Genomic DNA, 57,671 nt, shown 5'->3' on the forward strand with positions numbered 1-57,671 from the left:
CAGGCTCATGTATCCGTGCTCGTCGGGCAGCGATACCTGGACCAGCGCCACGTCCACCGGTATCATCTTCCGGTTGAGGAGGCCCGGAATCTCGGAGAGGAAAATGGGTGTGTAGTCGGCCATGCCCTGGTTGACGGCGTCTCTGGTGTTGTTGCCGATGAAAAAGGAGTTGTGCCGGAAATTGTAGCGGAACTTTTCGTTTGCATAGGGGGCCACCCCCAGGGTCCAGACGTGGAAAACCTCGGCGTCGAACACCGCCTTGGGGTGCTTCTCCACATATGAAATCAGGGCCCGGACCAGGTACTGAGGCTCGCCGCAGCCGGTGCTGATGAAAATCCGGTCCCCACGGTGGACGTGTCCGAATATCTCCTCCTCGGAGGCGAACTTCTCCGGATACTGTTCCTTCAAACGGTCTATGGCGGTATGGTTGTTTTTCATCAAGGCTCCTGAGTCAAGGGAGAAAAAGACACCATTCAAAAAAATATCCGGCGTTCCCGGCAATGGGTGCAGGCGTCAAATCTTCTCAGTATAAAATTTTATCGTGAAATATGGTTCGAGTCAATGAAATGCGAATGTGCCGCAACTGTTTTTTCAGAAGACGGCAGGCGGCAGTATCCCCTTCGGAAGAAAAAACTCCCGAAAAACGGGAGTTCTTTGGTATTGTCGTTTATTTTCTACCTGTCAAGCCGGACAGTACGACGCGACGATCTCCGTCAGCTCGGCGGGCGAGGGGACGGAGCCGGGGGGATTGCCGAAGAAATCGACGGTTGCGTCTCCCAGGACCGAAAGCTTCACATCCTCCACCATCTGGCCGGTGTTCAGCTCCACCACCAGAAAGTTCTTGACCCCGGCCGACAGCTCTTCAAGCTCTTTTCCCGGAAAGGGGAAGAGGGTGATGGGGCGAAAGAGACCCACCCTTTTACCTTTTTCCCGCAGGCGGTCGATGGCGGTTCGGACAATGCGGGAGACAGATCCGAAGGCGCATACCACCAAATCCGCGTCGTCGGTGTGGTAGGACTCCCACATGACATCCTCTTTCATCCGCTCGTATTTTTCCTTGAGTCTCCAGTTATGCTTGGTCAGCTCGCCCTCGGCCAGGTAGAGAGACTTCAGAAGTCGTTTTTCCCGACCGTCGGCGCCGGTCAGCGCCCAAGACTTCTCGTCGGGCTCCTGGAATATCTTATGACGTATCATCGGCTCCTTGATCTGGCCCAGGATCGAATCGCCCAGGATCATTGCCGGATTTCGATACTTATCCGAAAGGTCGAAGGCGTGTATCGTCAAGTCATACATCTCCTGAACCGAGTTCGGTGCGAGAACCAGCACCCGGTAGTCGCCATGGCCGCCTCCCCTGGTGGCCTGAAAGTAGTCCCCCTGGGAGGGGGATATGCCGCCCAGGCCGGGGCCGCTTCTGGAGATGTTGACGATCACTCCCGGTATCTCACTGCCGGCCATGTAGGAGATGCCCTCCTGCTTGAGCGATATCCCGGGGCTGGAAGACGACGTCATGGCCCGGGCCCCGGTGGCGGCGGCCCCCAGCACCATGTTTATCGAGGCGATCTCGCTTTCCGCCTGAATGAACGCCCCTCCCATTTTCGGCAGATGTGCCGAGAGGTACTCCGGTATATCGTTCTGGGGCGTGATGGGGTAGCCGAAATAGAACTTGACTCCGGCGTCCAGCGCGCCCATGGCGATGGCCTCGTTTCCCTTGATGAGGTCTTTTTCCATATTCGTTGCCGGTTGTTGAGCCGTTACTGTCACTTGAACACCTCAATAGCGATATCGGGACACATCTGTGCGCACAGGGCGCAGCCGGTACATTCGGACGAATTGTCGATATACTGGGCGGTAAAGTATCCCTGACTGTTGGTTTTCTTGCCGATAGCGATGAGCGATCGCGGGCACGCGTCGGTGCACAGGCCGCATCCCTTGCATAACTCAGCGTCGATGATGACTTTGGGCATTGTCAGAGTTTTCCGTTAAATAAATGGTGGTGTTACGGGTATCCGGTGCCGATTTCCGGTGTGAAGTCGGAGAATTCATCTCTGGATACAATGTCTTCTATGGCCTCCTCGGCCTCCTCTTGAGTATCGAACCATTTGATGCGGATGCTGATGGCGTCGTCCTCCACCTTTTTGGTGTATGCGCCGTATCCCAGGGCCTTGAGGGATTTTTCCAGATCCTGGGCCTTGACCGGATCGGTGGTTGCGAAGACACGGATGTAGTATTTCAGATCCGGATCATCGCCCGCGCCGCCTGTGGGGAGCGATGCGATGTCCTCAAGCCCCCCGGTTTCCGGACTGCCTGATTCGTCGCCGGGACCCACGCCGCCGGTCAGCTCCTCCTCCACCATCCCATCGTCGGGATCACCCCCCAGGGTGTCGTAGAATGTCATCTCCGGCTCGTCCCCTTCCGGGTGTATCTCATCTTCGGTGAGGGGCGTAATGGGAATGATGTCACCCTCGCCGGTATCATCCGTCAGGGCGACCCCCCCCCTCAGGGCGGTGGATCGACCGGTGATGTATCCCAGGGAGAACAGCAGCACGGAGATAACAATGCACACCACAACCAAAAGCGCCACATGCCTGGGCTCCATGGAAAAATCATAGGTGTCCCTTACCCTGCGGTAATCTCTCATTCCCTTGGTGTCTTCCTCTTCGTCGGGAAAGTATCGCATATAATACCCCCTGTCACAGTACGTCGATATACATTGTGTTGTGTATGATCGGCATCCTCACATTTTTTCCGGGGCGGATATCCCCAAAAGTCCCAGCCCCCGGGCCACAACGGTCTTGATCATCCCGCCCAGGGCCAGGCGCCCCCGGGTGAGGGGGAGGTTCTCGGTGATGACCCGGTGGTGGTTGTAGTAGCTGTGAAAGAGCGAGGCCAAGTCGAAGAGGAAAAATGTGATCTTGTGAGGGGCCAGATCACGGGCCGCCTCCTCCACCAGGTCGGGAAAATAGAGAATTTTCTTGATAAGGGCGATTTCCTCCGGCAGCACAAGCCGGGCCAAGTCGTCATCCGAACATTCGTCCGTGGAGATATCCTGCTCGTTTGCCTGACGAAGTATGGAACAGATACGGGCATGGGAGTACTGGACGTAGAAAACAGGATTTTCCTGAGACCTGGTGGTGGCCAGGTCCAGGTCGAAATCGAAGTGGGCGTCGTAGCTGCGCATGAGCATGAAATATCGCACGGCGTCCGATCCCACTTCGTCGAGAAGCTGCCTGAGGGTGACGAATTGCCCCGCCCTGGTGGACATGGAGATCGGTTTTCCCCCACGGACCAGGCTGACCAGCTGCACGAGGATCATTACCAGATCCCCTTCGTTTCGCCCCAGGGCCCGTATCGCCGCCTGCATCCTGACGACGTATCCGTGGTGATCCGCCCCCCAGATATTGATCACGCGGTCAAAGCCCCGATCGTATTTGTTTTGATGATAGGCGATATCCGAAGCGAGATAGGTCTTTTCGCCGTCGCTTTTGATGACCACCCGATCCTTGTCGTCCCCGTAGTCGATGGTGTTAAACCAGAGGGCTCCCTCTTTCTCGAACACGAGCCCCCGGCGGGTAAACTCCTCAATATACGCATCCACCTGGCTTGTGCCGTCCGCCTCGCATTCATAGAGGCTCTTTTCCGAAAACCAGACGTCGTACTCGATGCCGAAGTCCGAGAGGTCCTGTTTTATACCGGAAAGGATATTCTGAGAGGCGAAGTTGGTGAAAAAGGGTATCGCTTCTTCCTCCGGCATCTGAAGAAAACGCTCCCCCTGTTCCGATGCGATTTTTTGGGCGATCTCCCCGATGTATTCCCCCTGATAATAGGTATCGAGATAGACAAAATCTTTGCCGAAATGTTCCCGGTACCGGGCGTAGACGCTTTTCCCCAGGGTTTCCATCTGGACGCCGGCGTCGTTGATATAGTATTCCCGTTGGACGTCGAAGCCTGCGGCTTCCAGGACGGCGGCCAGGGAGTCTCCCACCGCCGCTCCCCTGGCATGGCCCACATGCAGGGGTCCTGTGGGATTGGCGCTGACGAATTCCACCTGCACACGCACGCCGCGGCCCATATCCGAGTCGCCGAAGGTTTCCCCCTCGGCGATGGCGTTGGCGAGGCGTCGGTGCCAGAAGGAATCTTTCAGGGAAAAGTTGATAAACCCGGGGCCCGCCACCTCCATTTTTTCGATGAAGTCTGCGGCCTCATTGACGCTCGCGACGATTCGCTCGGCCACCTGCCGGGGATTCTTCTTCTCCGCCGATGCCAATACCAGGGCGATGTTCGAGGCGAAATCGCCGTGAGTCGAGTCCTTTGGGACCTCGATTTGAGGTTCGATGGTGGAATCGGAGTACGTATATGTGGGAAGGAAACCCTCGTCCGCCAACGCGGACAAGGATTTCCGTAAAATGTCCGTCAGTTGTTCTTTAACCAAGATGTGAGCACCCCTTCGTGAGCCTGCTACCACTTCCAGTATTTGTCCTTCTTCTTTTCCTGAAGATCTTCCGCGATCACGCTCTCGACCTCTTCGATCGGCTCATCTTTAATGGAGAGGTCTTTGGTGAAATCTGTGCAGTACAGCACACCGGTTCCGCTGGAGGAACTGGAGAACTTTTTCTTGCAGTTTCTTCTCCAGGCACACACCGCGCAGAGCTTTTTTTCTAACGTCATAGGACATCACCCGTATCTAGTAATGGAATGAAAAAATAGATTCCATCCCTTCACGACCCCGGAGGATTGGAATCAGGAATCACGGACACAACAGTTATGTAGTGGTAATAATGTATAATGCCTTTTTTATGAATCACATTCCGAGTAGACGTCGGGGCGTCGGTCATTGAAATACGGCCACATGGCCCGTGTCTTGTGTACGTCCTCCAGGTCAATGTCAAACAGTGATACCGAGTCGTTCATGCCCGCCGGCTCGCTGAGGAGCTCTCCACTGGGATTGACACAGAAGGTCTCTCCGTAAAAATCCTGCACCTTTTCGCTGCCGGTCCTGTTGATCCGCAGGGCGAAGAGACCATTCACAATGGCGTTTGCGCTGATGGCCGTCTGCCACCGCTCGTGGGTCCTCATCGCCGCCGCCGTGGGGCAGACGATCAACTCGGCCCCCTTCAATCCCAGGATCCTGCTCCCCTCGGGGAAGTAGTTATCCCAGCATATCTGCACACCCAGGGTTAGATAGTGCGTGGTAAAGACAGGAAATCCCCTGTCTCCCGGAGTAAAGTAGTCCTTTTCGTACCAAAGCGGGAGTCGGGGCAGGTGTACCTTCCGGTAGGTTCCCAAGAGGGAGCCGTCGGCGTCGATGACCGCCGCGGAGTTGTAAACCCGGTCATCCTCAAGCTCCGCGATGGGGAGCACCATCACCACTCCCTTCTTTTTCGCCAGGGCGCTGAATTCCTCGGTGGTGGGACCGGGTATCGGCTCGGCAAAGGGAACGGCTCGGGACGGATCGACGTTTTCCTCGTGGGCAAACCAGTGTGTGGTAAAAAGCTCGGCGAATGATATCAGCTTCGCGCCGCTTTCAACGGCCACATCGGCAAATTTCATCGCCTTCTTAACGTTTTTTTCTTTGTCCTCAACGGCGGCGAACTGGATGCCGGCGATTTTCAGAATCGTACTGCCTCCCACGCATTTCTCCGAACGTGCTGTCTGTCGAAATATCGACATATTTAATCCTATGATATAACCTTTTGGGGATTCGAGTCAAGTTTTTTGGTTTGACTCCGGGGAAAAAATCCCATACCCTGAGAGTGGTTTTCCTCCAAAACACCGGGCAGGACAAAAAGGCCGGACAGGGCAATGAATCGAAATTTCCCCACAGTCGCCGTTATTGTAAACCGTAACGCCCGGTGGGCGAACGACCGCCTGCTCAAAAAGCTATCGCGCATTCTCCCCGATGATGCAATCTATCCCACCGAAACCGTCACAGACGCGGAATATGCGATGGAGGATATCCTCGCCGGGGGATACGACATCGTCTTTTCCGGCGGCGGGGACGGCACGATCGTTTCCATCCTGTCGATCATGCGAAGGAAGGTGGAGGAGAAAAGAAGCCGGGGGAAGAGCGTCCTTCGGCCGCCGGTGGGGATTCTGAAGCTTGGCACCGGAAACGCCTGGGCCTGGGCGGTGGGGGTGAAGGACGGATTGGATCAGCTTGAGCACGTGGTTAACGGTGGATATTTTTCCATCTATCGTTATTCGTTGGTGGAGGTGAACGGACTGTTGTGTCCCTTTGCCGGGGTGGGGTGGGACGCCCGGATACTCAACGACTACTACGAGGTGAATCGAAAGCTCTCCGACACCCCCCTCAGGCGGTTCGTGGGGAGCCTCTATGGTTATTTTTTCGCGGTGTTTTCCCGGACGATTCCGCATATCATGAAGGAGAAAAGCCTTCCGAAGGTCACCGTTCGATTCACCGGCGAAAAGCTCCTGAAGCCCACCCGGGAGGGGGAGTATCTCTCCATCACCGACATGGGGAGCGACGTCATCTACCAGGGGCCGGCATCCATCGCCGCCGCGGGCACGATCCCCTATTTCGGGTATGCGTTTCGGATGTTTCCTCACGCCGACCGGGTCCGGGGCACCATGCACCTGCGCATCGCCGATCTTGAGGTTTTCGAATCCTTGGTGAACATCTTGAAGCTGTGGAACGGGACCTACCGGAGCCCCAGGGTGATCGACTTCGTCACCGATCGGGTGGAGATGACCTTCGATCGCAAGCTTCCCCTGCAGGTGGGCGGCGATCCGATGGGATACACCGACCGGGTGGAGTTTTCCGTCCCCGATTTTACCGCGAAGGTCATCGCATTCTGGGGGATGTGAGGTGAGGGGCGGGGTCGGCGGGGTTGTAGGAGTTTGGGGAAATCCGGGGCGGCCGTTTTTTACACATCGCTGGGATACACGGCGTGATATTTGAATTGCCGGAGAATCGGGGGCATGCTAAAGTTGCGATGTTTAATGAACATGTATCGTGGAGCGTGTTGACATCATGGATATCTCGTCTTTCGTGTGCAAGCGCTGCGGCGCAGACGTCGAAATCGGCGCCGATGGAAAAATAGCGACCTGTAAATATTGCGGCGGCAAGTATAATATCGATTTCAGTGACGGTTCTCTTTCGGCTCGGCCCATAGATAAAGATATCGATTCTCGGGTAAAAGGGCTCATACATGAAAAGAAGGAGTTGGAGGAGCGATTAGAAAAAATCGAAGAGGGTGAAAAGAAGTGGAAGCTGTTTCTGTCTTCCTTTTATGCAGGGAAGGGGAAAAATATTCCCGAGATGAAAGAGATCCATGAGGAGGCAAAATCCGACTTTATAATGGGATACGGCATAGAGAACAGGAAGCTGGTTTCAGATTACTGCAATATCACATATCTCGATGCCGCCGATAGCGCCGCGTCTCCTCTTTCATGTGATGTGATTTTAATCGGGACAATCATAGTTGTCTGTATCTTGGGCGCAATATTTATGAGAAATGATGTTACCCGGTTGGGTATCATTCTCCTTTCGTCCGGAGGTGTCCTGTTCGTATTCCTGCTTTTTGGACTGCTCGGCGAAAGGGGAGGAAAAAAGGAAGATAGAGATAGAAAAGAGGCGAAGAAAGGGCTTAAGGAAATAGAGAAAGCGATGAGAAAGCGTCTCGACAGCTTTTAGATGTGAAAGGTGTTCTTCTGGAGGATATGACTACATAGTATCTGAGACGAAAGGCGAGGGAATATTATGAAGAATGGAAAAAGACCCTTTTACATTTCTGGTGTCACGGCTGTGTATTGTAATCCCTCATGATCCCAGTTATGAAGTTTAAAGCTGTTTAGCTTTGGGATAGTATTTTCAATGTAACTCTTTCACTTCACGATGAATACAGAAAGAGAAAACCAGAGAAATTTTATATCAATTCTGTCAAGTGAATGATCCCCGCAGTCACCTACGAAAGCGAGAAAACGCGATTTTCCTTACAAATCCTCCAGGGGATTTAACACCTAATTTTTCCCCTTTAGCCCCCTACTTATTAAAATCATTCTCATCGATGAGAATGATATCCTCCACGAAGTCGTCGATTGTGATCAGGTGGTCGCAGCTCTTGCGGAGTTCGGTGCTCAGCGAATTCTTGAACGACGCCACCTCCACCCGGATGCCGAGGCCCTTCACCTCCTCGATGGCGGAGACGTAGTCCTCGTCGCCGCTGACGATGATTCCGATATTGAACGCCCCCTTCAGGCCCAGGGAGAGAAATTTGATGGCCAGGGCCACGTCAACGCCCTTTTCTTTGCCGTATTTCGGGGTTTTTATCTCCACATCGATGCTGTCCACGGAAAACTGGAGCATATCGAAAAACGAGCTCTGGGACGAGTGGTGCTGGGTGCCGAAATAATAGGTGCGCACGAGATACCGGTCACCCTGTAATATCTGAATAAATTTGTTAAAATCAATACGGCATCCCTGTCGGTAGTCGTTCATGGAGTGATAGAGATTGGAACCGTCGATGAAGATCATTACCTTTTCGCGTATCATGGACTTGCCTTTTCATAGTACGGTTGAAAAACGACAACATGCAATCGCATGCATATATGAGTTATGAATAATACCTCATTCGCCGTCGATATGACGGTATATGCGTTCGATCCGGAAACGCGAGCGGTCAGGACCAGTCGTTCGAGTCGGCGCTTGAGCGGGGAATGATACCTGACATCTTTTCCGCAGCACTCTTGGAGATTTCCTCGGAGATGCAGATTATCTCTCTCAGTTTTTCCAGGATCTCTTCGGAAATACCCGCCTTGTTACCCGACTCGGCCAAATTCGCAGCGGTCTTTTTGATGTGACAGATATCCTCGAAAAACATGCAGACAAATCGCTGTCTGTCCGTGAGAAGCGTTTTGTCGTCCTCCAGGTGTGCTTTTTTAAATGAAATCACCATGTTTTGTGATCTTTCATATATCCGATAATTTCAGTTATTTTACATATAGGTACTAACACTTTGAGTAGCCGCAGGCCTGGCAGCTGATACAGCCGCTCTCGTGAAACAGGGTCGCGCCGCAATCGGGGCATGTGCTGACTCTCACCTCGGGCGCCTCATCCGACGGCCCCTCGACCATCTCCGGGTGGCGATTGTCTTCGATATAGAGCTTGAGCGCCGCTGCGATGGCGTCGGTACAGGAGAGTATCTGCGACCCGTTCTGCCAGATCGGGTTGGGGCAGCGGATGCCCGAGAGCTGTTTGATGACGGTCTCCACGGGAATGCCCGACCTGAGCGCCAGGGAGATCAAGCGCCCGGTGGTCTCGTTCTGGGACGATGAGCACCCCCCGGCCTTGCCCATTTGGGCGAAGACCTCGAACAGACCGTGCTCATCGGCGTTTATGGTCACGTAGAGTTCGCCGCAGCCGGTTTTCATCTTCCGGGTGGTCCCCCAGGTGACGTCCGCCCGGGGGCGGGGGATGGGCGTGGAGACGGCATTGACCGGGATCTCTTCTTCCGCGACGGCGGCGTCCGGAGCATCTGTCCGGTTCACCGTGCCGATGTTGAGGACCTGGGCGTCCCTGCTCTGATCCCGATAGACCGTCACCCCCTTGCATCCCAGATCGAAGGCCAGGCGATAGACCTCCGCGATGTCCTGAGGGGTTGCGTCCTTGGGGAAATTCACGGTTTTTGACACCGCGTTGTCGGTATGTTTCTGGAAGGCGGCCTGCATCTTGATGTGCCATTCGGGGGAGATGTCGTGGGCGGTGACGAAGACCTCCTTCACCCTATCGGGCACATGCTCCAGGTCTTTTATATCTCCCTGCCGGGCGATGGCCGACATCAGCTCATCGGAAAAGAAACCGTCCTCTTTCGCCCGCTCGCAGAAGAGGTGATTGACCTCCACCAGCTCGTCGTCGTCCATGACGTTTTTGATAAAGGAGAGGGCGAACAGCGGCTCGATCCCAGAGCTGGTGCCCGTGATCATGCTGATGGTCCCGGTGGGGGCGATGGTCGTTGTGGTGGCGTTTCGCATCATCGGATAGCCGTCCCGCTCCCAGGTGCTTCCGTAGAAGTTCGGAAACGATCCGCGCTCCATGGCAAGCTTCATGGAGGCCTCTTTGGACCGCTGCTGGATGAATGACATCACGTCCTCGGCGGTCTCCAGGGCGAGGTTCGAGTTGTAGGGAATGTCCATCTTGATGAGCATCTCGGCGAATCCCATCACGCCGAGGCCGATTTTCCGATTGGCCCGCGTCATCTCCTCGATCTGGAGAAGCGGGTAGCTGTTGGCGTCGATAACGTTGTCGAGAAAATGGACCGCGCTGTCCACCGTGGCCCCCAGCCGCTCAAAGTCTATCGAGCCTGTATCCGTCACCATCCGGGCCAGGTTGATCGATCCGAGATTGCACGATTCATACGGCAGGAGCGGCTGCTCGCCGCAGGGATTGGTCGATTCGATATCCCCCACGTGGGACGTCGGATTGTCCCGGTTGATGCGATCCAGGAACACAATGCCCGGCTCACCGTTTTGCCAGGCCCTCTCGACGATTCTGTCGAAAATATCCCGGGCGGAAAGCTCATCGACCGTCTCATTGGAGCGGGGGGAGACGAGAGGGTAGGTGTGATCGTTTTTGACCGCATCCATGAAGTCCTCGGTGACGGCCACGGAGATGTTGAAATTGTTGAGCTTGGTGGTGTCTTCCTTGCAGTCGATGAAATCCGTAATATCCGGGTGATCCACCTTGAGGATGCCCATGTTCGCGCCCCGGCGGGTACCCCCCTGCTTGATGGTCTCGGTGGCGGCGTCGAACACGGTCATAAACGAGATCGGCCCGCTCGAGACGCCCTTGGTGCTTTTGACGCGGTCGTTCTTCGGTCGGAGGCGGGAAAAAGAAAAGCCGGTGCCGCCGCCGCTTTTGTGGATAAGGGCGGTGTGCTTGACCGCCTCGAAGATGCTGTTCATGGAGTCCTCCACCGGCAGCACGAAACAGGCGGAGAGCTGCTGGAGCTCCCGCCCGGCGTTCATCAGGGTGGGGGAGTTGGGGAGAAAATCCCGCTGGGCCATGAGCAGGTAAAATTGCCGGGTCACATCGTCAATGTCGATATCCGGTGTGTAGGAGCGGTCCACCCCTGCGATGTTGCGGGCGACCCGGAAGAACATCTCTTTCGGCGTCTCGACGGCGTTACCGTCGTCGTCCTTTTTCAGGTATCGGCGCTCAAGCACCGTCATGGCGTTGTCTTCCAGGACCGGTTCGGGGAGGGACTCAAAAAGCTCCGCCGTGTCCTCTTCGTCTGGTGCCTCGTTTTCCGCCGGGGCCTCATCGTTTCCCGCGTGCGGATGCTTTTCATATGAGATATCGATGATATCGTGGGATAGATTCATCGACACCACGGCGTCGTGCAGGTCGCTGGATTCAAAGAAAGAGTCTTCGAAGAAGGCGTCTTCATCCGGGACGTCACCCGTGGGCGGGTCCGCCCTCCACCCCTCTGCATGGAGCAGGTTCACGTGCATCTGCTCGATGTTCCGATATTCCCGTTGTTCTTCTTTTTCAATCAGGGCGAGGATTTCCTCCTCGGTTTCTTTCAAGGGCTCTGCGGCCGTCTCACAAACCTCGTCCTCGGAGATCTCAATGGTGTCGGGTTCATCTGCGGTGTTCGATGCGGTTTCGACCTTGTCTCCGGCTTCGGCATCCGTCTCCCGTTCGACATCGGGTGCGGCGGAAGGGTCCTCATGTTCTGTAGGAGGAGAGGAGTCGGAATGCTGCAGGGGGATATTCAGGTCGGGAAAGAGTGTCTGTGTGCGGGGTTGGTTGATGGATGCGTCGGATTTTGTCGATAAATCCTTTGCGATGCTCATAATACCTCCCTGTGAGCTCTTTACACGAATGAAAAAGCCGAAAACGATTGATAGATTATGTATGGTGGATATGATACCGTTATTTTGTACCGTATGAATGATATAGTACTATATGTTGTGTGTCAAGAGAAAATTAGAAATATTTATTTATATACAAAGCAAATGAGGGAAAAAGAGGGGGAATTTCTATAAAATTGAAGGGGATGGACTAACGTTGAGTAAAAAACTCAACAAATAATGAGTAAAAATAGGATATAAAGATTTATTACTATTTATAGTAAAAGAAACAACCGTTTCATTTTTTACTTGACAATCTGACGACCTCTGTAATACGGTGTAAGATATCAGGGCGTTCGTTTCATCGTTGTTTTTCGGAGGTTATGCATGCTTCGCAGGATATCGGTACCGCTTGTGGTTTGCGCGCTCCTGTTATGTACCTGTTTTTTATTCGGGTGCGCCAGCAATTACAAGTGCTATCCGTCCGGCTATAAGTGTTATCGCACTTATCGAATACATCCGGACGGCACAACCTATTCCACCGGATATCAGTGCTACCCCAGCAAGATGAAATGCTACCGGGTTGGTCGATAGCGGTATGACGGAAAGGCTCGTATCCCGATAATCGACGCCTTTTTGCATGGTGCGGCGATGTACACTGCCGGATACCGCTCCGTACGGCAGGTATTGTGCGATTTCTGTCTCTTTTCGTGAGTCGAATACGGAGGGAATATGAAGAAACGTTCATTGGTCATCGTATTGGCGCTGACCTGCGGCATACTCGCGGGATGGGCGCTGTCCGCACCGGGGGCGGATTACTATATCACGCCCGGATGCCCCCCTCCGGGGTACACGTCCGCATACCCGTGTCCGGACTGCGACGATGATCTGGTCTATGACCGCTATGACGACACCGAATACGTTCCCTATTACGAGTGTTATCCCACCTACCGGCGGGTGTACCACAGCTATGAATGCTATCCGCCCGTGTACGAGGACTATCCGCCCTACGAGTGTTATCCCAAGGGATATATCCTCAAAACCAAATGATCAGAACGCCGGCGATTGGGGGAGGGAGAGAGGGGGAGATGGGTGATGGAGTGATGAGACCATCGGAGGGATAAGCGTCCTGTGAATACGGGGCGTGGGGGATGTTCCGGGAAATGTGTTGACGGCGTCCACAGCCGAAGGGAGGTCGTCGCGGGACGAATCGATCGGCGCCTTCACATATAACGAGCGGCGATATTCGTGGTATCCCGAACGGGTTTTTTGGGGGGGGCGAAAAAAAAGGGCCGTCGGGATGCTGTCTGAAGATGGCGCCGCGACGTGCGAGATTAAAAAAGGCCTTCGGCCTTTTTCGGTATATATGAATAATAACTATGTAAAAGCAACCACCACCGGGAGCACAGGGTACCATGGGAGATACAAAGACTAAAGTGGGATTGATCGGATTCACGGAACGTCTGCTTGAGAAATTTTTATGGAATTTTCGCGTCATCATACTGCTGGGCGTACTGGGGCTTCTCATCGGATCCCTGGTGATTTTCATCATGGGCATCATCGAGACGTACCATCTCACCAATATGTTCATAACGCATATCATACACCACGGCACCCATATCGACGAAAACCTGTATAACACCATCATCATCCAGATCATTACCACCGTGGACGACTTTCTCCTCGGGATCGTGCTCTTGATCTTCGGGCTGGGCACCTATGATCTCTTTATCTCCCGGATCAATCCCGCGGAAGTACAGGACGATATTCGGCCCAACTGGCTCGTATTCGAATCCCTCGACGAATTGAAGAGCGTCCTGGGGAAGGTGGTGCTGATGATTTTGATCATCAATTTCCTGAAAATTGTGGTGAACACGAGTTTTGAGGAGCCGATTCACCTGTTGTATCTCGGCGGCGGCATCGCCCTGGCGGCGGTGGCCCTCAAGTGGTCCCATACCGAGAAGGACATCGACCGCACCACCATGCAGGAGCGCCTCAAGCGGCTCATGGAGTCCGGATCGGAGTAGCGATACACACATTGATGAATCTATACAGCGGCGGGGGACACCGATACGTTTCCCGCCGTTTTCGTGCCACATGCCGCGATGTTGCTGTGTGTCCATGTGTGCTTTCCGTCTCGGCACGGTCTTTCTGGAACATTTCCCACAAAATGGAGACTAATAAATACGGGCGGGGACGATATACACGCGAAAAATGAAGAATCCATGAAACATGGAGAGAAAAGCGTCACATGTTTCATAATCTTGTTGACACTGAAAACATAAATAGTATAAAATAGCGCATAAATTAACTTAATTTATATGTAAAAATAAAACATTGACATTTTTCGACAGCATCCGGGACGTTTTTTTGAGCGGCCCTGTGGAATTAAGCGCCCTCGAGACCATCTCCCAGGCCGGACCGGTGGTAAAGGGGGTACTGTTTATTCTCCTTGTCTTTTCGGTGGTGTCCTGGGGTATAATGTTTAATAAGTTCGCGGTCATACGGGCCGCCCGGGCGCAGTCAAAAAAGTTTTTGAGTATTTTCTGGACGAATCCTCGGTTGTCCCTCCTCTATGAGGAGGCGCGAAAGCTCCCCAAAAGCCCCCTGGCCCAGGTCTTTCGCGGCGGATATCAGGAGTTCAACCGAATGATCTCCACGGCCCGATCGGTCCGCGGCATCTCCCGGATGGCGGGGGTGTCCGATGAAGGGGACGCCGGGAGTCTGGGAACGGAGCTGTTCGGCGTTGAGAGCATCGAGCGGGTGCTGCGCCGCAACATCATGGAAGAGGTGACCAGGCTGGAGAGCAATCTGACGTTTCTGGCCACTACCGGCAGCACCTGTCCCTTTATCGGGCTGTTTGGCACCGTCTGGGGGATCATGAACGCCTTCAAGGGCATCGGGGTGAAGAGCTCCGCCAGCATCGCCGTCGTGTCGGCGGGCATCTCGGAAGCCCTCATCGCCACGGCGGTGGGGCTGTTCGCGGCGATCCCGGCGGTCGTGGCGTATAACTATTTCATCAGCAAAATCAAGGTGCTGACCACCGAGATGGATAATTTCTCCTTTGAATATCTCAACATCGTGGAGCGGCACCTCAAGCGAATGCGATAGATGCAGACCCCACAGAGAGACTACCGGACTCTTTCAGAGATAAACGTCACGCCCCTGGTGGATGTGATGCTGGTGCTGTTGATCATCTTCATGGTGACCGCGCCCATGCTCCACGAGGGCCTGGATGTGAACCTCCCCCAGGTACAGGGGGAGACCGTCTCGGGAGAGACCTCCACCATCACCGTTACCATCAACAGCGAAGGATATATTTATATCGACGGCGAGATCGTTGCGCTTGAGGACCTCAAGGGAGAGATTGAGAGGATGGTCATCATGTGGCCGGATAAAAAGGTGCTGCTCAAGGCCGATCGGAATATCTCCTACGGATATGTAATGAAGGTGATGTCGGCCCTGCGGAAGGCCGGCATTGTCGATGTGGGGATGGTGACGGAGCCTCCCCCGGAGGAGGAGTAATGCGCAACCGGCGGATTATATCCTCACTGGATCGCCCCCGTCGGGGCGTGTATGTGACGATCTGTATCTCGGCCCTGATCCATGTGGCCCTGTTTGTGCTGTTGGGGATTTACATGACCAGGGACAATGACGTGTCGCTCTACGGCGCCCCCTATACCGTGAGCCTTGTCCCCGATGATGTGGCGGGCGAGGGGGGCGAGGACGGGGTACCGGATGTGGAAGAGGTCATCGATAAGACCGTGGATCCGGCCGTCGGCGGCCCGGAGGAGGCGTCCGCACCCTCGAAAGACGAGGGGCTGGTCATGAAGGAGAAAGAGAAGGAGTCCCCTCCCGCCGAAAAAAAGGAAGAGACGCCGAAAGAGAAGGAGGAGGTAAAAGAGACGGTCGCGAAACCGCCGGAGCCGAAGGAAGAGCCCCCGTCCTACGAGGCTGAGGAGAAGGAATCCACGGCGGACCTGGACTCCGCCATTGAGAGCATCAGAAAGAATGTGGAACTGAAGGAAGAGGAGAAGCGACGGGAGGTCGAGGAGAAAGAAAGGGAACGCCTGGCGAAGGAGGAGGCGGAGCGGGCGACCCGGGAGGCCGAGGATAAAACGACGCCCGCATCTCCCGCGGGCGGTGGGGTCGGCCCCGGGGGTGGGACGCCGGCGGGTGAGAGAACTCCAGCGCCGGGAACCCCCGGCGGCGGCAGCCCCTTCGGCAGCGACAACATCTATGCCAGCGGCCCCACCGGCGGCGTGCCGGACATGGAATTTTCCGCCTACTATAATGATATCTGGAAGCGCATTCGATCCATGTGGTCGGTGCCCGAGGATCTCCTCGACCAGGAACTTGAGACGGTCCTGGGCATCCGCATCGCCCGGGACGGAACGATCGTAGATGTCTGGATGGAGGAGAGCTCGGGAAACAGTTATTACGATGATACCGCCCTCAGGGCGATCAGGAAGGCGAATCCCCTGGCGCCGCTGCCGGAAAAATACACCGGCGCCAGCATGGATGTCGGCATCAGGTTCAACGCGAATTAAGTAGAGGATATATGAAACAGGCGAGATCTCTCTTGATACTGCTGATGGCGATCGGATTTTTTGTATTTCCGACGGCGAAGAGCTCTGTGGGAAAGGTATATATCGATATCGACGCCCCCGGTTTTACGCAGTTTCCCATTGCGGTGCCGGAATTTGTCAACATGGCCCGCCGTGGAGACGACACGACCCTGGCCAAGGAAAGCCGGGAAGTGCTTCTCGACGACCTTTTCATGGCGGGCATCTTCGATGTGGTCGATCCGTCGCTCTATACCCCGAACCCGGACAAGAATGATCGGGTGGATAAAATCGACAGCAGGGTCTGGATGTCCCTGGGGGCCGAGGCGGTCATAAAAGGCGGGTATGAGAAGGTCGGCGATACGTTGGTGGTCGAGCTTCGGCTCTTCGACGTGGTCAATGACACGTTCATCTTCGGCCGGCGATACCGGGGGGGCGAGGAAGATTTCTCCCGCATGATCCACAAGTTCGCCGATGAGCTGATGCTGGAATACACCGGCGAGCCGGGCATCTTTCAGTCGATGATCTCGTTTACCACCGACCAGCACGGTGAGAAGGAAATCTACATCATGGACATCGACGGCCGGAACAAGATCCGCTGCACCAACAACGACGCCATCGATCTCTCCCCCGACTGGTCCCCGGACGGCACGAAGCTGGTGTACTGTTCCTTCAAGCAGCGCTATCCCCGCATCTTCACCGTGGATATCACCTCGTTTGTCGATACCCTCATCGCCTCGTACGACGGGATCAATATCTCGCCGTCCTACTCCCCGTCCGGTAGCATGATCGCCTTCACCTCCACCATGGAATACGACGCGAATATCTACGTGATGTCGGCAAGCGGGGGCGGCGTGAAGAAGGTCACCAGCGGCGACATCGATGTCTCACCCGCCTGGTCTCCCGACGGCTCCATGATCGCCTTCACATCGAACCGGGGAGGGGGACCGCAGATATACATCATGAATGTTTCCACCGGAAACGTTCGGCGCCTCACCTACTCCGGCGGGTATAATACTTCTCCGGCCTGGTCGCCGAAGGGAGACACCATCGCATATGTGGGTATCTCCGGGGGGCTGTTTCAGGTATATGTCATCAATACCGACGGCAGCGGCGCCATGCGCCTGACAAACAAGGGGGACAATGAAGATCCGACCTGGTCGCCGGATGGAAACCTCATCGCCTTTTCCTCGACCCGGGGCGGTGTGAGCAGGATATACTGGATGCGGGCCGACGGCTCGGACCAGACGATGATACCGGGAACCGGGGGGAATGATACCGCACCGGCCTGGTCCCCCCGGGTGGAGTTCAAGTAACCGAATGATAAAAGTGTTTGATACTCGATGTTTTTCGTGTATAGTAGAAAATGGTATTATAGGTTAAAGACACCGCATACCGTCGATATACATATTTCAAAGGAGGAATCCCGATGACCCGATATATACGTGTGGGCACGATGGTTTTTATTGCCGTTATTCTCATGGTGGGCCTGGGTTGCAGCAGGACCGTTAAGGAGATCGGCATGGGTACGGAAGATGTCGGTCCCACCGGTGTGATAGAGGGTGAGGACATCTCGGGAGGCAAATACCTGGACGGCACGCTGTACGGCCTTCAGGACATATATTTTGAATTCGATAAGTCCTCACTGACCATGGAGGCCCAGACAATCCTGCGGGAGAACGCCCAGTGGTTGACCGAAAACCCCACGGTAAACGTGGAGATAGAGGGTCACTGCGATGAGCGCGGCACGATAGAATACAACCTGGCCCTGGGCGATCGGCGGGCCAAGAGCGCCCGGGATTTTCTGATCAATCTCGGCATCAGCGCCACCCGCCTGAGCACCATCAGCTACGGGGAGGAAATGCCCCTGGATCCGGGACACAACGAGACCGCATGGGCGAAAAACCGCAGGGCCCATTTTACGATTATCGCCAAATAAATCGGCATAGAGATGAGCACCTCGGTCCCATCGTCGGGCCCGGAAAACCGCGGAACGAAGACCGCGCGTGATGATCGATACATCGTACCGATGACGAAACGGAAAGACCCCATGCGCATGCGTGTGGGGTCTTGTTGATTTATTTCAGGAGATGAAAACGGAAATGACACCGGCCGGTGAACAGGCAATCAGGTGGGATGGAATCGAGGGACAGGATCGCCCTACCGGGATTCTCTCCGGACTCTTCTTTTCCGATCGCATTCCCCACGCCCTGATTTTTTCCGGTCCCCCGGGAGTGGGAAAGCGGACCGCGGCAAAGCGGTTCGCCCAGGCCTTGGTGTGTCGGGGCATGGGTGCCCGCCCCTGTTTCGAGTGCGAACCGTGCCGCCGGGTCGCCAGGGATATGTTCCCGGACGTCATCAGCATCGAGATCCCCGAGGAGAAAAAAAACATCCCCATCGACATGATACGGGAGGTGGAGGAGATCATCGCTTTTCGTCCTTTTTCTGGGAATGTGCGGGTGATCATCATCGATCCGGCGGACATGATGTCCACATCAAGCCGGGCGGCCATTCTCAAGACCCTGGAGGAGCCGCCCTCGGGCACCCATTTCATTCTGATAACGAGCCGATTTTTCGCTTTACCCGCCACCATTGCGTCGCGATGTCAGCGGGTGCGCTTCAATCCGCTGCCCGTGGATATCGTCGCCGGGATCGTGGGTGAGTCGCCCGAATCGCCGGTGGTGGCGCTTTCCCGAGGGAGCGTCTCCCGGGCACAGTCGCTCAAGCAGGGTGGGTTGATCGCCGTCAGGGGTGAGCTGATCGAGGGGCTTGCCCGAATGGAGCACGACGATCCCGGGGAGATCGATCTTTTAGTGGAAAAACTCTCCAACTTTAAAGTTGAATTTTTTGATATTCTCGATATACTGCTAAACTGGTATCGCGATCTGATTGTCTACCACGAAACCGAAGCTGTGGGCGAGTTGACCGACAGCGGCCTCTGGCATGAACATAAAGGAGCATGGAGCGAAACGACGACGGCATCCCTGATGCAGTGCATCGATGAAATACGGGAAGCACAGCGCGCACGGCTGGTCAATAATGCAGATGTGCGCATCACCCTGTCGTTTTTGCTGATGACTCTGACGGAACTGAAATACAACAGATGAAACGTATTGTAGGCGTGCGCTTTCGCGAACGCGGCAAGATATATCAATTCGACGCGCTGGATTTCGAACTCGACACCTCTCAAAAGGTCGTACTGGAGACCGAGCGGGGTCTCTCTATCGGGACGGTGGCGACCCTTCCCCGGGAGACCGAGTACGGAGATTCAGAGCGTCCTCTCAAACCGGTGATTCGGCCCGCGAGTGAACAGGATCTGGCCACAGAATCCGAGAACAGTAGCCGGGAGATCGAGGCCAGGGAATACTGCAACGAGTGCATCGACAAGCACACCCTTGACATGCACCTGGTCGATGTGGAGCACCTCTTTGACGGCAGCAAGATCATCTTCTATTTCACCGCCGATCAGCGGGTGGATTTTCGCGCGCTGGTGAGGGATTTGGCCTCCCGGTTCCGCACACGCATCGAGATGCGGCAGATCGGCGTGAGAAACAAGGCGAAGTTGGTGGGCGGCGTCGGCTCCTGCGGACGGGTTCTGTGCTGCAATACGATTCTGAACACCTTCGAACCGGTCTCGGTGAAGATGGCGAAGGATCAGAATATCTCGCTCAATCCCTCGAAGATATCGGGCGTGTGCGGACGCCTCATGTGCTGCCTCAAGTATGAGTACGAGACGTATCTCGAAATGAAGAGGGAGATCCCGAAGTTGGGAAAACGGATCATGACCGAGCACGGCAAGGCCAAGGTCATCCGACAGAACGTCCTGGAGCGCCGGGTGACCGTTCTTCTGGAGGACGGCACCGAGATGGATCTGTGCGGTGAGACCCTCAAAAAGTGCGACACCGAGGCGAAAAACAGGCAGATAGAGAATGATCCAGAAGTATAACAGAACCCCCACCACCCAAGGGAGCACCCAGTGACTGCAGAGCATACAAACAAATTTTATATAACAACACCGATCTACTACGTGAATGCGTCGCCCCATATCGGGCATGCGTATACGACCATTATCGCAGACGTTCTGGCGAGATATCATCGCCTGGGCGGTTACGACTCTTTTTTCCTGACCGGCACCGACGAGCACGGCGACAAGGTGATGCGGGCGGCCCAGGACCGCGGTGTGTCTCCCAAGGAATACGCGGATGAAATCAGCGGGCAGTTTCGGGCGCTGTGGCCCGAGATCGCCATCACAAACGACCGTTTCATTAGGACCACAGACAAAGACCACGTGAAGGTCGTCCAGGGGATTTTGCAGAAGGTCTACGACAAGGGGGATATCTACTTCTCCTCCTACGGCGGACTCTACTGCACCGGCTGCGAGCGGTTCTACACCGAGCGGGAGCTGGTCGACGGGAAGTGTCCCGATCATCAGGTGGAGCCGGAATTCATCGAGGAGGAGAACTATTTCTTCAAGATGGGCTCGTACCAGGACTGGCTCATCGATCACATCAAAAAACATCCGGACTTCATCCGCCCCGAGCGCTACCGGAACGAGGCGCTTTCGTTTCTCTCAGAACCCTTGGAGGACCTCTGCATCTCCCGACCCAAGAGTCGTCTCGATTGGGGGATCGAGCTTCCCTTCGACACAAACTTCGTCTGCTATGTCTGGTTCGATGCTTTGATAAACTATCTCACCGGCGTCGGCTATCCGGACGGCGACGGATTCAAGACATACTGGCCGGCCTGCCAGCACCTGATCGCGAAGGATATCCTCAAACCCCACGGCATCTACTGGCCGACGATGCTCAAGGCGGCGGACATCGAGCCGTATCAGCATCTCAACGTCCACGGATACTGGAACGTGGAAGAATCGAAGATGAGCAAGTCCCTGGGCAACATCGTCCGCCCCCTCTCCCTCAAGGACAAGTACGGCCTCGACGCCTTTCGATACTACCTGACCCGGGATATGGTATTCGGCCTGGACGCCTCGTTTTCCGAGGAGGCGATGGTCGCCCGCATCAACGCGGATTTGGCAAACGACCTGGGCAACCTCATCAGCCGTAGCCTCACCATGGCCGTCAATTACTACCTCGGTCAGGTTCCAAATCCCGGGGGGCCGATAGGAGAGGCCGATGATGATCTCATCTCCACCGCCATGCGGGTCTTGAGTGAATACAAGAAGGGGATGGAGTCTCTGGCGTTTCACAAGGCGCTGATAGCGATCTGGGAGCTCATCGGCGCCGCCAACCGTTACATCGTGGAAAACCAGCCCTGGGAGCTGAAGAAGGATCCGTCGCAGGAGAGTCGGCTGTCCCGTGTCATATATAACATCCTGGAGACGCTCCGGTTCGTGGGGACGCTTCTCATCCCCTTCATGCCCAATGCCGCCGAGGATATCCTCGATCGTATCGGGGTGCGGGCGGATTTTTCGAAAAAACGCCTGGACGAGCTGGACAGTTGGGGCGGCCTCCCTCCGGGCGCCCAGGTCGTGGTGGGAGAGTCGCTCTTTCCCAGAATAGACGTGAAAAAGGTCTTGTCTGCGGATTCGGAAAAGCCGAAACAGAAACAAAAAAAGAAACAGAAGAAGGACGCGGCCGTGGAAGTGCTGGAATTCGACGACTTCAAGAAGGTTGAGCTGGCGGTGGGACTGGTGAAGGACGCCGTCCCAATCGAGAAATCGAAAAAGCTCCTGAAGCTGACGGTGGATCTGGGTGAAGACGCCCCCCGGACCGTTGTGGCGGGGATTGCGGAGTTTTACTCCCCCGATGAAATCGTGGGCAAACGCATCATCGTGGTGGCCAATCTCAAGCCCGCGACCCTCATGGGGGTGACGTCCCAGGGGATGTTGCTCGCGGTCCAGGATGACGATGTCGGCATGTCGCTTGTGACCGTGGATAAGGACACGGCCCCCGGCGGGAGGCTCTCCTGATATGCTCATCGACTCCCACGCCCATCTGGACATGTACGCGGCCGGGAGCGAGCGGGACGGGGTGATCGAACGGGCCCGGAACGCGGGGCTTTCGGCCATCGTCACCGTCGGCATCGATCCTGACTCCTCCACGGAATCGGTGCGCATTGCGGAAGCCAACGATGACATCTTCACCATCATCGGGGTCCATCCCCACGATGCGAAGAAGGTGGATGATCACGTCCTTGACGGCATACGAAAGCTCGCACAGAATAAGAAGGTGGTGGGCATCGGCGAGACCGGGCTTGATTTTTTCCGGAACCTGTCGCCCCAGGCCGTGCAGATGAAGATATTTTCCGATTTTCTTCACCTCTCCGGCGAGCTGAACCTACCGGTGATCATCCACGACCGGGACGCCCACGAGGCGGTGCTGGACTATCTCACCGCGTACAAAAATTCATACGTGCCGGGGATCATTCACTGTTTTTCCGGGGACTGGAAATACGCGAAGATCTGCATGGACCTCGGGTTTTACATCTCGATCGCCGGCCCGGTGACGTTTCCCAAGGCGAAGACGCTGCATGGGGTGGTCAAGAAGCTCCCCGCCGACCGCATCCTCCTGGAGACCGACAGCCCCTTTCTGACCCCGGCGCCCCACCGGGGCAAGCAGAACGAGCCGGCGTATGTCGTCCACACCGCGAAGGCCGTGGCGGAGCTCCGGGGGGAGGACGTCGAGAAGGTATATGCAGAGACGACCCGAAACGTCCGGGACGTCCTCGGTCTCGATACTCTCACGAAGGACGACGCCGAAACCGCTCAGTAAGTGTATCCTCCTTTTTTCCTCCCATGAAGTATCTTTTTTGACCGTCGATGCAATCGTCGATGATGTCACCGTTCGGGCATGGTTGTGGTGTCATGTCTCGGTCCAGGGGACGGTCAGAGCGTCGATGATCATCTGTCTGCGAAAACAGCTTGTCAGGTGATCGTTGACGAATCCCATCGACTGGAGGTGGGCGTAGACGGTGGTGGGGCCGACGAAGGAAAAGCCCTCCTTCTTGAGGATTTTCGCAAGCCGCGTGGATTTTTCAGTGTGGGGGGGAATCTCCGAGTCCTTCGTGAAGCGGTTGACCACGACCTTCCCCCCGAATGCCTCGAAAAGGAAGCCGCCGAAGGAGCCCTCCCGCTCTTGAATCTCAAGCACTCTCCGGGCGTTGTTCAGCACGGAGTTGACCTTCCGTCGGTTTCGAATGCCGCCGGGATCCTGGAGAATCTTCTCAACACTATTTTCGTCGAATTCCGCCACGGCCGCCGGGTCGAAGTCGGCGAAGATTCTATTGAGATGACCCCGCTTTTTCAGGATCGTCGTCCAGCTCAGGCCGGATTGAAACCCCTCCAGGCTCAGGTGCTCGAAATGCGCCCGATCATCCATGGTAAAGGCCCCCCACTCGGTATCGTGGTAGGGGGCGAGGTATTCCCCCATCGCCCAGGTACAGCGGGCGTCCCGCGTATCGTCAGCGGAAGGTGGAGGGACGGACACTGTTTTTCTCCCAGAATGATGTTATGACGGATATCAATTCGTTTCCCGGGTTTTCTATGTGGCAGGACGGGTCCGGGCCGAACAGGAAGTTGAAGTCGTCGTTGTCGGCATAGGGCTCCCACGCGGCGTGCCAGGCCCAGATCGCGTGGTTCATCCCCATCGATTCGAAGACATCCATCTGGTCGGACAGGAACGCCGCCCCGCCGGGGACCCAGCGGACCACGCCGAACTCATTGACCGCGACCGCAACATTATGATCGCTCTGGTATCGCCGCACGGTGTCCATGAGGGTGTCGATCCACTCCCGGCTGAAGTCCTCCTTCGTCCCGTCCCAGTCCGTATCCAGGGAGCCGGGATAGAGGATATTCTTTCGCTTTCCCTGGTGGGTATATTCAAAGGGGGCGTATTGATGGACGGTGTAGACGATATGGGGATCGTCCATCGGCACAAGCCAGGGGAGCCATTCGACGGCGCTGTAGGACATTCCCCCCACCAGGATCGGGACTGTCGGATCGACCTCCCGGATGGCCGAGACGATGGGCGGATACATCCGGTTCCAGTCCACGGATGTGCCCTTGAACCGGGCGTAGAATTCCTCCGGCTCCCAGATATCATACACCTCGTTGATGTTCGGCTCCACCATCAGGTCAAAGCCCGCAATAACCGGATTGTCCCGGTAGCGCTCGGCGGTGTAACGCCACATTGCGGCCCATCCTTCCTGTGCTTCGGGATCGTCCCAGACGCTGTTGTTGATATATGATGCGGGAAACCACCCCTCGTCGCCGTAGTAGAATGTGAACTCGCTCCTGCCGGGGCCGGTGCGAAAACTGACGACCACGAAGAGGTCCGCCTTTTTTGCCATCTCAATGAGTCCATCCAGGTGTTCCACCATCGCGGGATCGGGTTCGTAGGGGGGCGTTTCCGTATAAATCCCCGGGTGGGAGATGTTGACGTAATTTGCCCCCAGGGCCGATAGACGATCGAAATCCGCCTGGGTAAAGGGCGGGCCGATGGGGCCGCCTCCCATATATTCTGTGCCGTCCAGCTCCGGGTAAACCCTGCGGAGATGAATGTTTGCACCCCGGAGCATTGTATCCCCGCTCCAGAGGCGGAAGACGTCTCCGGCGTAGGTTTTTGGGCAGAAGAACACGGCGCCCAAAAGGATTATCGCACAGGCGAACATGCTCCCAAAAAAACGAACGTTACGCATGACCCACTCCTCCTCATACTGTTTTGTATGCGCACCGACATACATAAGAAAGCATAGAGGGTCTCGATAATCGATTCGGTTAAAAAAGGTGAGAGACCGCCGGATGACGATTGAGCGTATGGAAAGTATTCCTTAAAAATATTTTATTTGTATATATGCTGTATAAACGAGCGGCGGGTTATTTTCCCCACCCCTTAATATTTGCCGTCAGTCCGCGGCTTTTTCCCCGGCCTCCCGGGCGAGGAGCGCCGCCCCCAGGGCCCCGGCGATCTGGGAGAGTTCAGAAATATGGATATCGTACCCGAGATTTTTCGACAGCGCCCGGACGACGCCCACGTTCTTGGAAACCCCGCCGGTCAGGACCACGTCGTCGGCGATGGGCACCCGGCGGGCCATGGAGGCGACGCGGCTGGTGATGGCGTCGTGGATGCCGGCGATGATGTCCTGTTTGGGGAGGCCCTGGGCGATCTGAGAGATGACCTCGCTTTCGGCGAAGACGGTGCACATGCTCGATATTTTCGCAGGGTGTTCCGAGGTCAGTGAGAGGGAGCCGAAGCTGTCGAGATCCACCTCCAGGGCGTGGGCCATCACCTCCAGGAACCGCCCCGTTCCGGCGGCGCACTTTTCGTTCATGACGAAGTCCTTCACCCGGCCGGTCCCGTCGATGGACATGGCCTTGGAATCCTGTCCGCCGATATCTATGACGGTTCGAGCCTGTGGGAAGAGATAATTCGCCCCCTTGGCGTGGCAGGTGATCTCCGTGACCTGTTTGTGGGCGAAGGGGACATTGACCCGGCCGTAACCGGTGGAGATGATATATTCCAGGTCGTCGAGGGTGAGCGTCGTCTCTTCGAGACATGCGTTCATGACCCGGTGCGCGTTTTCCGTGCTGTTGTATCCGGACTGGATCACCCGGTGGCAGACGATCTCCCCGTTTGTGATGATGACCGCCTTGGCGGTGAGTGAGCCCAGGTCCACGCCGGCGAAGTACATAATAGCTATATTCCTTTTAAGGGGACTGTATCTTTTTAAGTCTAACGGGAGTCGGGCCGGGTGTCAAGAATATATAAACGGCGGAAAATCCATATCTCGATGAACGGCCCCGCAGGTGGTATACTGATACAAAGGAGGAAGCCGGTATGATTCTCAGAAAGTATTGTATTATCCCGGCGCTTGTGGGCCTATTCATCGTGGCCTCGTGCGCGCCGATGGCGGTGAAGGGAGAGGGAGTCGAATCACCCGTGGTCCGGGTGGAAGTGGTCAATCCGAACGTCGTTTTGAACGTGGACGATCCGACGAGGATGTACGTCTCGGTCGTCAATCTGACCGACGAAACGCTGGATGGTCTGGAATTCTCGGTCAGGATGCATCCGACGTATCAGATAGACCTGTCGTACCTGGGCGGGGACATCGATCCGATTCCGCCCCGGGGAAGCTGGTCGCCGCCGGGCGGTGTGGGAATCCGGGCGCGGGTGACCGGGAGGGTGGTCATCACGTTTGAGGTTCAAAGAGACGGTGTGCCCCTTGCGAAGGACATCGCCTATGTGAGAATTGCTCCCGATCCGTTCTACGAGTAGGCACCCCTTCGGGCGTCGGTGATGGCGTCCGCTGTCTCCTCAAGGCCCCCCCGGATGACGACGTCCGCCCTCCCATCGAGGGGCGTGGGGGTGCGGTTGATGATGATCAGACGAGCGCCGCTCTCGATCGCCGCCGCAGGGATGTGTGCCGCGGGAATCACCGTCAGTGACGATCCCATCACGATACACAGGTCCGCCCTCGCCGCGTGATAAAAGGCGAGACTGATATCGTCCATGGGGAGACGATCGCCGAAGAGCACCACTTTTGGCTTGATGACGCCCCTGCATTCCTCACAGCGGGGTGGGAAGCGCTTTTTGTCAAGATGTGTGGCCAGGTCGTCGAGGGAGTACTCCCGGCCGCAGCCCAGGCACGAGCCGCTCCTGAGATGGCCGTGAAGCTCGAAGACCGTCCGACTTCCCGCCGTCTGGTGCAGCCCATCGATATTCTGGGTGATCACCGCCGAGAGCTTTCCCTCCTCCTCCAACTTCGCCAGAAAACGGTGGGCGCGGGTGGGCTCGGCGCTCATGAGGGTGGTGAGCAGCGGAAGGCCCCGGCGGTAGAACGCCCCCGGAAACAGGCGGAATCCGAGTGACGTAAACGCGATGAGCTGGGTGAGCTTACCGGTGGTTTCCCACAGCCCGGTGTCGGGGCTCCTGAAATCGGGGATTCCCGCCTCGGTGCTGATTCCCGCCCCGGTAAAGGCGATTATGCGCCTGGATGTCTCTATCAGCTTTGCTGCGGCCTCTATCATAGCCACATCCCCCGTTTTTGCCGTTTTCATTTTATATCGAGTATGATACTCTAACTGCGGTATTGTACCATATCGCATGTGCGATGTTCCATATTGGAGGGATTTCTGGGGGAAAAAAACGGCATACCGTGTCTTCATACCCGCTGGGACAAGCGTTTCGCCCTGGAGGACCCAATGGTGTGGAGTCGTCCGTCCAGATTGTTGAGGGATCATATCGCCCTGTTTCCGGAAGGCAGGGCGCTGGATGTGGCCTCGGGTCCGGGAAGAAACGCGGCGTTTCTCGCCCGCCGAGGATTCATCGTGGATGCGGTCGATAACTCCCGAGAGGGCCTCCTCATGGCCGATCGGCTCCTGAAGGGAGCGGGCGGCGGCATCAGGGGGAGGGTCAACCTGATACAGGCCGACCTGACCGAATACATAGTCAAACCCCGCCGCTATGATCTGATCGTGTGCTTTTACTACCTCGATCGCGGGCTCCTGAATGAACTGATCGCGGGGCTGAAGGAGGGCGGCTACCTGGTGTTTGAGACGTTCACGAAACACCATCGGGGATATACATCCAAGAGCAACCCCGATCATTACCTCGACGAAAACGAGCTTCTCGGCCTATGCCGTGGGATGTACATCCTGTTCTACCGGGAGGGAATCGTCGTCGAGAATCGACAGGTGAAGGCGATTGCCCAGATAATCGCCAGGAAATAGACTCACGGACGGCGCCGCGGCGCCGACACCGTCGAAGGTGGACGTGCGATTCCACCGTTTCTCCCTTTTCGATCGGGGACAAGGGCGGCGGTGTGAGCAAACGCCCGGACCTTCGCGGGGGAGAAAAACGAAAAGCGGACCGGGATATCTTTACACGGAAGTAAAACGGTGCTCGCCGCTCATTTCCAAAGGGTGAGGCGGAGATTGTATTTCGAGAGAGACATTCAGACACGGAGCAATATATGTCGACCATTATCATCACCATCGGAAACGAGATTCTCACCGGACACATCCAGGACACGAACACCCGATGGATGGCCCAGCGCCTGTTCTTCCTGGGCGAAGACCTTGAGCGGGTGATCATCATCGGCGACGACAGAAACGCATTGTCCGGACTGATACGGGAGTGCGTCGGTCGCGTGGACTACCTGTTCATCTGCGGCGGCCTGGGCGCCACGCCGGACGATGTGACCATGAGTGCCGTGGGGGACGCCCTGGAGAGAAGGTGTGTGGTATCCGACGAGGCCCTGAGTCACATGGAATATCTCTCGACGTTTCTCATGGAGAAGGGATTTATCAAACAGAAGATGGAGGTAAACGACGCCGTCAGAAAGATGGCGACGGTCATAGAAGGCTCGACGGTGCTGGAGAACAAAGCCGGCTTCTGCCCCGGCGTGACCGATACCGTGGGGGATACCCGCATCTTCGTGCTTCCCGGGGTGCCCCAGGAGCTCAAGACCATCTTCACCGACCAGATAGAAAACAGGTACATACGGCCGAACCACAATCGCTTTATTGACGAGATCGTCCTGTCCGAGGTGGAGGCCCGTATCGCCCACCTGATAGCCAAGCTCAACGAGGATTTTCCCGGCGTGTCGGTCGGATCGTATCCGACATACGGCGCCAAAACCCTGGTCATCCGGGCCGTGGGCGAAGATGAACAGCAGGTGAGAAAGGTCCTCGAGGAGATACAGAGCTATTCCGACTCGCTGCCGGAGTTATAGGACGACCGGCCCCGGGATCACCGTTCATGTTTCCATGGAGAACACCGGTGGATATCCCATGCCGATAGGTGTTTGCACATAAGCCGCGGTGTGTGAATGAGGGGGTGATTTTCTCCCTCGATTGGGGTAGTATACACGAAAGAACAGTTTGAAAAATCCGGAGAAACCAGGCATGAAATGGTCATTCAAGATCGGTTCCATCTTCTCCATACCGATCAAGGTACATATCACGTTTCTCATCCTGCTGCTGTTCGTGGCCCTGGTGGGGGATGATCTTCACCAGAGCATCTACGGCGTTCTGTTTGTGATACTCGTGTTTTTCTGCGTTATTATTCATGAGCTTTCCCACAGCCTGGTGGCGATTCACTTCGGCCACCGGGTTCGCTCGATCATCCTCCTTCCCATCGGGGGCATGGCGCAGATGGACGAGATACCCGACGATCCGAAGCAGGAGATTCTCATCTCCATTGCCGGTCCCCTGGCCAGCATCGCCGTGTCGGGGATTTTGCTGGGCGTGCTCGCGGCGACGGAGACTCCCATTACATTCTGGAGCGGGGAGTCGTTTTTCGACGGGAATCTGGTGCTGAACCTGTTCTGGATCAACCTGATTCTGGCGGCTTTCAATATCATACCCGCCTTCCCTATGGACGGGGGACGGGTTCTGCGGGGCATCCTGGGTATGTTCATGGAGCACATGAAAGCCACCCGCATCGCCGTGTTCATCGGGCAGATGCTGGCCATCGTCCTCTTTTTGACCGGGATACTCTATAACTGGTGGCTGGCATTGATCGCCGTGTTTATATACATCGGCGCCGAGGGCGAGGAGCGTGTCTGGGCCATGCGCACGGCCCTGGCCGACGCGCCGGTAAAAGAGGTGATGCTGAAGGATTTTGTCTCGTTTTCCCCGAACGACACCATCAAGACGGCATCGGAGGCCTTTCTGCATACGCTTCAGGGGAATTTCCCGGTGCTTTTCGGGGATTCCCTCATCGGCGTGCTTACCCGGGAGGATATCATACAGGGAATCGCCGAGGGGAGGGAGGCCGACCGTATCGCCGATGTGATGAACAGGGAATTCGACGTCACCACGGAAAATACGAAGTTGGTTACGCTTTACAAGGAGATGAGCGAAAAGCGCATCTCCATGATGCCGGTGATGCGACAGGATACACTTGTGGGAATCGTCACCATGGAACAGATCGGTCGGTACCACATGCTGTCCGCGGCCCGGAGCGCTCGCTGAAAAAAGGAGGAGAGTATGGATCGAATGATTGCATTCTGTGGATTGATATGCACCGATTGCCCCGCCTACCAGGCAACCCAGGCCGACGATCTTGCCGGTGCACAGGAAACGGCGGCACTCTGGTCGAAGGAGTACGGCGTGAACGTGCAGGTTGAAGACGTCTGGTGCGACGGCTGCCTGGTTGAGGGGAAGAAGTGCGCCCACTGTGCCGTGTGCGCCGTCCGGAAGTGCGCGGTGAAGCGGGGTGTTGTGCACTGCGGCGCCTGCGCCGATTTTGCCTGCGGCACCATTGAGCAGATATTCGCCGTAGCGCCGGAGGCCCGGGAGGTACTGGAGGCGGAGGGAAAAAAGGGATAACAGGGGGCCGTTTGCCCGGAATTTTATGCCATACAGACGTTTTTTTACTCTTACCGGCGGTTTTATTGACCGCCGGTCAATTTTTTCATTTTTTATCTTGACACAGCACCTTTCACCCTTATAATATCCGAAACATTTTTTCACCGCTTGTATGAAAACCGATACCCGGTTTGAGATACCAGTTTATTAATCCTTTATTCAAGGAGCTTTTGAGAATGGCACAAGACATTACCAAGGTTGAAGTTGCGGGTTTCGAGAGCCTGTCTCCCGCGGATCCGGGTCCCCTGGGGCTGAACTGTTTCGCCCTGACGACCTTCCTGTTGAGCATGCACAACGCCGGCATCATCGGTGGTAACGCCGCCCACGTGTGGCTCACCTCGGCACTGATATTCGGCGGCCTTGCCCAGATCCTGGCGGGCATGTGGGAGTATAAGACAAGAAACGTCTTCGGCGCCACCGCCTTCGTCTCCTATGGCAGCTTCTGGGTGAGCCTGGCACTCATCCCGATCTTCTTCACGAAGGGCCTGATTTCCGCAGAAGTCGAAAGCGCCAGAATGATCCTGGCCTGGTTCCTGACGGCGTGGACCATCTTCACGTTCTACATGTGGATCGGCAGCATCAAGACCAACAAGGCGCTGCTGGTCACCTTCACCCTGCTCCTGGTGACATTCATCCTGCTCGATATCGGCCACTTCGGCGACCCGAAATTCAACATGATCGGCGGATACGTGGGTGTTGCCACGGCCGTAGCCGCCTGGTATACCTCCGCCGCGGGCATCATCAACACCACCTTCGGAAAGGTCGTACTCCCCATCGGGCCGGCCAAGAAGTAAAGCGAAAAGCGAAATGAATCCGCTGCGGCGGATTTGAAACAAAAAAAACGGGCCGATGTGTCGTCACATCGGCCCGTTTTCTGTGCCGGTTTCACCGGTCTCGCAGGGCCCGCCTCAGTTGACCCGTCCATCGACGGCCAGGGCGAGCTCCCGGAGACCAGCTGTGTCACAGGCGGGGGTGCGTCGTTTGTCTTCGGCGTAACGGCCCTCGGCGGTGATGACGATGAGATCGTCGGTCACATCGATGACGAAGCGATATTCATACACGCCTCCCCCGCCGTGGGAGTACCACTCGGTCTCGATTCGTCCCTCGGTCTTGTCGAGAATCGCCACCGGGTATCGTTCGCTGACGACCCATTTTACCGCCTCCCAGGTATCCTCCGCCAGGCAGTCGCACTCCACGGGAATCTCCTTCGTGTTCAGGGCCTGGGCGGAGGCGATTATCGGCGTACATATCATCGAAACCCACATCAACGACACAATGATGCGCCGCCACGATGCGGTCGATCGAGATCGTATCATATCGTGCAGCCCCCACTTAGAAAGTTCATTACGCCTTCCATCCTTCCTCCTTTTTCCATCGGTACCCGCTCAGGGCGAGGAGCACGACCGTGGGGGTATAGAAGACCCACACGATGTTGAAGGAGATAAACGAGACGGTGCCGATCTGGATGTTGTAGATGGAGCCGATGATCTCGGTGATGAACCAGCTGGTGATGGCCAGGGCGATCATCAACGCGTTCATCTTCGGATAGAGCCGGTTCCTGACCGCTTCCCACGCCACCCAGAGTGACACGACGATGATGATCACGTACGCGAGGCCGGGGTAGAAGAGTCCCACATTCGCCAGCCCGTCGGCCAACAGGAGAAACGTGACCGCCCCCACCGCGACGAAGAAGAGCGGCAGGGCGAGGGCCGAGGTCACCGGCCGGCCCGATTTGGAGGGCCGTACCCAGCCGAACCCCCTGCCGTGACGGATGATGAGGAGGGCGTGGGCGATGATGGAGAGGACGGCGCCGATGATGAAGGCGGTGAGAATTGTGGCCTGGGACGCCTTCGAGTTGACGGCCACGATCCCCATCAGTATATCGGTGGGGACGATGCACAAAAACGCCAGCTTCAACAGCAGGGCGTCCTTGCGGTCGACGAAGTTCATCCCGATCATCCAGGCGATGACGGCGCACAGGAGTGAAACGAATCCCTTGGCGTAGGAGGTATAGAGATTCGAAAGACCGTAGAGATAGTTCATCCAGTCCACGGCGAAAAACGTCCCGGCTACGAGAAGAATGAGACCTAAAAGGACGAAGACCAGGACCTTCTTGCTCCTGGAAACCGGGAGGCTGTTTAGGTTCGACACTATGTATTCCTCCATTTATTATATCCACATACCCGGACCTTTTTGTATGTATTCGAAAAGGGGACTCCGGTGAAGCAGTCTCGTTCGACCCCGGTCGAATGGTTTCATGGATTATTATACTCAAGCGAGCAAACGACGGCAATCTTATAAATGCGTAGACGAGACAGAAAGCTATTCACCGTCGAACCGGTACACGCTGAGTGAAAGCAACAGGAAGGATGGCTGATAGAGGAAGGCGGAGGAAAACCGACACAGAGTATCGATTACCGCCGTGGCGTGACAGCCGCTTGCCGAGAGATAGTATGCGCTGGAAATAAGCTCGTGTGTGAACCAGAAAACAACTCCCAAGAGAAAGAAAAAGGTATTGGTGGACGGAAAGCGATCGACACACGCGGCGTCTCCCGCCGCCCACAGGGAAACGCCGCCGATGATAAGCGGCAACACGAGAAGATCCAAGACGTGAAGGCGGGAGGCGAAGGCTATGAGAACGCCTATGAAGACGATTACCGATCCGGCGACCACGCTGCGGGCGAAAGCTGACGGGGATCGCAGGAGGAGATGCTTCTTCACAGGGCTTCGGCCGTGTCGAATCGCCAACAGAAGGTGCGAGAAAGAAAAAAAAGCGATCTGTAGCAGAAGCAAGAGCGCCACGGCTTTTTCCCTCTCCCATTCGATGATCGAGAATTTATTCATCGCGATTGCGAAAGAGAGAACCTGGGGGACACCGGCGGAGAGAAGCGCCAGGCCGACCAGTATCGTGTCGAGCCGGTCTAATCGGTTCTTCCCGGAAAGCAGGATGATGACAATGGCAATACCCAAGACCCAGGGTATGCCGTTTTCCAATATGGCCGGGGAGTGGATCGTCGATCCACCCCGTATGTACATGATATACGTGATGAGGTTTGAAAGACACACGCCCAGGGCCAAGGGGGCAAGTATATATACCGCCAACTTTTTTCGATATCCGATAGAAATAGCTCGTTCGGTCATGAGGTCCTGTATAGGAAAAGAAATGTTAGTTTTTTACGGGAGGGACTATGTGAAAGGAAAGTGCCATGGGTGATAAAAGTATTGAGTTCAATATGACAAGACATTTTTTATTAAGATGACAGAGAAAGTTACTAATGAACTATTCTTTCGAGTCAATCCCGTGAATGTATTGCTCAAGATAAAATATGGGAGAAAATGATATCGGGTGATCATCAAGATAATGCTATGTGCACTTCAGGTCTTGCATGAAGAGAAGAGAGGAGAGGAGAAGCGTGAAGAATGGGATATGGACGTTGATTTCCACCCGGCTCGTATGTATTTTTGCTGTAGGTATATACCGTTACGTGAGCAATGTCAAGAAATAATTTCAATTAATAATATATTTAGTTTCTAATGATAATCAAAAAAGTACAGTTTTTTTTAATTTCAACCTGAAAAAAATCCCGGAGGGCATCCCCCGGGATTTTTGATTTCTTTGTTTCACAGATGAGGGGCGCGGGATTCGTGATAAGACGATTTCCGCCCCCAGCCTCTCGGCCGATCAGGCGATCTTCTCTCCCGCAAGGGGCGGTGACGAGCTGAACGCCTCCTCGATGATGATCTTGCCGTAGGAGCCGTCGAAGGAGTCAACCCGACCCTTGACCTGGTAGGCGATGGGATCCATCGTCAGGACCATGACGGCGACGTGCTGGCCGTTCTTCAGCCCCTTCAGCTCCTCGTTGTATCCCGACGATTTGAAGACCAGCGATTTTCCGTCGATGGGAAATATCGACATCACCGGTACAATCGTGGGATACTCTTTCCCGTCGGCCATGAAGGAGACCGCCTTGACGGCCTGCATCAGGTCGAATTTCTTCTTGACGGTCAGGGGGATGTTCACCCCGTCTTTTCCCTCAAGCTTCTTTCGCTTTCCCTTGGCCTGGAACATGTCCGAGACGATGGAGAGCTTGCCTATCTGTCTCGGCATGACGTACTCCCTGATGGCGATGGTGCCCGATTTCCTGATTTTTGTGTAGGAGTTGTATCGGAACATCTCGTCGTAGGCGATCTTGTCGAAGATGGGGCCGGTGTTTGTGAAGTCGTCGTTGAAATCGCCGTTGACCGCGCCGAAGGCCAGGTCGGCGGTCATGGCCAGGGTGCCGACCTTTTTATTTCGTTTGAGATTTTCAAGGGACTTCCACATCAGGAATTCACCGAAGATGATGAAGTCCGATTTTTCCTCCCAGGTATTGATGGAGGCGATGAAGGCCAGGTTCGTGTTTCCGTCACCGTCGATGGTGGCCATGAATTTGGCGATCATCGGTATGGAATAGAGATCGTATAGTTCTTTGGGCAGAATCATTGTTTTTCTCCCGTCCTGTGTCGATATGGGTATGGAACGTTCACTCGTCTTCGAGCCTGGTGGCGCCGGACCAGCGGACGTCGCCGGACCAGTTCTCCTTGGCGATCGAGGCGAGCTTTTCCATGGTTTCCTTTTTGATGAGCGGTGCGTCGCACAACTTATAGCTGCTGTCAAGCCGCTGGTACTTGTCGACACACAGGTTGTTGAAGGCCAGAAGCTCATAGCGCACGACGGCGGGCATCTTCTCGGCGATGAACCGGGCGACGGCGCGCACGTTCTCTTCCTGGTCCGTCCATCCGGGAATGATGGGCGTTCGCACCCACATGGGGATGTCTCCCGAGCCGAAGAGTTCGGCATTCCTGAGGATGTGGGCAAGGCCCACACCGGTCGCCTTTTTGTGCATCTCCTCGTCCATCTGCTTGAGGTCGTACAGGATCAAATCCGTATGGGGGAGAATCGGATCGTAGGCCTTTTCGGCAAAGGCGCCGGTGGTGTCGATGGCGGTCGATATCCCCGCCTCCTTGCACCGGGCCAGAAACCGGGATGCGAAATCGGGGAACATGCCCGGATCGCCCCCCCCGAGGGTCACCCCGCCGCCGGAGTTGCGGTAGAACGCCTCGTCCTTGTTGACTTCGAAGAAGAGCTCGTCCACCGTGTACTCCTTCCCGATGACCTCCAGCGCCGCCGCGGGACATGCTTCCTCGCATTTCCCGCAGGTGGTGCAGCGCTCCCGGTCGATGACCATCCCCTTCGGCGTCAGCGAGAGGGCGCTTTCCGGGCAGGCCGTCAGGCAGTCCCGGGCGCCGATGCATCGGCTTTCATACCACATCAGCTCCGGTTTTTGCCTGATCCCCTCGGGATTGTGACACCAGAGGCAGGAGAGGGGACAGCCCTTGAAGAAGACCGTGGTGCGGATGCCCGGGCCGTCCTCTGTGGAAAACCGTTGGATGTTGAAGATGACCGCCTTCGGCGCCTCGTTAGAGTTCTTTTGCAACGCGGGATATGATTTCATTTTGCATCTCTCGTCCCAGGAAGGTGAAGTATGCGTTGTAGCCGGTGACCCGTACCATCAGATTTGCGTAGTCCTTCGGATTGTTCTGGGCGTCTTTGAGGGTTTCGGAATCGATGACGTTTATCTGGAGCGCGGTGCCCCCCTTTTCGTTGTATGTCCTCAGAAAGCTCATCAGCTTTTCGAGACGCTCGTTGTCCCGGATGAGGGAGGGGGAGAAGCTGATCGTGTGGGAGTCGCCGTTTGGGGCGCTTTCCAGGCCCAGTTTTCCCACGCTCATGGTGACCGCCGTCGGGCCCTGGGTGTCCGCGCCGTTGACCGGGCAGACCCCGTTGGAGAGGTACGAGCCCCTTTTTCTGCCGTCGGGCGTCGCCGCGGTGGAGGGTGAATAGGCCACCCAGTAGTTCCACGAGAGATAGCCGCCCCGGTAGCACCGTTTCGTGCCGGGAGAGACGTAGTCCCTCGATTTCTCGGTCCAGAAGCGGGAAATCTCCCGGGCGATGGAATCGGCGTATTCGTCGTCGTTGCCGAACTTGGGCGCCTTGTTGATAAGGGTCTGGCGGAGCTTTTCATGCCCCTCGAAGTTGTCCTTGATGGCGCCGATCAGCTCGTCCATGGTGACCTTCCCTTCTTCAAAGACCAGCTTCTTCACGGCGACAAGGGAGTCTGCGGCGGTGGCCAGAGAGATGCCCTCTATGGTGATAAAGTTGTAACGGGCGCCGGCGTTGTTGACGTCCCGCCCCTTCTCGGCGCAGCCGTCCACCAGGTTTGAGAGGTACACCGTCGGCTCGTACGTGGATCTGAGTCGATCCGACATGTTGTAGATATCGATCATCAATTCCATGACGGCCAAAAGCTGTTTTTTGAACGCGGCCATGAATTGATCGAAGTTTTTGAATTTTCGGGGATTACCGGTTCTCGGGCCGATTCTCTCCTTTGTCAGCATGTCCACGCCGTTGTTGAGGGTCAGCTCCACCGCCTTGGCGATGTTCATGTTCACATCCACCGTTCCGGAGCGGTCGTCGCCCTGCAGCGTGTTTTCAAGACACCCCACCGGGGCGTAGTCCCACAGGCGATCTTCGGGCAGACCCTGCCAGCGGAGGCCGCGGATGGAGTTTTCGTCGAAGTTGATGAGAAACGGAGAGCCCTGGGCGTTGGCCACCAGCTCGGAAATCCGCCTGAGCAGGTCGTCGGGGGTCTTGTTGTGTATGCGAATGTTCGGCTTCGGCTCCAGGAGGTTCATCTCCTCGATGACGTCGAGCATCAGCCAGGTCAGGTCGTTGGAGGCGTCCTCATAGTTTTCGTCGATTCCCCCCAGGGTGATCAATTGGCCGAATCCGGCGGTAATGCCCTGGTTTTCGCCGATGCGTCCCTGGAAGTCGTAGGCATAGTTATGCTTGATCCAGTAGCAGTCGAGTATCTCCCTGGCCTGATCCCTTGTGATGAGGCCTCCCTCGATGTCTTTCTTGTAATAGGGCCACAGGTACTGGTCGATGCGCCCCGGAGAGGTGCCGGCGGCCACGTAGGATTCGTCCGCCATGACCAGCATGTGGGTGAACCAGAGGGCCTGCACCGCCTCGTGGAAGGTCTCAGCGGGATTCGCCGGGACCTTCCTCATGATCCGGGCGATCTCGACGAGCTCCTGCTTCCTGATCGGGTCTTTTGCATCATTCGCCTGGCGCTCGGCTTCGTCGGCGTATCGATTGGCAAGAATGATCGGGGCCTCGGCGGCGATGATCATCGCCTCGAGATAGTCGATTTTCTCCTTATCCGTGGTCTCGGCGATCATGGCCTTGTATTCGTCGATCAGGCCCTGAAAACCCTTGTGGATGACCTTCTTGTAATTGGGGATGATATGGCCGAATGTGGTCGATGAGTTCCCCACGCCCACATCGTTGATCCATTTCGCCTTTTTCCACCACTTGTCGTGGAGCTTTTTATATTTCTTGGCTTCCTTCTTGTTCAGGGACCGGGAAAGGGCCGTACTGAACTGGCCGCCCACAATCAGCTCGCCTTCCAGGATATGTACCGGCAGGTACTTTTCCAGCACCGTCCGGAAGAAGGTCGCCCGCCGTTTCGGGCGGGACCGGCTCCAGAAATCCTTAGGCAGGTCGTCTTCTTTCACGGTTTTCGCACAGGCCAGAAGGCTGTCCGAAAAACAGGGATTGAAGGGGTAGACCTCGGGAACCACGCCGAAGTTGTGGAAGGGGAACACCATGTCCCATTCCGTCCCGTTGGTAAAGGGCATAACCTCGTTCCTGAAATAGGGACGATCATTGAAGCTGAAGTATTCCTCCCGCAGTCTTCGAACTCGATCGGACAGGGTTCGGGAGGGTGACCAGATGTCCTTCGGAGTCACATGACATTGTGCCTGTGCCATTGTCTCCTCCTTTTCATGTAGTGTGTGTCACTGTTCCGTTTATCTTTGCGCGCGTCCGCGCGCTTTTTCACCTACTGAACGCTTCCCCGGCCGGAAAAAGAGAGCCGGGTGCGATTGATGATCTCGTCCTTGACGATATCCGGAAGATCGTCGAAATAGGCGCAGTATCCGGCCACCCGGACCACCAGTCCCGGATACATGCCCGGATTGTTCCTGGCTTTGATAAGCTCCTCCGGATCCAGGATGTTGAACTGCACCTCCATACCCCCCTCCTCGAAGAATCCCCGAATGAGGGACGAGAGGAGCGACACCCCGTCGTCTCCCGAGACAACTCCCGGATCGAACCTGAGGTTGGTGGCGTAGCCGTTTGCGGCAAGTCTCGCGTCCACTCTCGCCACGGAGTTAAGCAGCGCCGTGGGGCCCAGGCGATCCATGCCGTTGGCGGCGCCGAGGCTGGCGGCGAACGACGTCCCCGCACTCCGCCCCGAGGGGGAGGCCCCGGTCTTTTCGCCGAAGGCGACGTGGGACGTGGAGGAATAGAACCCGGCGACGTATCCCCCGCCCCGGACGTTCACGTATCGGGTCAACGCCGTATGATAGGTATGGGCCGCCAGGTCCGCGTAGCGGTCGGGAAGCTCGGTATCGTTTCCGAATTTCGGCGCGGAGAGGAGCCGCGCCCGGAGTGCATCGTTTCCCCTGAAGTTTCGCTTCAGGGCACGGACGACATCGGTGAGGGCGGTGGTTTTTTCCGCAAATACCACCGCGTCCAGGGCCGCCAGGGCGTCGGCGGTATCGGCGATGCCCACCCCCTGTACGCCGCTGCCGTTGTAGATCGCCCCGCCCTCGGTCACATCCTGTCCGGAATCACTGCAGCCGTCCACCAGGAGGGACGAAAACGGGGTGGGGTGATAGTCCCGGTTTCCGGCGTCGATGATGGCGAGGTCGTCGACCATCCGCTCGACCATGAATTCGACCTGGGCCGTGAATGCACCGACAACATCATCCATGGATCGGAACGCCCTTGGGTCCGGCGTGTCCGCGCCCACCCGTTTCCTCTTCCCGAAACGTCTGCCCCGGTTCAGCGCCAGCTCCAGGCACAGGGGGAGGTTGAAGAGGGCGGTATCGGTGGAGAGGAAGCTCTTCCCCGGCACCGCCAGCTCCACGCAGCCCACAACGCCGTAGTCCCGTGCGTCCTCCAGGGGGTAGCCGTGGGCCAGAAGGGTTTCTATGGATATGTCGTCCGAAAAAAATGCGGGAACGCCGTTGCCCCGGCGGGCCACCTCCACCGCACGGTGGAGGTAGGGGAGGGGGGAGTCTTTGTGCATTCTCGCCTGGTAGTTCGGGTCCCTCAGGCCCGATTGTTCCATCACGTCCAGGAACAGCCAGGTCAGCTCGTTGACGGCGTCGTTCCCGGCCCGGTCCACTCCGCCCACAATGGCGGCCTGCACCACAAGGAAGCCTCCGTGATACTTGCTGACGGCCTGGGAGACGTGAAAGACGTGCTCGGTGCACTTGGCGGAAAAGCAGAGGATCAGCTCCCTGGCCTCATCCGGTGTGATGGTGCCCCGCTCTATGTCCCTCTTGTAGTAGGGATAGAGGAACTGGTCGATGCGGCCGAAGGAGACCGCGGAGTTGATTCCCTCCAGGCACACCGTCATGTGGGCCAGCCACAGGGCCTCTACCGCCTCGTGGAACGTCTCGGCGGGGTGCTCCGGCACCCGCCGGGTGATTCGGGCGATCTCCAGAAGTTCCCGCTTCCTGGTTTCGTCCTGTTCGGATGCTGCAAGGCGATCGGCCTCATCGGCCAGGTTGCGGGAAAAACTCACCAGTCCCCGGCAGGCGATGCGGGCGGCCCGGGAGAAGGGGTCATCTCTTCCCTCCAGCTCGGCCAGGCACCCGGTCACCCCTTTCTTGATGATCTTTTCGTAGTTCGGGATGAAATGCCCGATGCCCGCCGCCACATTGATGAGGTAGTATGCCGGGCTGAGCTGCTCGGTGACGTAGCGTAAAAGCCTTTTGGGACGGCGGGTGAGGCCGCGGGCCTCTCTCGTCTCCCGCGTGGGAAGAAAGGCCCGGACGACCATGTTTCGAAAGAGCCAGTAGGGGATGATGCGGAAGATCAGTGTAAACCGATCCCTCCAGGATATCTGGAAAGGGGTGGTTTTTCTTCGGCCGATCCAGAGAATTTCCTGGTTGACGAAGACCCCGGACAGCTCGGGCTGGATGATTGCGGATTTGCGGAACGCGCCCACATTGCCGACGATGAGCTCGTCCGGAAAGATTTTCGCCGATTTTTCACTCAGGATGTGGGCCAGGGCGCCGGCCTTCCTGACGATCATCGGCTCGGACGGCCGGTCATGATGCCGGAAGTAGTCGGTCACGAGATGCGCCCGTTCGATACACAGGTGTATGGGCGATGTGAGAAGGGCCTGTTTTATACGGGCGAACCGATCGGAGCGTTTTTGCTCCCCGTTTTCGTCTCGGTTCGAGTAAAAAGTTCGGGCCGGCTCGGTCATGGCTTCATACCTCGTGTAATAAACAGTTTTATGATAATAGGACGTTCATAGTATAGTCGCAATATGGTTATTTACATCATGCCTGAAAAATATGTGTGTGATCCCGTCGGTTTTCATCCCTCGATCGACGCCCGGCGTGTTTCCGCCTCATTGTCGGATATAAAATCCCTGAGCATGGCGGTGAAATATCCGTAGGCGGTGCCGAGATCGGTGGTCTCCCGGGCGATGCAGTATAAAAGCGCCAGACCGTTCCCCAGGGCCACCGACAGGGTGGCTATCACCGCTTCGTCGAAATCGTCTCGAATCTCGCCGTTTCGTTTCGCCTCCCTCAAGCCCCCGCAGATGATCTCCTTGAGCTGCTCGTGCATGGTGAATATGTCCAGTCTGCTGTCGTCCTTTTGGACGCCGTAGACGGTAAGGTCCATCACCACCACGATCCACTCCGGCTTCTCCTCGGTGAACGAAAGCAATTCCTGAAACCCCCGCCGGAGCTTTTCCACGGTGCTGATCGGCAGTGCCGCCACCCGGGCGATGATGCTATGGATTTCCAGGACCACATGACGGTACACCGCCATGACCAGCTCGTCCTTGTCCTTGAAGTAGTAGTGCAAGAGGGACTTATTGACCCCCGCCTCGTCGGCGATGTCCCTGAGGGAGACCTGGGCGTAGCCCTTCTTGGCGATGGCGGTATAGGCGGCCTTGATCAGGGTCTCCACCTTTTCCGGTTTTCGGTAGCGGTTGTTCGGGTCGTGGCTGGCTGTGGATACGATGTCGATTTTCATGGACGGCACATATATGTGATATTTCAAAAAAGCGTTTCCGACATCGGACAGCGGCCGTCGGATGTGCCGATTGTCCGATGGGGCCGAATATGTTCTCCGAAGACGCGCCGGACGGCCTCCCCTCCGCTTGCCACACATTACCCCTCTTCTTACTCTCTCCTCAATCGGGAAGTCCTCTCGCCCTCACCGGGAATCCGTCCTCCGTCTCTTACCCTTTCGTCGATCGGGAATCCCGTTTCGCACCCGAGGTTCACTCTGTACCCGTGCTCAACGGAATCCCATCCCCCTGCCTCTTAATTGGCCGACCGACCAATTTTATTATAACGTAAGTATATGATGGTAATTGAGGCGGTGTCAAGGAAAAAGGGGTGTTTCCCTTGACAGGTGACCTGTTTTTATATAAGATATCCGAAAAAGTGCGCTTGTTTGTAGTATCAAGCGTCACGATTTCACTGGGGGTGTTTCGACTGAGAGTCCTTGGGACAACCCTTAGAACCTGATCCGGGTAATTCCGGCGGAGGGAAGTGAACAATACAAGATGTGTTGTCACCAGGCCGCGGGTATCCGCGGCTTTTTTCGTGGAAAGGTTGCTCCGTCGAATCCCGGTGTGTGCGTCAACGGAATGCGGCATATCAAGGAGGACGACATGAATGAAAGCGTGCAGATCGCCCGGGTTCGCGTGATGGTGGAAATCGCGCTGATGGCCGCCCTGGCCATCGTTCTTTCGAACGTAAAGCTCTTCAGGATGCCCTATGGCGGCTCCATGAGCCTCGAGATGATACCGGTTTTTTACATTGCCGCCCGCTACGGCGGAGTGGCCGGGGTTCTGACCGGTCTGCTTTTGGGATTGGGGCAGCTTTTCTTCGGGCCGTATGTGGTCCACCCGGCCCAGCTGGTGCTGGACTATCCTTTGGCGTTCGCCCTTATCGGCGTCGGCGGATTTATCCCGGCCCGAAACCTGTTTCTGACGGAACTGGGCGTTATCCTGGGAACCCTCCTTCGGTATGCCTCCCACGTGATATCCGGGGTGATCTTTTTCTCCGAGTACGCCCCGGAGGGATCGAGCGTGTGGATCTATTCCCTGGGATATAACGCGTCGTATCTGGTGCCCCAGGTGATCCTGGCTCTGATCGTCGTGTATCCCATCATCAGGCTGATGTCCCGGTTCGACGAGAGGAAAACCGACGCCGGGGTGGATACGTGACATGAAACGGAGCGTAAATCGACGGCGGTGAAGACATCGGGGGCGTCGGTCGGTTCAAGAGGTCGGGCAAGGTAATACGTTTAGTACATTTCACGTTCACACGGGGGTGATGGAGTGCGGGCGCTGATTTTTTCCGGCGGGGTGTATGATGATCCCCGGTATTATCGACGATATCTGGACGACGCCTCCCTTGTGATCGCCGCGGACAGCGGCGCCGGGGCGGTCCTTGCCCTGGGGAGGCTCCCGGATGTGCTGATAGGCGATATGGATTCCATTCGCACCGACGAGCTGAGGGATATGAGAAGGGAAAGGGAGGTGGAGGTCATCACCCAGCCCCCCCAGAAGGATTATACCGACACGGAGCTTGCGGTGAGGCTCGCCCGGGAGCGGGGCGCCGGGGAGATTTTCATCTGCGGCGCCCTGGGGGGGAGGCTGGACCATGAGCTTGCGAACGTGTCGTTTCTGGTCCTCGGAGTGGAGTGGGGCGTGGATATCCGCATCGTCGACGAGGCCCAGGAGCTGGTGATGCTCGTTCCGGGGCGCCGAAACCCGATCCCGGGGACTTTGGGCGACACCGTTTCCCTGATATCACTGTCGGAGGCGGTCACGGGAGTGACCACCTCCGAACTGAAATACCCGCTCGTGGGTGAGACCCTCCCCTTCCTCTCCCCCCGGGGGGTGAGCAACGTCATCAGCGGCCCGGAGCCGTCGGTCACCTACGAGAGTGGGAGGCTGCTTCTGGTGCGGGTCTTTCGGCCCTGACGGTCGGGTCCGTTACCGGGCGTTTTCGAGGGCCTCGTTTATGAGGGGGAGCGCCGTTCGGGCCGCCCGCTCTCCCTGAAGCATCAAAAAGTCCTTTCGGGAAAAGTCAATTATCCCCACGCCCCTCACGTCCGGCCGGATGATCACGTCGGCTTCCTCGTACTTGTATTTATTGACCTGGGCGCCCATGATGTTGAAGGTCTGGATGATAATATCCACCACGTTTTTCACATCGTAATTGGTCGTGTGCGCGGTAACGTCCACGGCGATGATCACGTCGGCACCCATATCCTTTGCCACGTCCACCGGCATGCTGTTGACGATGCCGCCGTCCACCAGCACGCGCCCTCCCAGATTGAGGGGGGTGAAGATGCCGGGGATGGACGTGGATGCACGCACGGCGGTGGAGACGGGGCCGCTCTTGAACACCACCATCTCACCGGTATTCAGGTCCGCCGCCACCGCGGCGTAGGGGATTTTCAGATCCTCGATGTTCTTGACCTTGATGGTCTCATCCACATAGGTAACGATGTTGTTCCCCTTGACGAGACCGACACCGATACCCAGGATGCTGAAATCGAAGATATCCTCCACCGTCAGATCCCGAGCCGCCCGCTCCAGCATGTTCACATCACCGTAATAGGCATACAGCGCACCGGTGAGGCTTCCGGCGCTGGTGCCCACGATGATATCGATGGGAATGTTGTTCTGTTCCAATACCTTGATGACGCCGACGTGGGCGAATCCCCGGGAGGCGCCCCCGGAAAGCACCAGACCCACCTTGGGCCTCGGTTTCTGCTCCGGGGAAACGATCGGCGGGGTGCCCTTTGCGCAGCCGGCCGCCATGACCGCGATGAGTAGAAGGGCGAACAGCGCCTTCATGATACGGCTGCGGGTGGGTGTATGACGAATGACGTTCATTATATATTATACTCCTATACTCCGTTTCTGTATGTCCTGTGTGGGATTCATAAAAATATATCCATTTATTTTTTCTTTTCAAGCAGGGCCTTCAGGTTTTCACCCTCCTCTTTCATGTGCTTCTTCACGCCGAAGAATCCCTTGTCAATGGATTTTTTCAAGAACATTTTTCCGATTCGGCCCAGGCGGTACGTCAGCGAGGCGGTGAAGAGGCATCCATCTCCATCCTTTTCGATGAGAAATTCATTGTAGGGCGTGAACTTGCGGAGAAGGCGGGATACCGGGGAGAAGACGATTCGTTTGTTCGGCTCCACGTCGGTAACGACAAATTTTAATGTATGAACCTTCCCGTGCATGTATTCACCGGCCTGGCCGATTGAGCCCACGGCCCAGGGTTCTCCCTCGAGCCACTGAAAGGAGACGTGATCTTCGGTGTGCCATGCCCGGTAGGTTTCATTGTCAACGATGCCGGTCAAGAAGTCGAAGACCGCCTCGGGCGCTGCGTTGATCCGTATGGAGTCGGTTATAACGACGTCTTCCAGTAATGCCACTTCTCAAACTTCTCTGTGAATGTTTCGGATTTCATACATATTGTACCAGATATCCGATACACTCTTTTGTAAAAATGGAGTGTAGGTATGAAAAAAGCCTTGTCTTTACTTCGGGCATATTTTATCCTGTAAAGACGTTTGAAACACGGAAAATGTTCCGCCATGTCCCGTTCCGAAGCCGAAAACCGGACCCCTTCGTACATCGCGCTGTATGAATCCGGAGAGCTTGCCCGGCGTATTGAGGCGTTGGAGGCGATATTGACCTCGTGTACCCTGTGCCCCCGGGGATGCCGGGTGGACCGAACCCGGGGGGAGACGGGCGTGTGCCGGGCGGGGGCGGCGGCGATGGTTTCCTCGGCCAGTCCCCACTTCGGCGAGGAACCACCCCTGGTGGGGAGCGGTGGGTCCGGCACCATTTTTATGACCCACTGCAATCTCCGGTGCGTGTTCTGCCAGAACTACGACATCAGCCAGGAGGTGGGTACGTGGCGGGGGGAGGAAGTGGGGCCGGAGGAGCTTGCCGGAGTGATGATCGCGCTGGCCGGACGGGGGTGTCATAACATAAACATCGTCTCCCCCACCCATTATGTTCCCCAGGTCGTGGCGGCGCTCCCATTTGCGGTCGAGAAAGGGCTCGATCTCCCCTTGGTCTACAATACCGGCGGGTACGATTCAATCGAGGTCGTCCGGCTTCTCGAGGGGATATTCGATATATACATGCCGGATTACAAGTTCACCGATTCCCGCCCGGCCGAGCGATACATGAACGCGCCGGATTACCCCGAGGTGATACAGGATATCCTCAGGGAGATGCACCGGCAGGTGGGGACGCTTCGCACGGACGATGCGGGCATTGCGTACCGGGGGCTTCTGATCCGTCACCTGGTGATGCCCAACGATGCGGCCGGGACCGCCGAGGCGATGGAGTTTATCGCGACGGAACTTTCCTCCGATTCGTATGTCAATGTTATGCAGCAGTATCACCCGATGTATCGGGCCGGGGATTTCCCCGAGATCGCACGGAGACTTTCCTTGGAGGAGTATCTGGACGCGGTGTGGGCGGCCCGCCGGGCGGGGCTCTCTCGGGGGTTCTGACGTGGAGACGCAAACCGTTCCCGCCCCCATTGCCGACGCCCTGGCCCGCCGGGGTCTCTCCGTCCACGGGCACAACCCTGTCCGGGAGCTGTTGTTCGGGGATCTCGAGGAGAGTGTCCTTGAAGCCCTCTATCGAGAGATGAAGCGGTACTCGGTGAGGCTCTTTCTCCGGGAGGCGATCCAGCACCGGGACGGATTTACCCCCCACATGCTGGGCGATTTCACCTCTCTTGATGAGCGGGAGAGGATGATCAGGCGGTTTGTGGAGCTGGGGATCATCGACGGGGGAGACGACGGCTATCGTCTTGCCCGGGGGCCGGTCCGGAGCTTTGGCGCCACCCTGGAATGGTTCGTCGCCCGGATGATGGAGAGGGAATTCGCCTCCCCCTCCATATGGGGGGTGACGTTTCGGGACGCGCCGGCGGGCGGGGATTATGACGTGCTGTCGTATTTCGAGGGAGAACTGATATATATCGAAGTGAAGTCGGCACCGCCCAAGGGGATCGAGACGACCGAGGCCGGGGCGTTCCTGGAGCGGGTCAACACACTGCTTCCCCGGGCGGCGCTCTTTTTTGTGGATACCCAGCTTCGCATGCGGGATCGGGTGGTGCTGTTGTTCCACCAGCGGTTTTTGGAGACACTGAAAGATCCGTATCCGTCCCGGCCGAACCTGCGGCATTTGGAGCGGGAGATATTTCACATCGATCACCGGATCTTCATCCTCAATGCGGGCCGTGACATCGGGAAGAATTTCACGGTATGTCTCAGGGATTTTCTCGCCCGGGGGCTGTCGGTATTGTAACGTGATGGTGTAAAGACAAAAAAAGGAGTATCAGAGGACGTGAAGGGAACCATCGTTAATGTCATCGCGGTTGTAGCGGGCTCCCTTGTGGGGCTCTTTTTCGCACGGTTCGTCACCGAGCGGATCAGACAAGTCATCATGCAGGGCCTGGGCCTGTCGGTCATGCTCATCGGCATAAGCATGGCGCTTCAGACAAACAACCTCCTGATCGTTGCCGGAAGCATGGTCCTGGGGGGCATCCTGGGGGAGGTGCTGGACATCGAGGGGTGGCTCGACCGGATGGGTGAGCGCCTCAAAAAGCGGTTTCGCTCGAAGTCCGGCACGTTTGTGACCGGCTTCGTCACCGCGAGCCTCGTCTACTGCGTGGGCGCGATGGCGGTGGTGGGGTCCCTGGAGGAGGGGATCAGAAACGACCCGTCCATCCTCTACGCCAAGTCGCTTTTAGACGGCTTCGCCTCAATCGCATTCGCGTCGGCCCTGGGGGTGGGGGTGATCTTCTCGATCATCCCGATTTTTGTATATCAGGGCGCGCTGACGTTCTTGGGGATGTACCTGGAGCGGTTTCTCACGGACTCCGTCATTGCCGAACTCTCCGCCACCGGCGGGCTCTTGATCCTGGGCATCGGCATCAATCTGATATTTTCGAACAACGGAGGGAACGCCGCACCCGCACCGAAAGATGGGGATACGGATGTGGAGATGAGCAGACTTTCGGACACCGAGGGGTTCGGAAGGGCGCCGATCAAGATAAAGGTGGGAAACCTCCTTCCCGCCCTGGTTTTTGCGGCCCTCATTGCGCTTCTGGTGGAGACGTTTTCCACCTGAGAATACTATCGTCGAGGCGTGACGAGACATCTCAGAAACATCGATATGTGCCCTCGCCTTGTGGTGCACAACGGTTACGTGGCCGGTTTTCCCGATGAAATGCAGCCGGGAAGGAGACTGCCTTTTTCAGATGCCCGAAACGACCGGCCGTGACGGCTGGGATACACGATGGGGCGACATCGGAGGAGGTATCACCACATATGTTATTAGGATGCTTAAATAAGTGAGGTATGAAATAAGCTACGCGAAATAAAAAAAGCTTTACAGAGCACAAAGATGATAGTACTATTTTTCTAGGGAAAGAAATTACGCTCAATCCTTTGTTGGGGTATATAAATGGACCGTCGAACACGTCCATTGTTCCGCTCTGTCTTTTTTTTTCTTCCGTTTTTCATTTTATTTCTTATATGTGCGTATTCCGGTTACGGCCAGGAAAAGAGGAGAGTTTCAGAATCAGGATGGTTGTCGGAAGTGGGCGATTTATAGAAATATATTGTTAAGGCCGGTTCGGATGACCCTGTTAAAGGAGAGCTTCGTTGTTCTGTTGGCTGTCTTGATGTAGGGGTACCCATATATAGATTGTGAAAACGATATGTCAGAAGACTTTTATTGAGATACGGGAAATAGTATAAAACATTTCAAATGGTGGAACGGAGTTGAATCGACGAGACCGGACGGTGAATTGATTCTGAGGTTTTTTGCGGCAAAGATATAACACAATAGACACTTTTGCGAGGAATCGATGAAAAAGGTAAAACTTTTCGTGTTAATCGGGGGGGTGTGTGCCCTCATGATGTGGGCGACAAGTGCCCTGGCCGTCACCGAAAGCGGATATCTGAATCCGGGCGCGTCCTACACCTTCGGCGCCAACGGGCCGACGGATATCTATTTTTCCTATCCAAAGGGCTCGGTAGACTTCTGGGTGGAGGTCATCAGCCCGAATGGCTCAGTCAGCGATTTTGATCTTGACAACGGAGAAATCATTCAGTTGACAGCGGGGGGGTATTATACCGTCACGATTTGGTCGAACTGGGGCGCCGGATACTGGTCGGCGGAGTATTACCCCACAAGCGGCGGCGGTGGCGGCGGTGGCAGTTCGAACTGCAATGCCTCGGGCAGATCGGCATGGGGCTATCTGACCGGCCCGGGTGATGCATGTTCCTGGTCTATTTATGATACCAGTGGCAACTTCAATGTGTATTTCACCTATCCTGCCGGTTCTGTGGATTTCTGGGTTGAAATAGTAGGGCAAGATGGGTATACCGTTCTCGGCGTGTATGATTTGGATAATTCAAGAGGTGGTATTAATCTTTCTGGGGGAGGAACATTTTATCTGACCATCTACTCCAATTACGGGGCTGGAGACTGGTCTTGTTCCTGGTAAACACATAATAATCAGAAAGGAAACCGTTTTAATAACGTGGAGGAAACCGTTATGAGAAAACTTTCAATCGTTCTTTTTTCGATCTTTTTGATCTTTTCGTTCACCTTCGCCGGCTGTGATTTCATCACGGATATGATCGGCGGAGGCGGCGGTGATCAGCCCCCGGCTCCCGCACCGCCGGCACCTGCACCTGCTCCGGCCCCGACACCCGCTCCGGCACCTTCCACAGGAGGATCATTCACCGAGAGCGGCTATCTGAACGGCCCCGGAGATTCCTACAACTTCACGGTCGACGCCGGGACTCAGTCCCAGGTGGATGTGGTTTTCGATTATCCCTACGGCTCTGTGGATTTCTGGGTGAAGGTTGTCGGCGAGGACGGCTACACGGTTCTGGGGGATTTTGATCTTGACAACGGCGAAATCATCCAGCTTTTGGGCGGCGGAACGTTCTACCTGACCATCTATTCCCGGATGGGCGCCGGATACTGGAGCGGAACATATGAACTTGCCGGCGGCGGCATGGGCATGGGAGGAAACTGCAACAGCTCCGGCAACAGCGCCTGGGGATACCTGAACGGCCCCGGCGACTATTGTGACTGGAGCATCTACGCCCAGACCGATTACATCGAGGTGGTGTTCGACTATCCGGTGGGATCGGTGGATTTCTGGGTTGAGGTCGTGGGTGAGGACGGGTACACGGTCCTGGGCGACTTTGACCTGGACAACGGCGAGATCATCCAGCTGATGGGCGGCGGGATGTTCTATCTGACCGTGTACAGCAACTACGGCGCGGGTAACTGGAGTGCTGCCTGGTAGCATGTGAATATCAGAGGGTATATGCTCTCAATAGAAGGGGCCTTATTGGCCCCTTTTTTTTGTGTATGCTTCCTTGTCCGTGCAGATTTTCAGAGTGGGATATTTTTTGCAGATGCCGAGTTCAATGGCGTATCCATAGTCCTTGTTCGCACCTTCAAAGTCGCCGATGGTTTTTTTCGCCTTCGCCCTGTTGAGATACAATTCCGCTTTGTATGGATTGAGGCTGATTGCCACGTCAAGATCTTCGATGGCTTGTTTTATAAATCCGGAAACCTGATAGATATTCGCCCTGTTGTTGTAATACAGGGCGTCTGTGGGGTTTTGATCGATCGCTTTTGAATATTCTATCAACGCGAAGTCGTCGTAGTGCAGAATATCCATAATCAGACCGCGCCTGAAATGGAATTCCGGTCCCAGCGGCGGGAAACAGAGCTCATTGAAAAACTCATATTTCATTGACGCCATGGATTTGTTCAGGACTTTTTCCCAGCATACCGTCACATGGTGAGAGAACGCTTCCGTCGATTCCTTTTCCCCCTGCAGTTCGTAATTCAATGATGCTTCTATGAATTTCGGAAAAGGGTAATCATTTTGAAGGACTTTTTTTATTGTCGCAACAGGCGCATGTTTTTTTGATATGCCGTCCGGTGATTTGAGGGGGAAAGTTGCACATCCCAGCAGGGAAAGAATTGTGAATGTGAAAGCGATCGACCAAAAAGTCCTCATCATTCAATTCTGTCTCCTACGGCGTCACCGTCGTTACCTCGTCGAGATGTCGCTTTATGATGTAGCAGTCCCCGTCTTCTTTCTCGCACTGTTTCAGGGCGTGTTCCAGGTACGTCTTTGCCTCGTCAGCCATCCCGAGTTTATAGAGCACCCATCCCTTGGTATCCAGCATAGCGGCGCTGTCCGGATAATCGACCAGCGCCTCGTTGATAAGCGTCTGGGCCTCCTCCAGTTTGATCTCGTTCTGGGCGTAGCAGTAGGCCAAATAATTTTTTATATCCGCCTGGGGGATGACCTCGTCGGGAAGGGGATTCTTCTGGTATTCTTCCAGGAAGTCGATAAATATCTCGTTGTGCTTGCGCATGGGATCTGACAGCCCCGCGTTGTCATAGGTGTCCAGTATCGCGCCGTGAGAGCTGATGACGACCCTCAAAGCGTCTTCACGATCCGTCGTCATGGCCGCATAGCCCATATCAAGAGCCTGGTAGAAGAAGATGAGGGCCATATTCAGGTTCCCCATCAGGACCTCGCAGCGGCCGAGCTGGGAATAGGCGTATCCGAGGGTGATGTATTCCTCCGGCGCCGTCGCCGAGAGGGCGAATATTCCCTGTTCGTAGAAGGTCGCGGCGGTCTTGTAGTCCCCCGCCTCGAAGGCACGATCGGCCGTGGTGAAAAGGCTTAAAGGATCGCTCTGGAATGCAGAGGCTGTTTGTGCCCCGATGATGAAGAGCGCCAAAGCTGCTGCGATGATCATACATCGTGCATGTCGCACGGCTGTCTCCTTTATAGATGGTTACTTGATCGGTGTGCGGTCGAAATCGATGATGGACTTGTCCAGATCGATTTCCTGCACTCCCCGGGGAGGCTCCAGTTCGAAACGGGATTCCTCGATATATGAATCGAGCCTGACTTCGCTGTGTTTGATACGAACATCAAGGAACGATCCGCCCTCGGGCACTTCGAAGTCCAGAGTCGTGGGTATGGTGCGCTCGCCGATTTCCTCAAAACGGGAAAACGATCCGATGAGTATCAGGTTGCCGGCGGTGTCGTAGAGCATCATCTCCAGTATCAGGAACGTGCGCCCGTCCACCGTCAGCACCGCCCGGCCCCTTTTGGTGGTTTTCGGCATAAGGGTGAGGGTATAGGACTGTTTCAGCTCATCATAGGTCATTTGTATCGGGTAGTAGTCTGTGAGATCCACCCGGCCCTGCAACAGCTCGACGATATCGGTGGCGCTGAAAGGGATCGGGATTAAGAGAGACAGGTTTTTTTTGGAGGCAAGGCCTGTGTAAAAACGGTTCTCAAACGGGGAGTAAATGTACACTCGTTTCTGATCGGTCGTCAGAAAGAGGACGGTATCGCCCAGAGGCCCCAGGCTTTCCAGACGCAGAAAACCGGGACGCATACCGAGGATCAGCTCCGTAACGTTGTAGTCTTCATCGGAGGATGTCACCGATACGTCGGATGTGGCCCGGATTGTGTCGTACACCGGGTTCGCCGTAAGAACCAGGTCGTACAACTCTCCCGACGTATCGACAAGAATAACCGGAAGATCGGTTTTCAACGGGCCGGTGGCCGTCGTGGCGCAGGCTGTGAGTGTCAATAGAATGACCAGGCACAGTGCGGCCTTACAGCAGATCGTCGATATCTTCATTACTCTCCAGGAGCTTGATTTTCTTTTTGAGGCTTTCAATCTGATAATCTTTATAATAGTGTTCCTCCGGTTTCAGTTCCCAGGCCCGATGATACAGATTGAGGGCTTCGGTTCGGTCGCCGAGCCGATACTGGATGTCTCCCAGGTGCTCGTTGAGCATCGGGTCTTCAGGAGAAAGCTCCAGCGCCCGCTCGAGCTCCTTTTTGGCCTCAGGGTACATTTGTTTTTTGTAATATACCCATCCCAGGCTGTCGATGATGTATCCCTCGTTCGGCATCAGTTCCAGCGCCCGGGTGATCAGAGTTTCCGCCTCCTCTAGGTTCTTTCCCATATCGGCATAGGTATACCCAAGATAGTTCAGGGCGTCTGCGTTGTCCGGCTCCGCATCGATGATTTGCTTCATGATCCTGATGGCGCCCTCGGTGTCCCCGGACATATCGAGGATCGCCCCGTAATAAAAGAGATGAGAGGTGTTGTCCGGCTCGAAGATTATGGCACGCTTGATAGCCTCGATCGCCGCCGGGTAATCCTTGGCGTCTTCATAGAGCGATGCCAGGATATGGTGGAGGCTCGCATCTTCGGGATTGGTCTTCAGGGCCTCATTAATGGCCGCGACGGCGTTCTCATAATCCGCCTGCTCCTGATAAATGTACGCGATATGAACGGCGGCGTCGATGAACGCCTCTGAAATCGGATTGATGGCGCCGAAATGTTCGAGGGCCTGTTCATAGTCCCCGATCTGTTCGTACGTCACACCGAGGTAATACCGTATTTGATCGGCTTCCGGGTTGGTCTCCAGGATCCGTTCGAACTCCTCGGCGGCGGCCTCGTATCGCTCCATCTCGAAATACGCCAGTCCCAGATGCAGGTGCATTTCACCCTTGTCGGCGCCGTAGAGCCCCATGGTTTCAAACTCGCGGATGGCGTCCTCAAGGCGGTCGATCTGTATATAGATTCTGGCCAGCCGATCCCTCAGGAGATTGTTTTCGGGATATATGTTTAATAGTTTCTGAAACGCCTCCGCGGCCCTTTCCAGTTCTCCGGATTCCTCGTATATCAGGCCAAGGCCGATGATTGCGGATTCGTACTCCGGATCGACGGCGAGCGCCTTCAGGAAATATCTCTCGGCGGCGTCTTTATCGCCCCGGGTCAGCTCCACCTTGCCCATCTGATAGTAGATATCCGCTGATTTCGGATTGTGAAGATGATATCGATTGAGAACGTCCACGGCCTTGTCATACGCCTTCAATTCCGTGTAGAGGGCGGCAAGGTCGATATAGGATACCTGGTCCTCTGGATTGGCGTCGATGATCTTTTCATACTGGATCACCGCGTTTTCAATATCGCCCATGAGCGTGTACAGCTCGGCCAAAAGGCCGATGGTATCGGCGTCATCCGGCGCTATCTCCAGCGCCGCTTCCGCCTGTTCCAGGGCGAGGGTCATGTTTCCCACATTGCCGTAGAGTGTGGCAAGCTCGAGCCTCAGGGCGTGATTGTTCGGGCTGAACCTGACGGCCGTCTCCATTTCTTCCATGGCCCGGGTGAAATCTCCGTCCCACAGGGAAATGCGGGCGCTGATGTAGTAGTAGTTGGAGATTGATTCCGTTGACAGGAGGGAAGTCGGCTCGATGGACCTGGGTTCAGTCACCGATGTGTCCACACCGGTGGTGGCGCAGGAGACCGAAAGGACCAACATTCCAAGGAGAATGAACAACGAAAAAAACTGTCTTCTAATCATGTGTGATTGCCTTGTGATAGGTGATACGCCTCAGTATATCAGACTCGACAATAAGCGTCAATAAATTGTCCCCCGGAGACCGTGCTTTCGAAGACGGGTGTTTTTTGGTACATCTGGCCTGTCGAAACGACGGGGATCTATTCCCTTTCCGATCCTATTCGACCCGGAAAGATGAGAACATCGGGAGGTATGCCCGATTCATCTCGAACAGTTCATTTGTCATCTCCTTTATCTCGGCCAGGGAACAGACCGACGCCGTCAGCGGGTCGTGGGCCACGGCGTAAAAAATCAGTGAGGGATCACCGGTGAAATATCCCTGGAGGGCCATCTCCTCCGAAGCGATGTTGATGTTGTTGAGCGCCGCACACTGGGGCGGCAGGGCGCCCACATGAACCGGGTGGAATCCATCGCGATCGACGAACACCGGAACCTCAACGCACGCCCGATCGGGCAGATTGGTGATCAGTCCGGTGTTGGGAACATTCCCGTTGAACCGGAATGGTTCGCCACCCAGGTACGCATTGATGATGTACGAGGCGTATTCGTGGCCGCGGGCAAGATCCAGGGGAGAAGGATCGTCCAGCCATGCGGTGATCTCGTCCTTCCAGCCGGTCTCCCGCTCCAGGTATTCATCGAGGATAAAGGCGTGCGCCCCCGGATTCCAGCCGGTGCCGGGTGTGCAATAACGCTCGATCAGATCGGGACGCTTTCTGAACCACCAGTTGTATTCAGAGTTGTGGCCGCTTGACTCGGTGACGTAGTAGCCCAGGTGCAGGAACATCTCGTTTCTGACGATCTCAAAATTATAGATCTCCGGACGGCTCATGGCCTCCCGGATGAGCGGGTAGACGTCCCGTCCGTTATGCTCCAGCTTCAGGTACCAGGCCTGGTGGTTGATGCCGGCGCAGAGATAGCGGAGGTCGTCGCTCTCGATGCCTAACAGGAACTCCATGCCTCTGGCCGTATCCTGGACGCTGTGGCAGAGTCCCATCACGTGGATTGATGCGGCCCGCTGCATGGCCCGGCACAGCATGGACATCGGATTCGTATAGTTGAGAAGGATCGCGTTCGGGCAGAGCCGCTCCATGTCGGCGCAGATATCCAGCATGACCGGGATGGTCCTGAGGGCTCGGAAAATCCCGGCGGGTCCCCGGGTGTCGCCCACGCAGATGTCCACGCCGTATTTCATCGGTATTTCCACATCGTGACGCCACACGTCGACGCCGCCGGAGAGGATGGTGCATACCACCGCATCGGCATCCTTGAGGGCCTCGGCCCGATCCATCGTGGCGATGATCCGGGCCGGGTACTTCCCCTCCGTGACGATGCGGTTCACCGCCCGGGTGATGAAGTCCAGACGCTCGGAATCCGTATCCATCAGGTAGAGTGATGCGTTCTTAAGCCGGGGGAACGTCAGGATATCGTTCACCAGCTTCCTGGTGAATTCGAAGCTGCCCGCGCCGATAAAGGCGATCTTTGTCATGACGGCCTCCACAGGATGATGGAAAAAGAAAGAGGCGTGTTTTTATATTACAGTATGAGAGTACGTGTTTCTCTTCTGTGCGTCAACGTGAAAATTGCTGCCGTCGTACATGTCGGCCCTCCCGGCGGCCGGAAACAACGGCAAAATCCACACTATCGGGCGAATATGCACTTTTTTAGGCGTAATTTTACGAAAAAAGTAATAAAAAAATATATTTTTCTTGACATCGGGTGCGTATGTGTTTAGAGTGGGATAAAGTGGGATTAAGGGGTATAAAAGGGTATTCAAATACCATACATTGGCATGAAGGGGTGTGAAGTGGCGCCCGGATGCACGGGAGCGGTGGGGTGGGGAACGCGGTGGCTTTGAGCGCCATTCATCGCGGCTGATACATCTATGCGACGGGGGAGGAATGCGGGTGCTTCCGGGTTCCAAATGGTTGTATCGCATTATGATATACCGTTATACGGGGTTTTTTACCACGCGGAGCACACCGCGGACACATATAACGGGGTCGATGGTGGGAGATATACGTCAAAGAGCCGGGGTAACAGGGGAGGCGGTGGGATGAAATCCCACGGACGGGCGAAGGGCCTGCCCGTGGCGTGTGGCCCGGGGACGAATGATGTTTCGAGGTAATTTCGAACATACGATCGATCAGAAGGGGAGACTGAGCATCCCCTCGCGCTTTCGCGAGCTGCTCCGGGAGCACTACGAGGAGAAGTTCATCGTCACCCGTTCGGAAAACTGCCTGGTCGCATATCCCGAGGTGGAATGGGTGAAGCTGGAAAAACGGATATCCCAGCTCCCCCAGCTGGATAAAAACGCCAAGGCCGTCATGCGGTTTCTGGTATCATCCGCGACCGAATGCCCCGTGGACAAGCAGGGGCGTATCCTCATACCCCAGTATCTGAGAAACCACGCCGGTTTGGAAAAAGACGTCGTCCTGGCGGGCATGATAGACAAGGTCGAAATTTGGGCCAAGGATCGCTGGGAAAAGGAGATGTCCGAGACGTCGGAACAGTTCGGGGAGCTGGGCGGAACGCTGGGGATTTAGGATGTCATGGGAGTGATCCACCGACCCGTTATGACCGACGAGGTGATCTGTCATCTCGGAATTCAGGAAAACGGCGTCTACTTCGACGGCACGGTGGGCACCGGGGGCCATGCCCGGGCGATACTTGATGCGGGATCGGAGGCACACGATCGGACCCGGGGATGTCTGCTGGTGGGGGTGGATCGGGATCCGATGGCCGTCCGGGAGGCGCAATCCAGCCTTGAAATGTTCGGCGCACGGGCGAGGGTTCTGCACGCCGAATACGGAGACATAGAAGAGGTCCTTGAAAGCGAGGGTATCGATGCCGTAGACGGCATCCTGCTGGACTTGGGAATCGGTTCTCACCAGCTCGAGTCCGACGATCGGGGTTTTTCCATGGAACGCGGCGGTCCCCTGGACATGCGGTACGATCCCACGGGCGGCGTCACCGCCCATGAGGTCGTCAACCGATATCCCCAAAAAAAACTGGAGGAGATTATCAGGGAGTACGGAGAAGAGCGCCGCGCCGGGTCGGTGGCCAGGGCCATTGTGACGGCCCGGGGACGCGGGGCCATCGACAATGCCGAAAATCTCGCCGGAATCGTCCGGGCCGCCGTGACCGGGGGCGGAAGGTTAAAACGAGGCCGTATCGATCCGGCCACCAGGACCTTTCAGGCGCTGAGAATCTTCGTCAACCGGGAGCTTGAGCGGATCGAGGAATTCATACCCCGGGGGGCGGCGTGTCTGAAGGGGGACGGTCGCATGGCGATTATCTCGTTTCATTCCCTGGAGGATCGCATCG

General features: G+C 56.1%; 56 protein-coding genes, 1 pseudogene and 1 riboswitch (1 of these 58 running past the window's edge). Of the genes and pseudogenes, 28 read left to right on the forward strand and 29 right to left on the reverse strand.

The window, feature by feature from the left end:
* From JW885_14785 to JW885_14815, 7 genes are all read right to left on the reverse strand, one after another.
* A partial coding sequence (locus JW885_14785; protein ID MBN1883430.1) for an acetyl-CoA hydrolase occupies positions 1-438 on the reverse strand: 438 nt, incomplete at its 3' end.
* A 243-nt stretch (positions 439-681) separates the two neighbouring features.
* The gene (locus JW885_14790) at positions 682-1,728 is read right to left on the reverse strand and encodes a 3-methyl-2-oxobutanoate dehydrogenase subunit VorB (GenBank protein MBN1883431.1); all 1,047 of its coding nucleotides are present in this window, start codon (positions 1,726-1,728) and stop codon (positions 682-684) included.
* Between the two features lie 29 nt (positions 1,729-1,757).
* Positions 1,758-1,964 (reverse strand): 4Fe-4S binding protein, encoded by a 207-nt coding sequence (locus JW885_14795; protein ID MBN1883432.1) that lies wholly within the window; start codon positions 1,962-1,964, stop codon positions 1,758-1,760.
* A 32-nt stretch (positions 1,965-1,996) separates the two neighbouring features.
* Positions 1,997-2,677 carry a hypothetical protein gene (locus JW885_14800; GenBank protein ID MBN1883433.1) on the reverse strand — a complete coding sequence of 227 codons (681 nt, stop codon included), beginning with the start codon at positions 2,675-2,677 and terminating at the stop codon, positions 1,997-1,999.
* 57 nt (positions 2,678-2,734) lie between these two features.
* Positions 2,735-4,429, reverse strand: a complete 1,695-nt coding sequence (locus tag JW885_14805) for an arginine--tRNA ligase (protein ID MBN1883434.1) — start codon at positions 4,427-4,429, stop codon at positions 2,735-2,737.
* A gap of 26 nt (positions 4,430-4,455) precedes the next feature.
* Positions 4,456-4,665 carry a hypothetical protein gene (locus tag JW885_14810; protein ID MBN1883435.1) on the reverse strand — a complete coding sequence of 70 codons (210 nt, stop codon included), beginning with the start codon at positions 4,663-4,665 and terminating at the stop codon, positions 4,456-4,458.
* Between the two features lie 126 nt (positions 4,666-4,791).
* A complete protein-coding gene (locus tag JW885_14815) occupies positions 4,792-5,628 on the reverse strand; it encodes a carbon-nitrogen hydrolase family protein (GenBank protein ID MBN1883436.1) in 837 nt (278 codons plus the stop codon).
* Between the two features lie 171 nt (positions 5,629-5,799).
* On the opposite strand from JW885_14815, the gene JW885_14820 reads away from it, so the two are divergent.
* Positions 5,800-6,822 (forward strand): hypothetical protein, encoded by a 1,023-nt coding sequence (locus JW885_14820; protein ID MBN1883437.1) that lies wholly within the window; start codon positions 5,800-5,802, stop codon positions 6,820-6,822.
* A gap of 148 nt (positions 6,823-6,970) precedes the next feature.
* Positions 6,971-7,651: a hypothetical protein gene (locus JW885_14825; protein ID MBN1883438.1), complete on the forward strand. Its 681-nt coding sequence runs from the start codon at positions 6,971-6,973 to the stop codon at positions 7,649-7,651.
* A 348-nt stretch (positions 7,652-7,999) separates the two neighbouring features.
* On the opposite strand, the gene JW885_14830 is transcribed toward JW885_14825, so the two are convergent.
* The 3 genes from JW885_14830 to JW885_14840 all read right to left on the reverse strand — a co-directional run bounded on the left by JW885_14830 (position 8,000) and on the right by JW885_14840 (position 11,337).
* A complete protein-coding gene (locus JW885_14830) occupies positions 8,000-8,509 on the reverse strand; it encodes an NYN domain-containing protein (protein MBN1883439.1) in 510 nt (169 codons plus the stop codon).
* A 127-nt stretch (positions 8,510-8,636) separates the two neighbouring features.
* Positions 8,637-8,912: a hypothetical protein gene (locus tag JW885_14835; protein ID MBN1883440.1), complete on the reverse strand. Its 276-nt coding sequence runs from the start codon at positions 8,910-8,912 to the stop codon at positions 8,637-8,639.
* A 52-nt stretch (positions 8,913-8,964) separates the two neighbouring features.
* On the reverse strand, positions 8,965-11,337 hold the full coding sequence (locus JW885_14840; GenBank protein MBN1883441.1) for a vitamin B12-dependent ribonucleotide reductase: 2,373 nt from the start codon (positions 11,335-11,337) through the stop codon (positions 8,965-8,967).
* Positions 11,338-12,540: 1,203 nt separating this feature from the next.
* On the opposite strand from JW885_14840, the gene JW885_14845 reads away from it, so the two are divergent.
* The 11 genes from JW885_14845 (at position 12,541) to JW885_14895 (ending at position 23,104) form a co-directional block, all read left to right on the forward strand.
* On the forward strand, positions 12,541-12,858 hold the full coding sequence (locus JW885_14845) for a hypothetical protein (protein MBN1883442.1): 318 nt from the start codon (positions 12,541-12,543) through the stop codon (positions 12,856-12,858).
* Between the two features lie 365 nt (positions 12,859-13,223).
* Entirely contained in the window at positions 13,224-13,835 is a 612-nt protein-coding gene (locus tag JW885_14850; GenBank protein ID MBN1883443.1) for a YqhA family protein, read from the forward strand.
* A 355-nt stretch (positions 13,836-14,190) separates the two neighbouring features.
* Positions 14,191-14,919, forward strand: coding sequence for a MotA/TolQ/ExbB proton channel family protein (locus JW885_14855; protein MBN1883444.1), 729 nt, complete (start codon positions 14,191-14,193; stop codon positions 14,917-14,919).
* The gene (gene tolR, locus JW885_14860) at positions 14,920-15,333 is read left to right on the forward strand and encodes a protein TolR (GenBank protein MBN1883445.1); all 414 of its coding nucleotides are present in this window, start codon (positions 14,920-14,922) and stop codon (positions 15,331-15,333) included.
* On the forward strand, positions 15,333-16,358 hold the full coding sequence (locus JW885_14865; GenBank protein MBN1883446.1) for a TonB C-terminal domain-containing protein: 1,026 nt from the start codon (positions 15,333-15,335) through the stop codon (positions 16,356-16,358). The genes tolR and JW885_14865 overlap by 1 nt, the downstream gene beginning before the upstream one ends.
* Positions 16,359-16,369: 11 nt before the next feature.
* Positions 16,370-17,689 carry a Tol-Pal system beta propeller repeat protein TolB gene (tolB, locus tag JW885_14870; protein MBN1883447.1) on the forward strand — a complete coding sequence of 440 codons (1,320 nt, stop codon included), beginning with the start codon at positions 16,370-16,372 and terminating at the stop codon, positions 17,687-17,689.
* Positions 17,690-17,802: 113 nt separating this feature from the next.
* Positions 17,803-18,312 carry a peptidoglycan-associated lipoprotein Pal gene (gene pal / locus JW885_14875; protein MBN1883448.1) on the forward strand — a complete coding sequence of 170 codons (510 nt, stop codon included), beginning with the start codon at positions 17,803-17,805 and terminating at the stop codon, positions 18,310-18,312.
* A 163-nt stretch (positions 18,313-18,475) separates the two neighbouring features.
* Positions 18,476-19,480, forward strand: coding sequence for an AAA family ATPase (locus JW885_14880; protein ID MBN1883449.1), 1,005 nt, complete (start codon positions 18,476-18,478; stop codon positions 19,478-19,480).
* Positions 19,477-20,319 (forward strand): stage 0 sporulation family protein, encoded by an 843-nt coding sequence (locus JW885_14885; GenBank protein MBN1883450.1) that lies wholly within the window; start codon positions 19,477-19,479, stop codon positions 20,317-20,319. Before JW885_14880 ends, JW885_14885 begins: the two co-directional genes overlap by 4 nt.
* A gap of 30 nt (positions 20,320-20,349) precedes the next feature.
* Complete coding sequence (gene metG, locus JW885_14890; GenBank protein MBN1883451.1) at positions 20,350-22,302, forward strand: methionine--tRNA ligase; 1,953 nt, start codon at positions 20,350-20,352, stop codon at positions 22,300-22,302.
* Between the two features lies 1 nt (position 22,303).
* Positions 22,304-23,104 (forward strand): TatD family hydrolase, encoded by an 801-nt coding sequence (locus tag JW885_14895; GenBank protein ID MBN1883452.1) that lies wholly within the window; start codon positions 22,304-22,306, stop codon positions 23,102-23,104.
* 90 nt (positions 23,105-23,194) lie between these two features.
* Here JW885_14895 and JW885_14900 read toward each other — a convergent pair whose 3' ends face one another.
* The 3 genes from JW885_14900 to JW885_14910 all read right to left on the reverse strand — a co-directional run bounded on the left by JW885_14900 (position 23,195) and on the right by JW885_14910 (position 26,030).
* Positions 23,195-23,761, reverse strand: coding sequence for a DNA-3-methyladenine glycosylase I (locus tag JW885_14900; GenBank protein ID MBN1883453.1), 567 nt, complete (start codon positions 23,759-23,761; stop codon positions 23,195-23,197).
* 31 nt (positions 23,762-23,792) lie between these two features.
* Positions 23,793-25,028 (reverse strand): cellulase family glycosylhydrolase, encoded by a 1,236-nt coding sequence (locus JW885_14905; GenBank protein ID MBN1883454.1) that lies wholly within the window; start codon positions 25,026-25,028, stop codon positions 23,793-23,795.
* Positions 25,029-25,235: 207 nt separating this feature from the next.
* The gene (locus tag JW885_14910) at positions 25,236-26,030 is read right to left on the reverse strand and encodes a 2-hydroxyglutaryl-CoA dehydratase (GenBank protein MBN1883455.1); all 795 of its coding nucleotides are present in this window, start codon (positions 26,028-26,030) and stop codon (positions 25,236-25,238) included.
* A gap of 137 nt (positions 26,031-26,167) precedes the next feature.
* Between JW885_14910 and JW885_14915 the strand changes: the two genes are divergently transcribed.
* Positions 26,168-26,605, forward strand: a complete 438-nt coding sequence (locus JW885_14915; GenBank protein MBN1883456.1) for a hypothetical protein — start codon at positions 26,168-26,170, stop codon at positions 26,603-26,605.
* Here JW885_14915 and JW885_14920 read toward each other — a convergent pair.
* A complete protein-coding gene (locus JW885_14920; protein MBN1883457.1) occupies positions 26,596-27,387 on the reverse strand; it encodes a Sir2 family NAD-dependent protein deacetylase in 792 nt (263 codons plus the stop codon). The two genes, JW885_14915 and JW885_14920, sit on opposite strands and share 10 nt — an antisense overlap.
* Positions 27,388-27,435: 48 nt before the next feature.
* Between JW885_14920 and JW885_14925 the strand changes: the two genes are divergently transcribed.
* From JW885_14925 to JW885_14945, 5 genes are all read left to right on the forward strand, one after another.
* On the forward strand, positions 27,436-28,059 hold the full coding sequence (locus tag JW885_14925; GenBank protein MBN1883458.1) for a class I SAM-dependent methyltransferase: 624 nt from the start codon (positions 27,436-27,438) through the stop codon (positions 28,057-28,059).
* A gap of 242 nt (positions 28,060-28,301) precedes the next feature.
* The gene (locus tag JW885_14930; GenBank protein ID MBN1883459.1) at positions 28,302-29,063 is read left to right on the forward strand and encodes a competence/damage-inducible protein A; all 762 of its coding nucleotides are present in this window, start codon (positions 28,302-28,304) and stop codon (positions 29,061-29,063) included.
* Positions 29,064-29,235: 172 nt separating this feature from the next.
* The gene (locus JW885_14935; GenBank protein MBN1883460.1) at positions 29,236-30,306 is read left to right on the forward strand and encodes a site-2 protease family protein; all 1,071 of its coding nucleotides are present in this window, start codon (positions 29,236-29,238) and stop codon (positions 30,304-30,306) included.
* 15 nt (positions 30,307-30,321) lie between these two features.
* Complete coding sequence (locus JW885_14940) at positions 30,322-30,663, forward strand: DUF3795 domain-containing protein (protein ID MBN1883461.1); 342 nt, start codon at positions 30,322-30,324, stop codon at positions 30,661-30,663.
* A 215-nt stretch (positions 30,664-30,878) separates the two neighbouring features.
* Complete coding sequence (locus JW885_14945; GenBank protein MBN1883462.1) at positions 30,879-31,496, forward strand: acetate uptake transporter; 618 nt, start codon at positions 30,879-30,881, stop codon at positions 31,494-31,496.
* A 114-nt stretch (positions 31,497-31,610) separates the two neighbouring features.
* On the opposite strand, the gene JW885_14950 is transcribed toward JW885_14945, so the two are convergent.
* The 8 genes from JW885_14950 to JW885_14985 all read right to left on the reverse strand — a co-directional run bounded on the left by JW885_14950 (position 31,611) and on the right by JW885_14985 (position 41,872).
* The gene (locus tag JW885_14950) at positions 31,611-32,018 is read right to left on the reverse strand and encodes a hypothetical protein (protein MBN1883463.1); all 408 of its coding nucleotides are present in this window, start codon (positions 32,016-32,018) and stop codon (positions 31,611-31,613) included.
* A 28-nt stretch (positions 32,019-32,046) separates the two neighbouring features.
* Positions 32,047-32,868 carry a hypothetical protein gene (locus JW885_14955; GenBank protein MBN1883464.1) on the reverse strand — a complete coding sequence of 274 codons (822 nt, stop codon included), beginning with the start codon at positions 32,866-32,868 and terminating at the stop codon, positions 32,047-32,049.
* A 156-nt stretch (positions 32,869-33,024) separates the two neighbouring features.
* Entirely contained in the window at positions 33,025-33,804 is a 780-nt protein-coding gene (locus tag JW885_14960; protein MBN1883465.1) for a hypothetical protein, read from the reverse strand.
* 580 nt (positions 33,805-34,384) lie between these two features.
* On the reverse strand, positions 34,385-35,185 hold the full coding sequence (locus JW885_14965; GenBank protein MBN1883466.1) for a hypothetical protein: 801 nt from the start codon (positions 35,183-35,185) through the stop codon (positions 34,385-34,387).
* Positions 35,186-35,225: 40 nt separating this feature from the next.
* The gene (locus JW885_14970; GenBank protein MBN1883467.1) at positions 35,226-36,197 is read right to left on the reverse strand and encodes a glycyl-radical enzyme activating protein; all 972 of its coding nucleotides are present in this window, start codon (positions 36,195-36,197) and stop codon (positions 35,226-35,228) included.
* Entirely contained in the window at positions 36,163-38,574 is a 2,412-nt protein-coding gene (locus tag JW885_14975) for a glycyl radical protein (protein MBN1883468.1), read from the reverse strand. Before JW885_14975 ends, JW885_14970 begins: the two co-directional genes overlap by 35 nt.
* Before the next feature lie 71 nt (positions 38,575-38,645).
* A complete protein-coding gene (locus JW885_14980) occupies positions 38,646-41,090 on the reverse strand; it encodes a formate acetyltransferase (protein MBN1883469.1) in 2,445 nt (814 codons plus the stop codon).
* A 113-nt stretch (positions 41,091-41,203) separates the two neighbouring features.
* Positions 41,204-41,872, reverse strand: a complete 669-nt coding sequence (locus JW885_14985) for a TetR/AcrR family transcriptional regulator (protein MBN1883470.1) — start codon at positions 41,870-41,872, stop codon at positions 41,204-41,206.
* A 444-nt stretch (positions 41,873-42,316) separates the two neighbouring features.
* A riboswitch (TPP riboswitch) is annotated at positions 42,317-42,412 on the forward strand.
* 106 nt (positions 42,413-42,518) lie between these two features.
* Here JW885_14985 and thiT point away from each other — a divergent pair.
* The gene (gene thiT, locus JW885_14990) at positions 42,519-43,076 is read left to right on the forward strand and encodes an energy-coupled thiamine transporter ThiT (GenBank protein MBN1883471.1); all 558 of its coding nucleotides are present in this window, start codon (positions 42,519-42,521) and stop codon (positions 43,074-43,076) included.
* Between the two features lie 114 nt (positions 43,077-43,190).
* Positions 43,191-43,838: a thiamine diphosphokinase gene (locus JW885_14995; GenBank protein MBN1883472.1), complete on the forward strand. Its 648-nt coding sequence runs from the start codon at positions 43,191-43,193 to the stop codon at positions 43,836-43,838.
* 12 nt (positions 43,839-43,850) lie between these two features.
* Here JW885_14995 and JW885_15000 read toward each other — a convergent pair whose 3' ends face one another.
* Both JW885_15000 and JW885_15005 read right to left on the reverse strand, forming a co-directional pair.
* Positions 43,851-44,759, reverse strand: a complete 909-nt coding sequence (locus JW885_15000; protein MBN1883473.1) for a patatin-like phospholipase family protein — start codon at positions 44,757-44,759, stop codon at positions 43,851-43,853.
* 65 nt (positions 44,760-44,824) lie between these two features.
* Complete coding sequence (locus tag JW885_15005; GenBank protein MBN1883474.1) at positions 44,825-45,310, reverse strand: SRPBCC family protein; 486 nt, start codon at positions 45,308-45,310, stop codon at positions 44,825-44,827.
* Between the two features lie 162 nt (positions 45,311-45,472).
* On the opposite strand from JW885_15005, the gene JW885_15010 reads away from it, so the two are divergent.
* The 5 genes and pseudogenes from JW885_15010 to JW885_15030 all read left to right on the forward strand — a co-directional run bounded on the left by JW885_15010 (position 45,473) and on the right by JW885_15030 (position 49,641).
* Entirely contained in the window at positions 45,473-46,405 is a 933-nt protein-coding gene (locus tag JW885_15010) for a radical SAM protein (GenBank protein MBN1883475.1), read from the forward strand.
* 1 nt (position 46,406) lies between these two features.
* Entirely contained in the window at positions 46,407-47,207 is an 801-nt protein-coding gene (locus tag JW885_15015; protein MBN1883476.1) for a hypothetical protein, read from the forward strand.
* Between the two features lie 39 nt (positions 47,208-47,246).
* Positions 47,247-48,032, forward strand: a complete 786-nt coding sequence (locus JW885_15020) for a DUF554 domain-containing protein (GenBank protein ID MBN1883477.1) — start codon at positions 47,247-47,249, stop codon at positions 48,030-48,032.
* Between the two features lie 742 nt (positions 48,033-48,774).
* Positions 48,775-49,416: a hypothetical protein gene (locus JW885_15025; GenBank protein ID MBN1883478.1), complete on the forward strand. Its 642-nt coding sequence runs from the start codon at positions 48,775-48,777 to the stop codon at positions 49,414-49,416.
* 159 nt (positions 49,417-49,575) lie between these two features.
* Positions 49,576-49,641, forward strand: a pseudogene (locus JW885_15030) (calcium-binding protein).
* Between the two features lie 633 nt (positions 49,642-50,274).
* Here JW885_15030 and JW885_15035 read toward each other — a convergent pair.
* The 5 genes from JW885_15035 to melA all read right to left on the reverse strand — a co-directional run bounded on the left by JW885_15035 (position 50,275) and on the right by melA (position 55,833).
* Positions 50,275-50,787: a tetratricopeptide repeat protein gene (locus JW885_15035; protein ID MBN1883479.1), complete on the reverse strand. Its 513-nt coding sequence runs from the start codon at positions 50,785-50,787 to the stop codon at positions 50,275-50,277.
* A gap of 187 nt (positions 50,788-50,974) precedes the next feature.
* A complete protein-coding gene (locus JW885_15040) occupies positions 50,975-51,730 on the reverse strand; it encodes a hypothetical protein (protein MBN1883480.1) in 756 nt (251 codons plus the stop codon).
* Between the two features lie 21 nt (positions 51,731-51,751).
* On the reverse strand, positions 51,752-52,612 hold the full coding sequence (locus tag JW885_15045; protein ID MBN1883481.1) for a DUF4292 domain-containing protein: 861 nt from the start codon (positions 52,610-52,612) through the stop codon (positions 51,752-51,754).
* On the reverse strand, positions 52,587-54,350 hold the full coding sequence (locus JW885_15050) for a tetratricopeptide repeat protein (GenBank protein ID MBN1883482.1): 1,764 nt from the start codon (positions 54,348-54,350) through the stop codon (positions 52,587-52,589). Before JW885_15050 ends, JW885_15045 begins: the two co-directional genes overlap by 26 nt.
* A 154-nt stretch (positions 54,351-54,504) precedes the next feature.
* Positions 54,505-55,833, reverse strand: coding sequence for an alpha-galactosidase (gene melA, locus JW885_15055; protein ID MBN1883483.1), 1,329 nt, complete (start codon positions 55,831-55,833; stop codon positions 54,505-54,507).
* A 625-nt stretch (positions 55,834-56,458) separates the two neighbouring features.
* Between melA and mraZ the strand changes: the two genes are divergently transcribed.
* Both mraZ and rsmH read left to right on the forward strand, forming a co-directional pair.
* Positions 56,459-56,890 (forward strand): division/cell wall cluster transcriptional repressor MraZ, encoded by a 432-nt coding sequence (gene mraZ, locus JW885_15060; GenBank protein ID MBN1883484.1) that lies wholly within the window; start codon positions 56,459-56,461, stop codon positions 56,888-56,890.
* A gap of 6 nt (positions 56,891-56,896) precedes the next feature.
* A protein-coding gene (gene rsmH, locus JW885_15065) for a 16S rRNA (cytosine(1402)-N(4))-methyltransferase RsmH (protein MBN1883485.1) crosses the window boundary here: on the forward strand, positions 56,897-57,671 show its 5' portion. 167 nt of this gene lie beyond the right edge of the window; 775 of the gene's 942 nt are visible here — the first part of the coding sequence; its start codon is at positions 56,897-56,899; its stop codon lies beyond the right edge, outside the window.

Source organism: Candidatus Zymogenaceae bacterium (assembly GCA_016931225.1).
In the GTDB taxonomy this organism is placed as follows: domain Bacteria; phylum Desulfobacterota; class Zymogenia; order Zymogenales; family Zymogenaceae; genus JAFGFE01.

Coding starts and splice junctions, on each gene's coding strand:
- JW885_14790 (MBN1883431.1), bottom strand. CDS start 1,728: ATGGAAAAAGACCTCATCAAGGGAAACGAGGCCATCGCCATGGGCGCG.
- JW885_14795 (MBN1883432.1), bottom strand. CDS start 1,964: ATGCCCAAAGTCATCATCGACGCTGAGTTATGCAAGGGATGCGGCCTG.
- JW885_14800 (MBN1883433.1), bottom strand. CDS start 2,677: ATGCGATACTTTCCCGACGAAGAGGAAGACACCAAGGGAATGAGAGAT.
- JW885_14810 (MBN1883435.1), bottom strand. CDS start 4,665: ATGACGTTAGAAAAAAAGCTCTGCGCGGTGTGTGCCTGGAGAAGAAAC.
- JW885_14820 (MBN1883437.1), top strand. CDS start 5,800: ATGAATCGAAATTTCCCCACAGTCGCCGTTATTGTAAACCGTAACGCC.
- JW885_14830 (MBN1883439.1), bottom strand. CDS start 8,509: ATGATACGCGAAAAGGTAATGATCTTCATCGACGGTTCCAATCTCTAT.
- JW885_14835 (MBN1883440.1), bottom strand. CDS start 8,912: ATGGTGATTTCATTTAAAAAAGCACACCTGGAGGACGACAAAACGCTT.
- JW885_14840 (MBN1883441.1), bottom strand. CDS start 11,337: ATGAATCTATCCCACGATATCATCGATATCTCATATGAAAAGCATCCG.
- JW885_14845 (MBN1883442.1), top strand. CDS start 12,541: ATGAAGAAACGTTCATTGGTCATCGTATTGGCGCTGACCTGCGGCATA.
- JW885_14850 (MBN1883443.1), top strand. CDS start 13,224: ATGGGAGATACAAAGACTAAAGTGGGATTGATCGGATTCACGGAACGT.
- tolR (MBN1883445.1), top strand. CDS start 14,920: ATGCAGACCCCACAGAGAGACTACCGGACTCTTTCAGAGATAAACGTC.
- JW885_14865 (MBN1883446.1), top strand. CDS start 15,333: ATGCGCAACCGGCGGATTATATCCTCACTGGATCGCCCCCGTCGGGGC.
- tolB (MBN1883447.1), top strand. CDS start 16,370: ATGAAACAGGCGAGATCTCTCTTGATACTGCTGATGGCGATCGGATTT.
- pal (MBN1883448.1), top strand. CDS start 17,803: ATGACCCGATATATACGTGTGGGCACGATGGTTTTTATTGCCGTTATT.
- JW885_14880 (MBN1883449.1), top strand. CDS start 18,476: ATGACACCGGCCGGTGAACAGGCAATCAGGTGGGATGGAATCGAGGGA.
- JW885_14885 (MBN1883450.1), top strand. CDS start 19,477: ATGAAACGTATTGTAGGCGTGCGCTTTCGCGAACGCGGCAAGATATAT.
- JW885_14895 (MBN1883452.1), top strand. CDS start 22,304: ATGCTCATCGACTCCCACGCCCATCTGGACATGTACGCGGCCGGGAGC.
- JW885_14900 (MBN1883453.1), bottom strand. CDS start 23,761: ATGGGGGAATACCTCGCCCCCTACCACGATACCGAGTGGGGGGCCTTT.
- JW885_14905 (MBN1883454.1), bottom strand. CDS start 25,028: ATGCGTAACGTTCGTTTTTTTGGGAGCATGTTCGCCTGTGCGATAATC.
- JW885_14915 (MBN1883456.1), top strand. CDS start 26,168: ATGATTCTCAGAAAGTATTGTATTATCCCGGCGCTTGTGGGCCTATTC.
- JW885_14920 (MBN1883457.1), bottom strand. CDS start 27,387: ATGAAAACGGCAAAAACGGGGGATGTGGCTATGATAGAGGCCGCAGCA.
- JW885_14930 (MBN1883459.1), top strand. CDS start 28,302: ATGTCGACCATTATCATCACCATCGGAAACGAGATTCTCACCGGACAC.
- JW885_14935 (MBN1883460.1), top strand. CDS start 29,236: ATGAAATGGTCATTCAAGATCGGTTCCATCTTCTCCATACCGATCAAG.
- JW885_14940 (MBN1883461.1), top strand. CDS start 30,322: ATGGATCGAATGATTGCATTCTGTGGATTGATATGCACCGATTGCCCC.
- JW885_14945 (MBN1883462.1), top strand. CDS start 30,879: ATGGCACAAGACATTACCAAGGTTGAAGTTGCGGGTTTCGAGAGCCTG.
- JW885_14950 (MBN1883463.1), bottom strand. CDS start 32,018: ATGATACGATCTCGATCGACCGCATCGTGGCGGCGCATCATTGTGTCG.
- JW885_14955 (MBN1883464.1), bottom strand. CDS start 32,868: ATGGAGGAATACATAGTGTCGAACCTAAACAGCCTCCCGGTTTCCAGG.
- JW885_14965 (MBN1883466.1), bottom strand. CDS start 35,185: ATGATTCTGCCCAAAGAACTATACGATCTCTATTCCATACCGATGATC.
- JW885_14970 (MBN1883467.1), bottom strand. CDS start 36,197: ATGAAATCATATCCCGCGTTGCAAAAGAACTCTAACGAGGCGCCGAAG.
- JW885_14975 (MBN1883468.1), bottom strand. CDS start 38,574: ATGGCACAGGCACAATGTCATGTGACTCCGAAGGACATCTGGTCACCC.
- JW885_14980 (MBN1883469.1), bottom strand. CDS start 41,090: ATGACCGAGCCGGCCCGAACTTTTTACTCGAACCGAGACGAAAACGGG.
- JW885_14985 (MBN1883470.1), bottom strand. CDS start 41,872: ATGAAAATCGACATCGTATCCACAGCCAGCCACGACCCGAACAACCGC.
- thiT (MBN1883471.1), top strand. CDS start 42,519: ATGAATGAAAGCGTGCAGATCGCCCGGGTTCGCGTGATGGTGGAAATC.
- JW885_15000 (MBN1883473.1), bottom strand. CDS start 44,759: ATGAACGTCATTCGTCATACACCCACCCGCAGCCGTATCATGAAGGCG.
- JW885_15010 (MBN1883475.1), top strand. CDS start 45,473: ATGTCCCGTTCCGAAGCCGAAAACCGGACCCCTTCGTACATCGCGCTG.
- JW885_15025 (MBN1883478.1), top strand. CDS start 48,775: ATGAAAAAGGTAAAACTTTTCGTGTTAATCGGGGGGGTGTGTGCCCTC.
- JW885_15045 (MBN1883481.1), bottom strand. CDS start 52,612: ATGAAGATATCGACGATCTGCTGTAAGGCCGCACTGTGCCTGGTCATT.
- JW885_15050 (MBN1883482.1), bottom strand. CDS start 54,350: ATGATTAGAAGACAGTTTTTTTCGTTGTTCATTCTCCTTGGAATGTTG.
- melA (MBN1883483.1), bottom strand. CDS start 55,833: ATGACAAAGATCGCCTTTATCGGCGCGGGCAGCTTCGAATTCACCAGG.
- mraZ (MBN1883484.1), top strand. CDS start 56,459: ATGTTTCGAGGTAATTTCGAACATACGATCGATCAGAAGGGGAGACTG.